Genomic DNA, 57,671 nt, shown 5'->3' with positions numbered 1-57,671 from the left:
ATACACCGCGAAGGTCAGCAGCGCAGCAGCATAGGAGTAACTCACGCGCGAGAACGTGGGAAACATGAAGAGGAAGGTCTCACCGAACCAATTGCTCACCAGAACGAAGGAGAACAGGGTGAGCAGATAGGGCATGAATCGGTTGTAACCAGGCCCGATCATGTCGCGGCCGATGCCTCGGACAAAATTGTAGATGTACTCGGCGAAGAACTGCCCACGCCCCGGAACGAGTTTCAGGTTCCGGGAGGCCAGCAGCCAGAAGACAAGCACACCACAGGCACCGAGCAGGGCCAAGAACATCGGCTTGTTGAACCAACTCGTACCGAACCAGCCGGGAAAAATGAAATCATTTGCGCTCGGCGAATCCCAATGCGTGGTGGTACCGCTCACGAGCACGGTGAGACGGGTGATGACAAACCATGCCACCAGCATCCCGAGGACGATGAGCACCGGGCTTGCCCTGCGCTTCGGCTTGACAGCTGACTCGTCGGCCTGCGTCACGACCTCGTGCGTGCCGCTCATGCTCCGCTCCCAAATCTCTTGATAACCAGATAGATGCCAGCTGCCATCCCAACGAGCAGCCCAGCCGGCAGCAGCCAGCCTATGTGCAGAAAACGATCGAGGAGCCAGCCGAGACCACCGTAGAGCACGATTCCGGAAAAAAGGTAGGAAAAACTCTGCATCCCCGCATCGCTGCTGGTCGTAGAGTCCCGTCCCTCATCGGTTTCACTCATTGAGCGGACTCCTTTTCAGCTGCCGGATCGTCGAAGACGAGGGTGCGCGCGCTGCGTGCGGCGAACACCACTCCGGCCGTCCAACCGATCACCAGACCGAGAGTAGTCCACCCGAACCACCGGGTACGAACCTCCCCGGCCAGAATCTGGTGCGTCACCAGCTGCCACAGCACCACGGCCACGAGACCGGCACGCAGGCAGAAACCGCTGAGGGCCACGACCATGCCGGTGCGGTCCATCCACTGGGTGGCCAGCACATCGCTCACCACAGCGCAGACGAAGTAGGCACAGACCACGAGCATCGCCAGCGCCCATCCAGCGAAGGCCTCGCGCCCAGCTGCCAGCGTGCCCCAGACCGCTACCGGCACGGAACAGATCAAGGCGCCGAACAGCCCACCGCGCACGACCAGCTCAGGCCAGGCCCGCGATGAAGTGACATACACGACAGGCCCCCCATCACGACGAACGCACCGGCAATCACTGCGAAACTATCACGCCCGCCACATGGATCACCTGACCTGAGTACCACCCGCCGGCTGGGCGCAGTTCTTGTCGCGGGCCCGCACGGGCAGTGCGGTGAGCATGATCGCCAAGGCCAGTGCGCCGACGACGACGAGCACGGTCAGGCCGCTCCACTCCAGGCCCAGCAGGATGACGCCGAAGGCGACCAGAGCGGTCCACATGTACAAGATGAGGACCGCCGTAACCGTCGAATAACCTCGGCGCAGCAGGCGGTGGTGCAGATGCTGCTTGTCGGCGACGAACCACCAGTTCCCGTTCCAGGTCCGGCGCACATAGGCCATCGTCATATCGACCAAGGGCAGGGCCATGATGGCGATGGGCAAGACGATGGGCAGCAAGGTTGGCAGGATGTCGCCGGCGCTGGGGCTCAGCGCCGAAGCGTCCACCTGGCCGGTGAGCGAGAGCGTGCTGCAGGCCAGCAGCAGGCCCAGCAGCATCGCCCCGGAATCGCCCATGAACATCTTGGCCGGGGAGAAGTTGTGCGGCAGGAAACCGGCGCAGACGCCGGCAATGCTGGCCGTGACGAGGCTCGCCGTGGTGGCCACCACGAACTGCTGCTGGTAGGCGAGCAGATAGGTGTACAAGAACATGGCGAGGGCGCCGATGCCCACCACCCCGGCCGCCAGCCCGTCGAGGCCGTCGATGAGGTTGATTGCGTTGACGCACACGAAGATGTACAGCACGGTGAGGAGCATCGAGCTGGGCACGTCGAGGGCGAAAATCTGATCGGGCAGGCTCACCCAGTACATCCGCACCCCATTGAGCACGGCCACCCCGGCTGCCAGCACCTGTCCCGCGATCTTGGCCAGCCATGGCAGGTCGATGATGTCGTCGACGATGCCGACGACGCAGATCACCGCCGCCGCAGCGAAGATGCCCAGGGCATCGTGGCGCACCGTCGCGTGACGGCCCAGGAAGGGCATGTGCACCGCCAGCACGAAGGCGAACAGGATACCCACCAGCATTGCTGCGCCCCCCAGATAGGGAATCGGCACGGTATGCACATCACGGGCGCGCACCGGTGCCAGGGCGCCGAAGCGGACCGCGAGGCGGCGTGCGAGACCTGAGAACAGATAGCTGCCGCTCGCGGCGACAAGCATCACCAGCAGATACTCGCGCATCGGCTATCTCAGATCGTGGGTGCGGCGTGGCCGCGATCAGGGGGAGGATCGCCGGCGCCTGGAGCTGAGCCGGCCGGCTCACTCTCGGCAGGCTTCGTGTCGTCCGGTGCTGCCTCGACAGGTTCGCCCTCGTCCGGCTGCGGGACATCCGGTCCACTCTCGTCGGAGTTCGGGCCATCCGGAACCCCCTCGGCAGGCCGCGGGCCATCCGGTTCGCTCCGGCCCACCGCCTGGGCGGGCGCTGCCGATTCGGGGACAGCTTCTTCCAGCCCGGCTGCCTGCCCAGCCGCTGGCTCCTGCGCATTGGCAGCCGGCTCGGGCAGGTTCTCAAGACCGGCCGAGAGCTCGCGAAGCGCCTCGAAGCTGACAACCCCCTGGCGCAGGATCTTGCCAGAGGGGTTCTGGGTGAAATCGACGATGGTCGACGCCACCGGACCGGGGGTGGGTCCGCCGTCGAGATAGACGTCGACGCTGTCGCCAAGCATCGCCTCGGCGTCCGCGACATTCGTGGCCGAGGGGCTGCCCGAGATGTTCGCGCTGGACACCGCCAGCGGGCCGGTGTGACGCAAGAGCGCACGGGCCGCGTCGTTGTCGGGCACACGCACGGCGATCGTGCCTCCGGTGTCACCCAGATCGAGTCGCAGGCTCGCCTGTGCCCGGAAGATGAGGGTCAATGCGCCTGGCCAGAACTTCTCGACCATGGCGCGGGCGCTGAGGGGCACATAGGCCACCAGAGCGGGCAGCATGGCCGGTTCGGCAATGAGCACGGGAGGGGGCATGTCCCGGCCACGGCGCTTGGCGTCGAGCAGGCGCTGCACCGCCGGAGCGCTGAACGCGTCGGCGCCGATGCCATAGACGGTGTCGGTCGGCAAGACGATGCACCGGCCGGCCCGTACGGCGCGTTGCGCCGCCTCGATCGCCTCCTCTCGCCGGTCGGCGAGCCGGAAGAGCTGGTGGGCCGGTCCGGCGACACGCTCGCCTTCCGCCGACCCCGGGGCCGGCTCGTCGGGTCGCTGCTGCGCCGGGCTGTCCGGTTCGGGGCCATCCAGCTGGTCGGGCACGGATTCGTTCGGCTCACTCACGTCGCTCATTCTCCCACTCCTGCCCGCCGGGTCGCCGACACGAACCGCGGCCGGCCCGACATATCGGGGTGGTCGTCCACGAGATCGAACAGCCCGCTGCCCCGCAGAAGCTGGACGATGAGCTCACCCTGGGAGTCGTCGTGTTCGACAACGAGCGCGCCTCCGGTCTTCAGCAGCCGCGCCGCGTTGGGAACCAGCTCGCGAATGGCGTCCATCCCATCCGCCCCCGAGAACAGCGCTTCCTCGGGATCGTGGCTCACCACGTCGTTCGGCAGATCCGGGGCCGAACCGCTGGGCAGATAGGGCGGGTTGGAGACGACGAGGTCGACCAGGCCGTCCAGCTCGGGCAGGGCCTGACCCATCCGCCCCTCCACTACCCGCACACCGGTTCCTGCGAGATTGCGGCGGGCCCACGAGAGAGCCTGCGCCGAGACATCGACGGCATGAACCACAGGTGTCCCGGGATACTCCGCGACGATACTGGCGGCAATCACGCCCGACCCGGTTCCCATGTCCACCACGACCGGGGATGGGCCGGTCTGGGCGCGCATCGTGATGAGCCGGTGGAGCGCGAACTGCACGACCAGCTCCGTCTCGGGGCGGGGAATGAACACGCCCGGGCCGACCTCAACGCTGATCTTGCGGAAGTAGGCCCGCCCGGTGAGGTACTGGACGGGCTCGCCGGCCACGCGGCGCACCAGCAGCTCGCGGTAGCGGTTCTCCACCTGCTCGTCGAGAACTGCCGTCGTGGCCAGCCCGGCCGGCTCCATTCCCGCAGCGTGGGCGAGCAGCAGCCGGGCATCCGCCCGGGGCGTCACGAGCCCTGCCTGGGCGAGCAGTGCGATGCCGCGCCGCAGCATGGCGGCTGGCCGTAGGCTCACGGTCTCACCGCCCCGCTTTCCCGGCCCTCCCGGCTCTCCGGCGCTCACGCGTGTGCTCCTGCCGCGAGCCGGCGTGCCAGGTCGTCGGCTCGCAAGGCAGCGATCAGCGGGCCCAGTTCGCCCCCGAGCACGGCGTCCAGGTTGTGTGCCTTGAATCCGATGCGGTGATCCGTGATGCGGTTCTCGGGGAAGTTGTAGGTGCGGATCCGCTCCGACCGGTCGACGGTCCGCACCTGGGAGCGTCGGGCCTGTTCGGCGGCCGTCTGGGCCTCCTGCTCGGCCGCCGCCACGAGCCGCGCCCGCAGAATGCGCATCGCCTGCTCCTTGTTCTGCAACTGGCTGCGTTGGTCCTGACAGGTCACGACGATCCCGCTGGGCAGATGAGTGATCCGCACCGCCGAATCCGTGGTGTTGACACCCTGGCCGCCCTTACCGGTGGACCGGTACACGTCGATCCGCAGATCGTCGGGGTCGATGCTCACCTCATCCTCCTCCACATCCGCCATGACGAGCACCCCCGCTGCCGAGGTATGGATGCGCCCCTGGGATTCGGTCACCGGGACGCGCTGAACCCGGTGCACGCCGCCCTCAAACTTCAGCATCCCGTACGGCTTCTCGTCGGCAGGGGTGCTCTGACGCGCCCGGAAGGCGACCGTGACGGACTTGTAGCCGCCCAGATCCGTTGGCTCGGATTCCAGGCTGTCCACCGACCAGCCCATGTGCTCGGCGAAACGGACGTACATCGCGAGCAGATCGGCGGCGAACAAGGCGGACTCCTCGCCGCCCTCACCCGATTTGATCTCCATGATCGCGTCGTTGAGATCGTTGGGGTCCCGGGGGGCGAGCAGCCCGGTCAGCCGCGTGGTCAGTTCGTCGAGGCGCGCGCCGATCGACTCCACCTCGGCAGCGAACGAAGGGTCCTCCTCGGCCAGCTCGCGCGCGGCCTCCAGATCGTCCGTGCGCCGGTCGTACTCGTCCAGCGCATGGACGATACCGGTCAGCTCCGAGTAGCGCCGCCCGATGCGCCGCGACCTCGAGGGGTCGCTGATCACCTGCGGATCGGCGAGCATGCCCTCCAGCTCGCTGAACTCAGCCCGCAGGCCCTTGGCGCTCTCGAACATTTTCCCGTCTCCCCTGTCACCGTGCTCGCTGCCGCAGAACATGACAGGGGCGCCGGATGTCGATGCATCCGGCGCCCCTGTGTGGAAGCTACTTGGCTTCGACCTTGCGCTTGCCGTAGCGGCGCTCGAAGCGGGCCACGCGACCACCGGTGTCCAAGATCTTCTGCTTTCCCGTGTAGAAGGGATGGCAGTTGCTGCACACGTCGGCGCTCATGACATCGCCCTCGAATGTGCTGCGGGTGACGAACTCGTTGCCGCAGGTGCACACGACCTTCACTTCGTGGTACGCGGGATGCGTGGACTTCTTCATCGTCGTTTCTCCTGGTGGTTGGTCCGGGTCGCCGAGCGGTGCCTGCACCGCGAGCCGCATTGGTACGGCAGGCGTGAACCGGATCGGCGGCCATCATAGCCCACTGGCACAAAGACCACCCCGCCCCAGCGGCCCACGCCAGACGAGAGCCCCGAAGGTCAGTCCGCGCCGGGCGTCGTCTTGGAGATGAGCACGAGGAACTCCGAGTTGTTGCGGGTCTTGCGCATCCGCGACAGGAGCGTCTCGAGGGACTGCTGACTCTCCAGGCCCGACAGTGCCCGCCGCAGCTTCCAGATGATGTCGAGTTCCTGACGGCCCATGATGAGTTCCTCGCGGCGAGTGCCGGACGCCTCCACATCGATGGCCGGGAAGATCCGCTTGTCCGCCAGCTGCCGCGACAGACGCAACTCCATATTGCCGGTGCCCTTGAACTCCTCGAAGATCACCTCGTCCATCTTCGAGCCGGTCTCCACGAGCGCGGTGGCGAGGATGGTGAGCGAACCGCCATTCTCGATATTGCGCGCAGCACCGAAGAACTTCTTCGGCGGGTACAGCGCCGCCGAGTCGACACCTCCGGACAGGATGCGCCCCGATGCCGGGGCCGCCAGGTTGTAGGCGCGGCCGAGGCGTGTGATCGAGTCGAGCAGGACGACCACATCGCGGCCCAGCTCGACGAGACGCTTGGCGCGCTCAATGGCCAGTTCGGCGATCGTCGTGTGATCCTCGGCCGGGCGATCGAAGGTGGAGGCAATGACCTCGGCGGTCGTGGCGCGCTGGAAATCTGTGACCTCCTCGGGACGCTCGTCCACCAGCACCACCATGAGGTGGACCTCGGGGTCGTTCGCGGTGATCGCATTGGCGATGGCCTGCAGCGCCATCGTCTTGCCGGCCTTCGGCGGGGAGACGATGAGGCCACGCTGGCCCTTGCCGATCGGCGACATGAGATCCATGATCCGGCCGATCATGTTCGTGGGCGTCGTCTCCATCCTCAGCCGCTCCTGAGGATACAGCGGCGTGAGCTTGCCGAAGCTCGGGCGATTGCGCATGACCTCCGGGTCGGCACCGTTGATGGTGTCCAGACGCACCAGGGGATTGTACTTTTCACGCCGATCGCCTTCGTGGCCCTGGCGAATGGCGCCGACCACGACATCGCCCTTGCGCAGGCCGTACTTGCGCACCATCGACAGCGAGACATAGGCGTCCTGGGGGCCCGGCAGGTATCCCGAGGTACGGACGAAGGCGTAGTTGTCGAGCACATCGAGGATGCCGCTGACATCGGTCAGCACATCGCCTTCGTGCACCACGGCATCGTCGATCTCGGTCACGGCGCCGCTGCGTCCGCGCCGATTCTGGCGATCACGCTGTCGGCGCCGCCGCGAACGCCGGCCCCCGTTCGCGTCCTCGTCGTCGTGCCGGGCGGCATCGGGACGTCTGCCGGCCTCATATCGGCCGCGCGAACGGCCGTGCTCCTCGCCGCTCTCCTCACTGCCGGGCGTCCGTTCGACGTGCTCGGTCCGGGCGCGCGGGCTGCCGAGTTGCTCGAGCCGGGCACCGACCTGATCGGTCGTGCTCTCGTTCTCGTGCACAGCGGCCTCGGCACCGGCAGCGGCGTCATCGGTGCGCTCGTGGGCAGCCCGCCCCGCCCTGTGCTCGGCACGCTGGGCCTTCGCGGCCGCCTCGAGACGGGCCGCGATGGGGTCAAGGCCGTCCTCGCGGACGCCGCCCTCGGGCTCGGTCGCGGGTTGTGGTGCCGCTGGCTGCGTGCCGCGGTGTGTCCGGGCGAGCACTGGCGGTTCGGCCTCCTGTGCCGCCTGCGGGGCGCCGGGCAGGGGGGCCTGCTGGTCCGTCGCAGCTGCCTGGTCGGCAAGTCGCGCGAGACGACCGACGGCCATCTCGGGCTGGGTGTCCCGATGTCGGGTCGTGCGTGCCCTGGTGGATGGCGGGGCCGGCGTATCGTCGGCTGCGGCTGGGCCGCTGCGGCGCTGGGAAATGGCGTTCACCAGATCCCCCTTGCGCATGCTGCCGGCGCCCTTGATCCCGAGTTCGGCGGCCACTCGCTTGAGTTCGGGCAGCCTGAGACTGCCCAGCGCGACGGAGGTGGAGTCAGGCGTCCCGGTCCGATCGGTTGTCCGGGGCGCCTCGGTGATTTCGGTCACTGATGTCCTTTCGGTACCGCAACCGGACGCCATGTCCGCTGCGGTTGCACATTCATCGGAATCCCGCTGCCGAAACGGTGCTGCGGGGCGGTGTCGGGGAGCGGTGGGAATTCGGTCTCCACTCCGTGCGAGGCATGTCAAGCTGGCGCTCGGCCGTGGCGATGCACGGAGTGGATGGAATTCCGGTCCGATCAGCCCGAGGCCCTGGACCCGAATGAAGGATGAATGCCCACCGGTTCTTCACCGGATGTGCGATACCCCAAGACTATCAGTCATCACGGTCCGGACAACTCGGTACCCGGGCAATGACGCCGATCGCGTGTCACGCCGGCGTGTCTGCCGATCCAGGACTCAGCGGGCAGCCTGCGCGTCCAGCCTCTCGGCTGCCTGCTCGAACAGCCCTCCCAGTGCCTGGTAGTCCCTCGTCACCGCGATCTCGGGGAACTCCTCGATGACCCGCTCCGGCGGGCAGAAGAAGGCCCCGAAGTCGGCGGCCCGGAGCATCGCGGTGTCGTTGTAGGAGTCGCCCGCGGCCAGAGTCGTGAAGTTCAGTCCCTTGAGGGCCTCGACGACAGCCTTCTTCGCATGGGGCTGGCGCAGTCGGTAGTCGACGACCATGTCGTCGCGCACCACCAGGTTGTGGCAAAAGATCGTGGGGCGCTCCAACTGGGCCATGAGAGGTTCGGCGAACTCGTAGAAGGTGTCGGACAAGATGACGACCTGCCAGCGCTCACGCAGCCAGTGCAGGAAGTCGGCCGCCCCGGGCAGTGGGTGCAACTGGGCGATCACTGAGGTGATCGTGCTCAGCGTCAGCCCGTTGTCGGCCATCACACCAAGACGATGCCTCATCAGCTGGTCGTAGTCCGAGATATCGCGGGTGGTGAGCCGCAACTCCTCGATACCGGTGCGTTCGGCGACGCTGATCCAGATCTCGGGAACCAGGACACCCTCGAGATCGAGGCAGACGACGTGCATTGCTTCTCCTAGACTCCTTCGGCACGGACGAGACGTACCGGGCCGATGACGAAACCTGAATTCTCCAGCTCGCCCAGGCATGCGGCCACATCGGACTCCCGGGCGATATGGGTCATCATCGACACCCGCGCGGTGGCCGGATCGTCGCCGTTCGCGGTGGGCGTCTGGCGTATCGAGTGCACCGACACCTCGTGGCGGGCAAGGATCCCTGCCACTGCGGCGAGCACACCGGGCTGGTCTGCCACCTTGAACCGCAGATAGTAGCGAGTCCGTGTCTGTCCCATCGGAGCCGTCGCCAAGGCCTGATACAGCGAGTGGGCCGGCCCAACCACTCCGCGCACCCTGTTGCGGGCCACCGTCACCAGGTCCCCCGTGACGGCGCTGGCGGTCGGTGAGCCGCCCGCGCCAGGACCGAGGAACATGAGCCGCCCGGCGTTGGCGGCTTCGACGACCAGCGCGTTGTTGGGACCGTGCACCATTGCCAGCGGGTGGGTCAGCGGCACCATGGCAGCATGCACCCGCACCTCGATCCGCCCCTGCTCGTCCACCCTCGCGATGGCGAGTGGCTTCACGACGCAGTCCATCGCCGCAGCCGCCTCGATGTCCTCGGGCGTGACGTCCGTGATGCCCTCGCGGTAGACAGCGGATCCCGGGACACTGGAGTGGAAGGCGAGGCTGGCCAGGATGGCCGCCTTGCTCGCCGCGTCGTATCCTTCGACGTCCGCCGTGGGATCGGCCTCGGCGAAGCCCAGATCCTGGGCGGCCGCGAGAGCCTGGTTGAAGTCCTGGTGTTCGGTGCTCATCTTGTCGAGGATGTAGTTCGTCGTGCCGTTCACCACACCCATGACGGCCCTGATCTCGTCGCCGACCAGCGATTCGCGCAAGGGCCGCACGATCGGGATGGCTCCGGCGACGGCAGCCTCGAAGTACACGTCGACACCATTGCGTTCGGCGATGGCGAAGATCTCGTCGCCGTGGCTGGCGAGCAGGGCCTTGTTCGCGGTGATCACCGAGGCGCCGTGCTCGATCGCCGAGACGATGAGCTCCTTGGCAGGGCTCAGCCCGCCGATCAGCTCGATGACGATGTCGGCGCCGCTGTTGGCCACCAGCCCGGCGGCGTCCTCGGTGAGCAGCGCCGGGTCGATGCCGGCACGTGGCTTCGTGGCATCGCGCACGGCGATGCCGCTGACCTCCAATCGGCAACCGGCCTTCGCCGCCAGGTCGTCGGCGTGCTCGAGGAGGATCGTGGCCACCTTGCGCCCGACCGTTCCGGCACCCAGCAATGCCACCCGCAAGACCTTGACCGGCACAGCGGGGCGAGTCACGCTCTGGTTCATCTGCACCCCCTCAGCGTCCCACGTCGAGACGGAGCAAGTCGTCCATGGTCTCACGGCGGATCATCGGACTGAGCTGCCCGTCGTGCACCCTCACCACCGGCGGGCGCAGCGCGTGATTGTAGTTGCTGGCCATCTCACGGCTGTAGGCACCCATCGTGGGGACCGCAATGAGATCGCCGGGGGCGATGTCTGCGGGCAGGAAGACATCGCGCACCAGGATGTCACCGCCTTCGCAGTGCTTGCCGACGACCCGGCACAGCACACCGGATTCCTGCGAAGTGCGGTCGGCGAGCACCGCCGAGTACTCGGCCGCGTAGAGAGCCGGACGGATGTTGTCGCTCATCCCGCCGTCGACGCTCACGTAGACCCGCTGTCCCCCACCGTCCAGGTCGACGGTCTTCACGGTGCCGACGGTGTACACCGCCATCGTCGTTGGACCAACGATGGCGCGTCCGGGCTCGATGGACAGGGCCGGCAGCGCCATGGAGTGAGCACGGGCCTCGTGCTCCACGATCTCGCGCAGCCCACTGGCCAGCTCGTCGGGGGTGGCCGGGGAGTCGGCGCTGGTGTAGGCGACACCGAATCCGCCGCCAAGATCGAGTTGAGGCAGGTGGACGCCGGTGGCGTCGGTGAACTGCGCCATGAGCTTCATCGTGCGCCGTGCCGCCACCTCGAAGCCCCCGGTGTCGAAGATCTGCGATCCGATGTGGGAGTGCACCCCCAGCAGTTCCATCGAGGGCGAGTAGTGGCAGCGCACCATGGCCACCATCGCCTGGCCGTTCGCGATGGAGAAGCCGAACTTCTGGTCCTCGTGGGCGGTCGCGATGTATTCGTGGGTGTGTGCCTCCACCCCCGGGGTCACCCGCACCATGACGCGAGCGTGGTAGCCGCCGGCCTCGCACAGCTGCTCGATGCGCGCGATCTCGTCGAGGGAATCCACGACGATGCATCCGACACCGCGCGAGAGGGCCAGTTCCAGTTCGTCGCTGGTCTTGTTGTTGCCGTGCATGCCTATCCGCGCGGCATCCATACCGCCCAGCAGGGCCACCTGCAGTTCGCTGCCCGAACACACGTCGAGGCTCAGTCCCTCCTCCATCACGAGTCGGGCAATCGTGCGGGTGAGCATCGCCTTTCCGGCATAGAACACCTGCCAGCCCTCGAAGGCGTGCCGGAAGGCGCGCGCCCGATGTCGGAAGTCGTCCTCGTCGAACAGGTATACCGGCGAGCCCTCCTGGCGCACCGCGCTCACCACGTCGACGCCCGCCACGCTGAGCCGCCCGGCGGGATCGCGAGTGACATTGCGGCTCCACAGTGCGCGATCCAAGGCATTGAGGTCCGCCGGCTCGGTGAGCCATTGGGGCCCCGGCGCGGAGACATCGGCGTGGATCGAGCCGGCGACATGCATGTGGGTCACATCTCCCCATCTTTCCAGATCCCCGCGCCGGGCTGTGCGCTCGCCACTCCCCGAGCCCTGTCGAGCCGTGCGCTCGCCATCCCCCGAGCCCTGTCGAGTGGCAGCGATGGCGCCCCGGGGACTAAGCTCGTCAATGGTCCGCCGCGTGGCGGCAGGCCATGCTCCCGTAGCTCAGGGGATAGAGCACCGCCCTCCGGAGGCGGGTGCGAGGGTTCGAATCCCTCCGGGAGCGCTTGGCCGGGTCGCTTTCTCCGCTCGCTGCCAGGTCATCTTGGTACGCTGCACCGGCGCAGAAAGGCTGTGTGGGGCGAAACCAGGAGGAACATGGCAGACCGCAGCATGGTGTGTCATGGCGAGATGGTGTGTCATGGCGAGATGGTGTGTCATGGCGGGGCGTCCCAGGCAGTGGCGTGTCATGGGGCCAGCGCCGCCACACCGACACGCATCACCACGAGGGTCTCGCGTCAGCTCACCTTGGCTTTCACGCGTGAGCGCCTGCAGTCGGGCCGGTTCCTGCTGTTCTTCTGGTTCGGCTGCCGCCTGCTCGTCTTCGTCATCTGGGCATTCGTCGCCCCGGGCACCCAGGGCGACGTGGTCTACTACTACGAGCGCATCCAGGTGCTGTTCAGCCATGGTCCCGCAGACACGCTCAAGGAGTACCCGACGCCGGTCATCTGGATCCTGGCGCTGCCCTATCTGCTGTCCTTCGGGCACCAGACCGGATATGTGACCGTCTTCGTCTTGTCCATGCTCGCACTCGACGCGCTGTTCACCTGGACGCTGTGGCGCACCGGCAAGGCGATGAGAGGGCAGTCCGTCGTCTTCTGGACACTGTTCCTGGCGCTCATCGGTCCCACCGCCTATTTGCGGTTCGATCTCATCACATCGGTGCTGGCAGGCTGGTCCCTCATTCTCCTGCTGCGCCGCCACAGCGCCACCGCAGGTTTCCTCACCGCAGTCGGGGCATCAGTCAAGCTGTGGCCCGCCCTGCTGTGGCCGGCGCTCATGCCCGGGCGAGGGCGTCAGAAACTGCGTGCCACGCTCGGCTTCGCCGCCGGAGGCGTCATTCTCGTCGTCATCTCGCTGGTGTACGCGGGCTGGAGCCGGTTGATGTCACCTCTGAACTGGCAGAAGGGCCGCGGTCTGCAGATCGAGTCGGTGTGGGCCACGGTACCGATGCTCGCCCGGGCGCTCCATGCCGGTGACTATGTGGTCACCCAGTCGCCCTATCAGGCCTTCGAGATCTGGGGCCCCGGAGTTTCCGAGCTCATCACGGCGAGCGACATCGCCTTCGCCTTCGGGCTCGGCACGGCCCTGGTCTGCTATGTCGTGTGGCTCATGCGCGGCCACGGTCGGGTCCTTGAGGCGGTGGCGCTGGTCGTGCTCGTCATCCTCATCATGATCGTCACGAACAAGACCTTCAGCCCCCAGTACTTCATCTGGCCGGGCGGTCCCCTGGCGGCCGGATACGCCGTGCTGGGCGCTCGCACCCAGCACTCCCAGGACTTCTATCTGAACCGCAGGCATGTGAACAGCCTCTCGGCGTGGGTCCTCATCACCGCGGGCCTGACCACGCTCATCTATCCCCTCAGCTACAGCCTGCTGATCCGCGACTGGAGCGTCGGTGACTCGCTGCTGCGACTGCCGGCCACCGCGCTGCTCGCGGCGCGCAATGTCGCCGTGCTCGTGGTGGTGGCCCGGGTGGTGAGCTGGGTCTGGAGTTTCCTTGGCCCCAAGGCGCTTCGGGCGGCGCGGCACGGCCATCGCGAACTGCCGGAAACGGGCCTGGCCGATGCCCTGCCCGGTGATGGGGGTCCGCAGCGCAACGAGCAGGCCGGTCCATGAGCAGCCTGCGCTGGCCCTCGCTTCGGCTGCGTCCCCGCACCGATCCCCTGCAGGACTGGGTCGGGGTGGTCTGCTGGCTGCTGTCGCGCTCGGTGATGACCTATGTCTTCGTCGTGCAGACCAGTTTCGTCCGTGCCGACGTGCTCTATTACTTCACCTCGATCGACCACACGTCGATGACCAGCCCCGATGACCTGGCGCACGCACTCGTCGAGTACCCGGTACCCGTGGTGTGGATCATGCAGATGCTGCGCGCAGTGAGCGGACCCTCGAAGGACGTCTACGTCTTCCTGTTCGCGCTGTGCCTGGCGGTGCTGGATGCCCTGTGCAGCTGGATGCTGTGGACGCGGGTCTCCCGGCTCTCGTCGCTGCTGTGGATGGCTTTCATCTTCCTCATCGGCCCGCTGGCCTGGTTCCGCATCGATCTGATCCCGGCGGTGTGCGTGCTCATCGCCCTGCGGGAGCTCGAACGCCGCCCCCGGATCGCCGGTGCCGCGATAGCCCTGGGTGCCGCCACAAAGCTGTGGCCCGCGCTCCTCATCGTGCCGATGCTGGGACTGCCGATCCTGTGCAGCCGGCAGGGCGAGGGCCCCGGACTGCCCGGGAACCGGGCAGGGCTCCCCGGACTGCCCGGGAACCGGGCAGGGCTCCCCGGACTGCCCGGGAACCGGGCAGGGCTCCCCGGACTGCCCGGGAACCGGGCAGGGCTGCGCCGCGGCGCAGGGTTTCTCGCGTTCGGGCTGGCGGCCGGCCTGTCCTCGCTGGTCACCGAGGGCCTCACCCGCTCGGCCTCGCCGCTGACCTGGCAGTCCGGGCGCGGGCTCCAGGTGGAGTCGATCTGGGCGACTCCGGTGATGCTCGCGCGGCTGGGCCAGTCCGGCGACCAATGGGAGGTCCGGCTCAGCCGCTACAACGCCTATGAGATCTTCGGTCCCCACGTCGAGGCCCTCACCGGGCTGGCCAGCGCGGCCATGGTGGCGCTCATTGCCCTCGTGGCGGTGCTGGGCTGGCTCATCGTGCTGGGTGGCGTGGGCCTGCCGCGCCACAGCCTGCGGATGGCGGGCGCCGAGCGTCGGCGCCGCGACCGGACACTGGCGATCACCTTGTCCACCCTGGCGATCGTGGCCGGTGTCATCGTGGCGAACAAGACCTTCAGCCCCCAATACATGATCTGGCTCGCCGGGCCCTTCGCCGTACTCATCGCCACGCAGCTGCGCAGCAAGGACCGACATCATGCCGCCGTTATGCTGGTCCTGGGGCTCGTCGCGGCGGCTCTCACCCAGCTCGAGTTCCCGCTCAACTACGCGGCACTGGTGCGCCCGCACGACCCGGGAATAGGAGTGACGCTCATCCTGGCGATTCGCAATGGGCTCATGGTGGTGCTGGCGGTCTATTCCTCAGTGCTCGCCGTGCGCGCCGCATGGCGGGTGGGACGCCAGCCTGCCCCGATGGCTGCCGAGCCGCTCGTGCCCGCTCTCGTTGCCGAAGCTCAGAGCGGCGCGCTGTCCCCTGCCGAGACGGTGAGGGCATGAGCCCAGACGGGATGCTCGGGTGTGCCGCCAGGAGGCCACGCAGACCGGGATGGCTCATCGGCTGCTGGCTGCTCACCCGGGCAACCATGCTCTGCCTCTTCCTGGCGCTGGCCACCTTCATCCGCAATGACGTCGTCTACTACGCCGACTCCGTGCTCACCAGGCCCTGGCCGATACTGGACGACATCCGGGGGGTGCTCACCGAGTATCCCACCGGGTCGGTGTGGTTCCTGCAGCTCGTTTCCTGGTCCTCGGCACGGGACACCGACGCCTATGTGCTCGTCTTCGCCCTGCTCCTGGCGGCCCTGGACGCGCTGGCCGCCGCGGCGTTGTATCTCTTCGAGTCGCGGACCGCAGCCTGGCTGTGGGCGGGTGCCGGGGCGTTGCTCGGCCCCTTGCTGTGGTTCCGCTTCGACCTGGTGCCGGCGCTGTGTGTCCTGGCAGCGCTGTACTGGCTTCGCCGCCGTCCGGCGCTCGCCGGCGCGCTGCTGGCGGTGGGCGCCGGGCTGAAGCTGTGGCCCGCGCTCCTCCTGGTGCCGATGGTGGGTGTGTCCGCGCCCGCCAGGCGCCGCATGCTGGGCTTCGGAATCACCGGGCTCGTCCTCACGACGATCTCGGTGGCAAGCCAGGGACTGGCGCGCACGCTCTCCCCGCTGGGCTATCAGTCGCAGCGGGGTCTGCAAATCGAATCGGTCTGGGCCACCCCTCTCATGGTGAGCCGGCTGTGGAGCGGTTCGGGAGGTCCCCATGTCGAGTACAGCCAGTTCCAGGCCTACGAGATCTTCGGCTCCTCGGTGGGCGCCTGGGAAAGGGGAGCCTCGGTGAGCACGGTGCTGGTCGTGCTGCTCGCCGCGATCTTCGTCTGGCTCATCGGCCTCGGTGGCGTTGGCCTGCCCGGGCACCGGCTGCCGCTCGTCGAGGACGACCGTCACGAGCATGCCATTCTGCTGGCCGGTCTCGCCCTGGTGTGCGCCTTCCTGGTGGCGGACAAGACGCTGAGCCCCCAGTACCTCACGTGGATCTTCGGGCCGCTTGTCCTCGCCATCGCACGCCTCGCCCACAGCAGGCAGCGCGCTCCGGTGCCCTGGCTCGCGGTCCTGGGGGCGGCGACGATCGGGCTCACCCAGCTCATCTACCCCCTCAGCTACGGTGGCCTGGTGTCAAGCGTCGACCCCAATGCCGGTTCGACCCTGCTGCTTGCGCTGCGCAATGGCGCCCTCATTGCGCTCACAGCGTATTCGCTGGCCCAGGCCCTCAGGCTGTCGATGCGCGTTGGCGTGGGTACCGCGCCCCAGTAGAGTTCGACAAGGCACCCCCGGACGATCACAGGGAAGTGAGGGACGTGGCTCAGCCACGGACAACATGTCTACAACCGACGATTTCGGCGCGAACGACTGGCTCATCGAGGACATGCGGGAGCGCTACGCCGCCGATCCGCACTCGGTTCCCGCACAGTGGGCAAACTTCTTCCGAACCAGGACCGCCCCACCATCCGACCCCGTGCACACCGCCACACTGCACGACCCCGTGCACACCGCCACACCGCACGAGTCCGTGGGCACCGCCACACCACGCGGCTCCGTGAAGGCGGCCTCAGCCGGTCATGCTCCTGCCCCGGCTCCCGGTGCCCCGGCCGCGACGGCTGGCCGGCCCGCTACGCCGACTGGCCCCACCACACCGGATCGTTCTGGCGCACTGGAGCGCGGGAGGGTTGCGCCCAGCCCCGATGCGGCCGCGGCAGGGGCACCGCCCTCGAGCCGGGTTCAGGCGCCCGTCCCTCCCGTCGAGTCCCGCGAGACGCGCAGGAACGCCCCTGAGCAGCCCGGGATGGGCGGCGGGCTGTCGGCCGACGTGCCCAATCCCGCGATGCGCCCCGAATCGGTCCGCGCTGCGCCGCTGCGCACTGTCCTCAAGGGTGCACCGCGCAGCACTGCTGTCAACATGAATGCCTCGCTGTCGGTGCCGACTGCCACCTCGGTGCGCGAGGTGCCGATGAAGCTGGTCATCGACAATCGCGCCATCATCAACTCCTTCCTGCGCCGCAGCCGCGGCGGCAAGGTGAGCTTCACCCATGTCCTGGCCTACGCGATGGTGCGCGCCCTGCGCGATGTGCCCGCCATGAACAACTCCTACGAGGACGCCGACGGCAAACCCACCCTGGTGGAGCACCGCGGCGTGAACCTCGGAATTGCCGTCGACGTGACGATGCGCGATGGCAGCCGTCGCCTCCTGGTGCCCAACATCAAGGATGCCGACGCCCTGAACTTCGCGCAGCTGTGGGCGGCCTACGAGAACCTCATCGCCAGGGCACGTGAGAACAAGCTGGCCGTCGCCGACTTCGAGGCCACCACCGTGTCCATCACCAATCCCGGTGGTATCGGCACGAGGCTCTCGGTGCCACGGCTGATGGCCGGTCAGGCGATGATCCTCGGCATCGGGTCCATCGACTACCCGGCTGCCTTCGAGGGCACGAGCGCTGCACGGCTCAACGAGAGCGCCATATCGAAGGTGTGCACGCTCACCTCAACCTACGATCACCGCGTCATCCAGGGGGCGGTCTCCGGAGAGTTCCTGCGCCGGATACACCAGCTCGTGCTCGGCGAGGACGGCTTCTACCAGGACATCTTCGAATCGCTGCGCATCCCCTACCCGCCGCTCAGCTGGTCGAAGGACTACGCCCCCGACGCCGTCTCGGGGGTGAACAAGCAGGCGCGGGTGCTCGAGCTGATCAACTCCTTCCGCTGCGAGGGTCATTTGCTCGCCGATCTCGATCCCATCGAGTACCGGATGCGCAGTCATCCCGATCTCGAGCTGGGCACCCATGGGCTGTCCATCTGGGATCTCGACCGCTCGTTCGCGGTGGGCCGGTTCGGCGGCGCCGACAACCAGCACCTGCCGCTGCGCCAGATCCTCGGCCAGCTGCGCGAGAGCTACTGCCACACCCTGGCCCTGGAATACATGCACATCGACGATCCGGAGCAGCGCAGCTGGATCCGCGAGCGCATCGAGCGTCCGCACACCTCCCGGCCACGCGAGGAGCATCTGCTCATCCTCGATCGTCTGAGCGAAGCGGAGGTGCTCGAGACCTTCCTGCAAACCAAGTTCGTGGGCCAGACCCGGTTCAGCCTGGAGGGCGCCGAATCGGCCATCGTCATCCTCACTGAGCTGTGCGCCCGCGCCGCCGACCGGAAAATGACCGAGGTGACGATCGGGATGCCGCACCGCGGCCGGCTCAATGTGCTCACCAATGTCGCCGGAAAGCTCTACAGCCAGATCTTCCGCGAGTTCGACGAGGCCGCCCTCGACGAGGAGGTCATCAGCGGCGACGTGAAGTACCACCTCGGCGCCGAGGGCGAGTTCACCTCCATGGCGGGCAATCACGTGAGGGTCTCGGTGGCGGCCAATCCGAGCCATCTGGAGGCGGTCGATCCCGTTCTGGAGGGCATCGCCCGAGCCAAGCGCGACCGCGAACCCCATCCGGCCGACTATCCGGTGCTCCCCGTGCTCATGCACGGCGATGCGTCCTTCGCCGCCCAGGGGGTGGTCTACGAGGTGCTCCAGATGAGCCAACTGCGTCCCTATCGAGTTGGCGGGACGATCCATCTGGTGGTCAACAACCAACTCGGCTTCACCACCGCGCCGAGCGACGGGCGCTCGTCCAAGTACTGCACCGATGTGGCCAAGGCGCTGGGCTCACCGGTGATCCACGTGAACGGTGACGACCCCGACGCATGCAGCCGCGCCGCCGCGCTCGCCTACGACTTTCGTGAGCGCTTCCACAAGGATGTCGTGATCGACATGGTCTGCTACCGGCTGCGCGGCCACAATGAGGGCGATGACCCGAGCTTCACCCAGCCACAGATGTACCGCCTCGTGGGCCGCAAACGCTCGGTGCGCAAGCTGTACACCGACGCGCTCATCGGGCGCGGTGACATCTCGCTGGAAGACGCCGAGAAGGCCGTCAACCGCTTCCGCGGACGGCTGGAGGAGGTCTTCTCCATGGTCCGCGACCCGAAGGTGCCCAGCGAAGAGGTGGACCACGAGGTGCAGTACCGGCTCTCGCCGCTGTACCCCCTCAAGCCGGGTCATCTCACCGCGCCCCCGAGGGTGAGCCCGCAGGAGCTGCAGCGCGTGGCCCAGGTGCACGAGGAGCTGCCCGAGAACTTCACCGCTCACCCGAAGGTGCTGCGTCAGCTGCAGCGCCGCGCCGAGCAGATCCAGCAGGGACCGATCGACTGGGCCACTGCCGAGCTGCTGGCCTTCGGTACTCTCCTGCAGGAGCGCCGCCACGTGCGACTGGTCGGTCAGGACACCCGGCGCGGCACCTTCAGCCAGCGTTTTGGGGCCGTGGTGGATCGCGTGACGAACGAGGCGTGGGTGCCCCTGAAGCACCTCTCGCAGACCCAGGCCCCCTTCGATATCTATGACTCGAACCTCAGCGAGTACGCGGCGATGGGTTTCGAGTACGGCTATTCCGCCGCGGCACCGGATGCCCTCGTGCTGTGGGAGGCCCAGTACGGCGATTTCGCCAATGGCGCCCAGACGATCGCCGACGAGTTCATCACCTCCGGATTCGCCAAGTGGTACCAGCGTTCGGGTGTCGTGCTCCTGCTGCCGCATGGCTATGAGGGCGCCGGCCCCGACCATTCGTCGTGCCGCATCGAACGCTGGCTGCAGTCGTGCGAGGGCGGGAACATCGCGGTGACAATGCCGAGCACCCCGGCGTCCTATTTCCACCTGCTGCGCCAGCACGCCTATGTGAACTGGCACCGCCCCCTCGTGGTGGCCACCCCGAAGTCGATGTTGCGCAATCCCGCGGCGGTCAGCGCCCCCGAGGAGTTCCTCGACGCGTCGTGGCGTCCGGTCCTGCCCGACCCCACGATCACCGATCCTGGTGGCGTCCGTCGCGTGCTGCTGTGCAGCGGAAAGGTGCGTTGGGATCTGGTGGCCAAGCGCCAGGAACTGGGACTGGGCCAGCAGGTGGCGATCATCGCGCTCGAACGTCTCTATCCGCTGGCCAGCGACGCCCTCGTTGAGCTGCTGCGCGAGTTCCCCCGCGACGTCGATGTGCGCTTCGTGCAGGAGGAACCGCAGAACCAGGGATCCTGGTATTTCCTCGCGCAGCATCTCGTCCCGGAGCTGTCCAGGGGCCTGGGACGCCCGTTACACATCCGTCCCTTCACGCGCCCGGCGGCGCCGGCTCCCTCGGTCGGCTCGCGCGATGTCCACATTGAGCAACAACAGGAGCTGATCACTGCCGCACTGAGCCAACAGTGACGTATTCTTGGGCACTGCCCTGTCGGTGACGATGCCTGGCCTGCACATGTGAGCGGGTCATTGCGGCATTGCCCCAGATGGACTGCTGAGCTGTTCAGTACCCGGGTTGCGGCCCGCGCAGCGAGCCGCGCCGAAGCACACGACGTTTCCGGTGCCTGTGGTGTTTCCACGTGCCCCGACGCAGAAGGAGTCACATCCAGATGGACTGGCGCCACAAGGCGGCCTGCCTCAACGAGGACCCTGAGCTGTTCTTCCCGATCGGCAACACAGGCCCGGCACTGGCGCAGATCGAAGAGGCCAAGCGGGTCTGCGAACGCTGCGAGGTCCGTGAGGAATGCCTGGCGTGGGCCCTCGAGGCCGGCCAGGACCACGGCGTATGGGGCGGTATGTCGGAGGACGAGCGCCGTGCCCTGCGCCGTCGTGCCGCGCGTAATCGCCGTACCGCCTGAGCCCCACACCGGGGCCTGGCCGCTGCGGTTGCCGGTGCCTGCGTCACTGCGGGCACCGACAGCCCCCCTTCGGCTAGACCCCCAATGTCCTAGACCCTCAATGTCTCCGCGGGAACGATCACGCGCGATGTGGCACCGGGAGCGCCGGGATTGTTGAACAAGGTGAACTCGCCACCCAGATCGGCCACCAGCGTCGTGACGATCGAGGTGCCCAGGCTGTCGGATGCTCCCATGACGAATCCCTCGGGCAGACCGGCACCCTGATCGACGACGTCGAGCACGAGGGCGCCGTGAGCGTCGCGCCTGGGTCGCACGAAAACCTCCCCAGCCCGATCGCCCAGCCCGTGTTCCAGTGCGTTCTGGCACAGCTCGGTCATGATGAGGCTCAGCGAGGTGGCCACCTTCGCGGGCACCAGCCCGAAACTTCCCTGACGCTTGGCCCGCAACCCGCCTCGCGTGGAGGCCACATCTCCCACAGTCTGCAGGATCTTGTCCGCCACCTCGTCGAACTGGGCGGCCTCGTCGAAACTCTGGGAGAGGATTTCGTGCACCACGGCAATCGACTGCACCCGGCTCATGGCGTCGTACAGCGCGCTCTCGGCCTCCGCAGAATGGCACCGGCGTGCCTGCAGACGCAGCAGCGCCGCAACGGTCTGGAGGTTGTTCTTCACCCGGTGGTGGATCTCGCGGATCGTGGCGTCCTTGGTGACGAGCTCACGTTCGCGGTCGCGAAGCTCGGTGATATCACGGCAGGTGACAAGCACGCCGGCCCGGTGCCCGGCCTGGGACAGCGGCATCACCCGAAGTCGCACGCACCCATGCTCGTTCTGCGTGTCGAACTCCCCCACGCTGCCCAGATCGAAGTCGTGGCCCGTGGTGGGCGCAACGGGCGAGATCGCCGCCCCTACGGCGGTGGTACTCAGCTCGCGGATCCCTTCGCCCAGCATGTCGCCCACCAGCCCCAGCCGCCGGTAGGCCGAGACCGCGTTCGGGCTGGCGTAACTGATCACCCCCGAATCCGTGGCATAGACCAGCCCGTCGCCCACCCTGGGGCTGGTGGTGGGGTCGCTGGGCGGATGGATCGGATAGATGCCGTGGCGGACCATGTCCGCGAGGATCTCGGCAACCTCCAGATAGCAGTCCTCCATGGCGCCCGGCGCCCGCACGCCCATCTGATTCGTGTGCCGCTCCACGATGCCGATGACCTCACCGTGGCGGATGATGGGGATCGCCCAGACATCTACCGGGATACCTGCCTGCAGCTTGTTGTTGCTCGTCTCGCTGATCTCGCGGGACAGATATGCCTCGACGACCAAGGAATCCGGTTCATAGCTGATGTCGTCGCCCACCACATCGTCCTCGAGGGCGGTGGGGCCCGTGACCGGGCGGCGTTGGGCAGCGGCCCAGAAGACGTTCTCATCGGCATCGGGCACCCACAGCACCAGATCGGAGAAGCTGGTGTCGGACAGCAGATGCCATTCGCGGACGAATGCCGTGAGCCAAATCCGGTCGTCCTCACCGAGAACGGTGTGTTCGGCCAGAACTTCGCTCATCGACAGCATGGTCCAACTCTAGGAGAACGCCGCAAGCACTCCAGAACGGTCGACGGGCAAGGCGGTGACAGGAATGTGTTGGACGCGAGCTGGCAGGGGTGGCACAATGTCAGTTCGTGCCCGCGGCGGACGACTCGCGGGAATCAATTCAGCGCGCCGGGTCCATCGACCGGCGACGATCGGGAGGTCGACATGGGCAAGACTGGTCGCAAGCGCCGCGCCCGGCGCAAGCATGCAGCGAACCACGGCAAGCGACCCAATGCGTGACGCAGCCGTGAATGGTGGGGCCCCCGGACCGCAAGGTCCGGGGGCCCCACCATTTCTGCAATGACGAGCGGGCCAGCGGAAAGCGAGCTGTGTGACATTCCGAGACCGGACTGTCGCGGCATCAGCCCGCAGCACTGGCCCAGCACCGGCGGACGGGCTCACTACCGAACCCAGCGCGACACCAGCTGCGACGACCGGAAACCGGTCGACCCGACGGCATCGCTCACAAGTCGACCCGACGGCGGGGCAGGATTGCCGGAAAGCGGCGGCGCCGAGGAGGCACTATCTCCCCTGGTCGACGGTCTCGCAGCTAGATCGTGTCGCCGAGGTGGGCGACGGCCGCGATCCGCAGCCTGAGAGCGTCCGAGGCCGCCGGGGTGCACCAGCACCGCTTGACCATCGCCGAGATCATCTGCTCAACGTCGAAGTTGTCCATGCACTTCTCGCACATGAGCAGATGGGCCCGGATCTCGTCGGCAGTTGCCTCCGGCAACTCACCGTGCAAGAACGCCTGGACGCTGCTCAGCGCGAACTCGCAGCTGTCCTCGCGGACCTCCGCCGGCTCCTGGCCGTCTCGTAACTCAGTCATTGTGAGACCGTCTCCCGATACCATGCTCGCTGGCGAAATCTGCCAGCGACTTGCGCAGTTGAGCCCGACCACGATTGAGCCGCGACATCACGGTGCCGATGGGCGTCCCCATGATCTGCGCAATCTCCTTGTAGGAGAAGCCCTCGACATCAGCCAGCAGTACAGCCTCGCGGAACTCACTCGACAGCTGTTCCAGGGCCTCGGTGACGGCCGCGTCCGGGATGCCCTTCAGCGCCTCCATCTCGGCGGAGGGATTGCCGGTCGCGTCGTGCGAGGCAGCCTTGGCCAGCTGCCAGTCCTCGACGTCGTCACCCGAGCCGGTCTGCGGCTGGCGCTGCGCCTTGCGATAGCTGTTGATGTAGGTGTTCGTGAGGATCCGGTACAACCAGGCCTTCAGATTGGTGCCGGGACGGAACTGCTTGAACGAACTGAACGCCTTCGCATAGGTCTCCTGGACCACATCCTCGGCGTCAGCGGGGTTGCGCGTCATGCGCAACGCGGCGCCGTAGAGCTGGTCCAGATAGACCATAGCTTCGCGCTCGAAACGCTCGGCACGCTCATCGGCGGTCTCTGTCTCGCGCACGTCGACGGCCCGGTCGGTCTGATCCTCACCGGCCGGCTCACTCTTGGCAGAAGCGGCAATCATCATCAGATATGACATTACCGGACTGTCGGTCGTTGTCTTCGTGGGCACGCAGGCACAACACTGCGGTGAGTGGCCTTATTCCGTCGGCGCATTCGGCTCGCCTCGGGGCGGAGCACCCGCCGGCGGGGTGCCGACCGGCTCGTCAGAGGGCTGCCCAGCCGGATCATCGACAGCCGTGATGAGCCCCGGGTAGTCGTGTGCCACCTTGTTGACCTCCGCACCCACCCGGTAGGCGCTCATCTCGCCGGCATCCGGCACATGGGCCAGCTGCAGCGCGGCGCGGGAATCGGTGAGTTCGCGGTCGAGCCAGGCCGGCCAGTTGCATGGGGCCACCTGAACCGGCATCCGGTCGTGGAGGTGGCCCAGCTCGTCGATGGCCGAGCAGGTGAGGATCGTGCAGCTGACCAGCCATTCCCCTCCCGGGGCCCGCCAGAACTCGAAAAGACCGGCCATTGCCATGACGCTGGAATCTGTCGGGTGAATGAAGTAGGGCTGCTTGATCGCCTTGACCGCCCGCCCCCCGGATGGCGCGCCAGGCTCGGGTTGATACCACTCGTAGTAGCCGTCCGCCGGCAGCAGGCACCGGCGTTTCGCCGCGGCTGCGCGGAAGGAGGGCTTCTCGGTGGCGGTCTCCAGGCGGGCATTGATCAACGCAGGTCCAGCGCCGGGACCCTTCGACCAGCTCGGCACCAGCCCCCAGCGCATGCCCACCAGGCTGCGCGGCCGTCCGGGCGACGAGGCCTGCACAATACCCGGGACGGTCTGGGTGGGAGCGATGTTGTAGTGCGGCGCCAACCAGCCGGGAGCCGGCGCCACCGCCCCTGCCGGGCGGGACTGACCGTCGTCGTCATGCAACTGCTCGACCTCGAAGATCTCGATGAGCTCGTCGGGATCGGCACTCAAGGCGTATCTGCCGCACATGATTCAACGGTAATCGTTGCGCCGGGCCTGCCGTGCCCGACCGGAAGACGCTCGCCTGCCTGGGTTTCACAACAATGCAAGCGGGGGTACTAATGGACCATGTCACTGCTGCGATTCACCTCCCGAGCCATGTTCTCCTCGTGGTTCGCGGTCCAGGGCGCCCGCAATGTGGTCAATCCGGGTCCCGCCGCCGAGAAGCTCGCCCCCACCATCAGCCAGCTCGTGGGCATCGCCAAGGCCGCCTTGCCCGGGGAGGCAGCCGCCCGGCTACCAGAGACGGCACCTGCCTGGGTGCGAATCAGCGGCGCTGCCCAGCTGGTGGCCGCACTGGGCTACGCAGTGGGGTTGGGCAGACGCCCCAGCGCTGCGGTGCTTGCCATCACTACCGCCTTCACCTTGCCTTCCGTCGTCAAGGGGGCGCGCGCCAGGGACGGTTCGGGAAGTCTCAACGAGCTCATCACGACTGGTGCCCTGTTGGGTGCGGCAGTGCTCGCGGCCCAGGACACCGAGGGCAAGCCAAGTCTGGTCTGGCGCGCCCGCAGCGGCGCCCACCACGCCGTCGAGAACGTGCAGGACCTCACCGAGCAGGCTGTCGGCAAGGTCCAGACGATCGCGAGCTGAGCGTGCCGGAAAGGCTGGGCAGGCCCGGCATGGCGGGCACATTCGACAGCTCGCACAGCGCCTGCCGAGAGCAGTCACGGGCGGGCGGCTAGCCTGATGGCCATGAGCATGCCCTCCGACGCGATCACCAGACCCGCCGAGCCCTGGCCCGCGCCGAGCCCCGGCCATCCCCTGCGCACCAGCGTTGTCGTGCCGGGGTCGAAGTCCGAGAGCAACAGGGCGCTCGTCCTCGCTGCGCTCTCACAGGACGTGAGCAGTATCCGCGGGATCCTCCACGCCCGCGACACCGAGCTCATGATGGCCGCCCTGACGGCGCTGGGAACGCGTTTCGAGGCGGCCGACGACGACATCGTCATTGTGCATCCCGGGCCCCTGCACGCAGCCGGTCAGCCCATCGACTGCGGGCTGGCGGGAACCGTCATGCGCTTCATCCCTCCGGTGGCAGCCCTGGCTGGTGGCCGGACGAGTTTCGTCGGCGACCCCAGGGCCAGTGAGCGACCGCTGGGCCCGCTGCTCGACGGACTGCATCAGCTGGGTGTCACGAGCTCCGCCGAGGCCATCCCCTTCGTCCTGGAGGCGCCGGCCCAGCTGGGCGGACGCAAGGTCACCATCGATTCGAGTGCCTCGAGCCAGTTCGTCTCCGGGCTGCTGCTCGCAGCCCCGCTGTTCCCCCAGGGGCTGGATCTGCGCCACGAGGGCGAGCTCATCCCCTCCTCGCCCCATATCGCGATGACGGTCTCGATGCTCGAACGCCATGGGGTGCAGATCAGGGCGGATCGCCTCGGACGTCACTGGATTGTCGAACCCGGCCCGATCGCAGCCGTCGACGAGCAGATCGAGCCCGACCTCACCAATGGTGCAGCCTTCCTCGTCGCGGGCCTGCTCACCGGAGGAGCCGTGCGCATTGCCGGCTGGCCGAGACGCACCGAGCAGCCCGGGCGTCTCATCGGGTCGATGGCTGCCCTCATGGGCGCCACCCTGACCGATACCCCCCAGGGATTCACGATGACCGGCACGCGTCTGCTGGGCGCCACCCTCGACCTGCACGATGCCAGTGAGCTGACCCCGGTCGCGGCGGCGATGGCAGTCGCAGCACGTGGCACGACCGCCATCGGCGGTGTCGCGCACATCCGTGGTCACGAAACCGACCGGATCCGCGCCATCGCCACCGAGCTCTCGCGCATCGGGGTGCCCGTGCGCGAGAACCCCGATGGCCTGGTGATCCGGGGCATGGCCGATCATCTCGGCGATTTGCACCCCAGTGAGGGCAATGGAGTCTTCGCCTGCTACGGCGACCACAGGATGGTGCATCTCGGCGCGCTGCTCGGCCTGCTCGTTCCTGGCATGAAACTCGACGACGTGGCGTGCGCAGCGAAGACGATGCCCGATTTCGCGCAGCGGTGGACAGCCATGATGCAGGGCCGATGAAAGACCGCGCCCATGAAAGACCGCGCCGATGACACAGCAATGCCCATGACAAGGCAGGGCCGATGACAAAGCAGTGCCGATGAACGCACGCCCGACCCGAGGTGCCATCGGTCGCGGAACCGACTTCGATCTCCATGATTTCGGCCGGCCCGCGCGCCGTACACGCCCACGGACCAAGCAGCGGCCCGACTACTCCGAGGCTGCGCTGGCCCGGGTCATCTCGGTGGACCGCGGGCGTTACCGCTGCCTCCTCGAGAACTCCGAGTCTCGTCCGCTGCTTGCCACGAAAGCCCGCCGGATCGGCCGCAGGGGCGTCATCGTGGGAGACCGCGTGCGTGTCGTCGGAGACACCAGCGGCCGCGACGGCACCTTGGCCCGCATCGTCGAGGTGATGGCACGCCGGACCGTGCTCAATCGCACGGCCGACGACACCGACCCCACTGAGCGGCCCATCGTGGCCAACGCGGACCAGCTCGTCGTGGTGGCCTCGCTCATCGATCCGCCGGCCCGGCCCGGCATGATCGACCGGGTGCTGGTGGCTGGTTACGCGGCCGGGGTGGCGCCCATCATCTGCCTCACCAAATCCGATCTCGCCGACCCCGCACCCATAACCCGCCTCTACGAGCCCCTCGGTCTCCCGATCGTCGTGAGCTCCCCCACGTGCGAGCTATCGGGACTACGTGATCTGCTGGCGAGCAAGGTGACGGTGCTGGTGGGTCATTCGGGGGTCGGCAAGTCGACACTCATCAACCGGCTGGTGCCCGACGCCGACCGGCGCACCGGGGAGGTCAACGACGTCACCGGCAAGGGACGCCAGACCTCCACCTCCGCGGTCGCCCTCGAACTGCCGCAGCTGCCCGGTCACAAGGATGACCCCGGCTGGGTGATCGACACGCCAGGAGTTCGCAGCTTCGGGCTGAGCCACGTGGATCCGGCGGCCATCCTCGACGCCTTTCATGATCTGGCGCAGTATGTCGCGGACTGCCCGCGCGGCTGCAGCCATCATGCCGATGCGCCCGAGTGCGGCCTGGATGCCGCCCTGGGGCGCGGCGAGCTGTCCGCAGCGCGGCTGGCCAGCTTCCGGCGGATACTCGACGCCGTCGACCATCCCGCGCATGAGAACGGCTGATGTGCCCACCGGGGCGTGACCTGGCACTCGCGGGTCTGCGGCACCGCTAGAGTCATGGCCATGGCTGATGCGCCCGACTTCACCGATGACCTGCGTCTGGCCCACCTCATGGCGGACAACGCCGATTCCCTGACAATGAGCCGCTTCAAGGCGCGCGATCTCGTGGTCCGCAGCAAGGCCGATCACACGCCCGTCTCCGAGGCGGACCAGGCAGTGGAGGCGGCGGTGCGCCGTACGCTCGCCACGGCGCGACCGCGCGACGCCGTGCACGGCGAGGAGATGGAGGACACCGGTCGGGGTCCTCGCACCTGGATTGTCGACCCCATCGACGGCACGGCCAACTATGTGCGGGGGGTGCCCATCTGGGCGACACTCATTGCGCTGCGTGTGAACGGCGAGATCTGCGTAGGTGTGGTCAGTGCCCCGGCGATCGGACGCCGCTGGTGGGCTGCCAAGGGAGCCGGCGCCTATACCGGCAAGACTCTGCTCTCCCCCGCCCGCATCCAGGTGTCGAAGGTCGACTCGGTCGGCGACGCCTTCTTGTCCTACTCGTCGATCAACGGCTGGATCAAGGACGGGCGTGGCCAAGGATTCGTCGACCTCATCCGCGATTGCGGCCGCACCAGAGCCTTCGGGGACTTCTTCAGCTACATGCTGGTGGCGGAGGGGTGCGTGGATCTGGCCGCTGAACCCGATCTCGAACTGCACGACATGGCGGCGCTCGACATCATCGTGCGCGAAGCGGGCGGACGCTTCACCAATCTCGACGGCGAGCCCGGTCCCGTGGGCCGCGGTGCCCTGGCCACCAATGGCCGACTCCACGATGCCGTGCTCGCCCGGCTGGCTCGCGACGACACCTCCGGCTGAGGCGCCAGCCGTTCGAGGGTGTGCAGGCGAGATGCCCTTGTGCTCACCGCTCCTGCCCACGCCCCCTCACGGCCGATCTGCCCCGCGGCAGGCTCCGCCACGCCGAGAACGCCAGTTCTCCGGCAGGCATCGGCACTCAGCTCGCGCGGATCACCCGGCAGGCGATGGTATTGGGAATATGCGCCAGATCGTCGACCCAACCATTGGAGGCGGCCGTCACATCGGTGACGGCATATCCCGTGCTCCCCTTCGTGCTGAGCGCCTGGAAGGCGATGTTCGCGTCGTGGCTGGACAGCACCGAATTGAGCTGGGCCATCACTCCTGGCACATTGCGATGGATATGGGTGACCCGCACTCCGGTGGCCGGAGGCGTGCTCACCTCGGGAAGGTTGACGCTCATCGAGGTGCCGCCGGTCTGGATGTAGTCGTGCAGCTTGTTTGCCACATACCGTCCGATGTCGTACTGAGCCTCCTGGGTGGAGCCACCCACATGGGGAGTCAGGATGACGTTCGGCAGGCCCTGCAGGGGCGAGACGAAGGGTTCACCCGAGGACCTGGGCTCCTTGGGATACACGTCGACGGCGGCACCGGCCAGGTGACCCGAGCGCAGCGCGTCCGCCAGCGCCTGGTCGTCATAGACGAAGCCGCGCGACAGGTTGAGGAACAGCGAACGGGCTCGCATCGCCGCGAACTGGTCGGCACCGAAGAAGCCGGTGTTCGACTCGCGCCCGTCAATGTGCAGTGTCACCGTCTCGGCCACCGCAAGGAGCTCCTCCAGGGATTCGCAGCGCTTCGCATTGCCCATGGCGAGCCGGTCCGAGATGTCGTAGAAGTACACCTGCATGCCGAAGGCCTCGGCGAGCACGGACAGCTGCGAACCGATGTTGCCGTAGCCGACAATCCCCAGGGTGCGGCCCCGTACCTCGTGGCTGCCGGTGGCCGACTTGCTCCACACACCCGCATGCATCTGCGCGGTGCGGTCGGTGAGATGCCGGGCCATCGCCACGATCTCGGCCATCGCGAGCTCGACGACGCTGCGGGTATTGGAGTAGGGCGCGTTGAAGGTGGCGATGCCATGCTCGGAGCAAGCGTCCAGATCGATCTGGTTCGTACCGATGCAGAAGGCCCCGATCGCCTTGAGTCCACCGGAAATGCGGCGCAGGACGGTGTCGGTGACATTGGTCCGCGATCGGATGCCCAGCAGGTCGACGCCGTTGAGTGCGGCAATGAGTTCGTCCTCGCCCAGAGCACCCGAGCGGGTCTCCACGTCGTAGCCCGCAGCGGTGAGAATACGGGTGGCCTCGGGATGGATGTTTTCGAGCAGCAGAGCCTTCACACCCAGATTCTATGGTCCGGCAGGTGCTGGCCCGCCACGATCTCAACCGCGATGCGCTCGGATGCTCGGCACGCTGGCGAGCAGGGTCTTGGTGTAGTCGTGCCTCGGGTTGCGATAGACCTGCTCGACAGGGCCCGATTCCACCACCCGGCCCGCCTGCATGACGGCCACCGAATCGCAGACATGGCGTACCACCGCCAAGTCGTGGCCCACCAGGACGAACGTCAACCCCCGTGCCCGGACGAGGTCGACGAACAAGTTGAGCACGTGAGCGCGGACCGAGACGTCGAGGGCGGAGACCGGCTCGTCGGCCAGCAGGACATCGGGTTCGGGTGCCAGGGCGCGGGCTATTGCGACTCGCTGGCGTTGGCCTCCGCTCAGCTCGTGGGGATAGCGCCGGGCGATGTCGGGTTCGAGCTCGGCCTCGGCAAGCACCTCGACGAGCCGAGCCCGCCGGTCCGCCGGCGCGTCGCCCCGGCCCCTCACAAGCGGCGAGCGCAGCGGCTCAGTGACGATGTCGGCCACCTTCATGCGCGGATCCAGTGAGCTGTTGGGGTCCTGGAAGACCATCTGGACGCTGGAGCGCAGCGCCCCCAGATCGCGGGGGCGCGCGCTGTCGATCCGGTGACCGCGGAAGCTGATCCGGCCGGATGTGGGGGCGACGATGGCGGCCATCATGCGCAGCAAGGTGGACTTTCCCGAGCCGGACTCCCCGACAATCCCCAATCGCTGACCGGCCATGACATCGAGGTCGACACCATCGACGGCTGCCACTGTGCCGGCGCCACGACCGCGTCGCCGGTGGAAGGTGCGCCGTACCTCACGCAGAGCAAACTCCGGGGTCGACTCGCTCATCGCCGCTCCTGTGACGCGTCCCAAAAGTCCTCGATCACCCGAAGCCGAGCTCCGGGGGCCACCTCGTCGAGTCGCGCGGTGGCCACGAGTCCGCGGGTGTAGGGATGGCGTGCGTGATCCAGCAGCACCGCCACCGGGCCGGCCTCCACGATCTGGCCGCGATACATCACGATCACGTCGTCACAGATCTGCGAGACCACCGCCAAGTCGTGGCTGATGAACAGGCATGCGGCGCCCACCTCGCGCAGCCCTCGATCGAGCACATCGAGCACCCTGGCCTGCACCGTGACGTCGAGGGCAGTGGTCGGCTCGTCGCAGATGATGAGCTCAGGCCGGTTGATGAGCGCCATCGCCACCATCACCCGTTGGCGTTGCCCGCCCGACAGCTGGAAGGGATAACTGTCGGCGATCCGCTCCGCGTCGGGCAGACCCACCTCCTCCAGCATCCGGCAGACCCGCTCGCGAGTGTGCCCGCTCCCGGTGCGAGCGCAGTGCAGGCGCACCACCTCGGCCACCTGGCGGCCAACCCGCATTGTCGGATCCAGGGCGGTCATCGGTTCCTGGAACACCATCGACATCTCGCGGCCCCGGATGCGCGCCATCTTCGCGTCGCCGAGCCCGACGAGCTCGCGACCTGCCAGGCGTACCGAACCAGACAGATGGGCAGTGTCGGGAAGCAGTCCCATGAGCGCCAGTGCGGTGACCGACTTGCCCGAACCGGACTCGCCGATCAGACCCAGGCGCTGGCCGGCGCGCAGCGTGAAGCTGATGCCGCCGATGGTGGGCCGGGACGCGCCCTCGAAACCGACGACCATGTTCTCCACGCTCAGCAGCTCAGTCATCGTGCCTCCCGGTCCTGAGCCGGGGATCCAGCGCATCGCGCAGGCCATCGCCCAGCAGGTTGAATCCGAGCACTGCCACAGCGATGAACATGCCGGGCCACAGCAGCTGCAGCGGTGCCTGGTACAGGTATTTCTGGGCGTCGTAGAGCATGCGTCCCCAGCTCGGCGTGGTTGGCGCAGTGCCGATCCCCAGATAGCTCAGACCCGCCTCGGCGAGGATCGCCAGGCCGAAACTCGTCGAGGTCTGCACGAGAACGACAGGCGCGATGTTCACCAGCACATGAGTTCGCGCGATCCCACCCCAGCCGATTCCGCTGGCCCGTGCCGCCGCCACATAGTCGCGTGCCATCACGGAGCGGGTGGCACCGTGGGCCACCCGCGCGAAGGCGGGCACCGTGCTCACCCCGATCGCCACCATCGCGGTGCCGGTGGACGCGCTGCCCCGCGCGGCCGCCAGCAGGATGGCGAGCAGCAGAGCCGGGAAGGCGTAGAGCACATCGCTGACCCGCATGATGGCCCTGCCGATCCGTCCTGGGGCCATTCCCGCCCAGATGCCCAGCGGCACCCCGACCAGTGCGCCGATGGCGACGGACACGATGCCGACCTGCAGGCAGATCCTTGCACCGACGAGGAGCTGGGAGAAGATGTCGCGCCCGAAGCCGTCAGTGCCGAACAGGTGCGCCGCGCTCGGCTGGGCAAGGGCCTGAGAGGCCTCCACCTGGCCAGGATCATAGGGCGTCCAAAACAGTGCGACAAGGGCCATGACGACGACAACCCCGACGCAGGCCGTCCCGGCGATGAGCCCGGCGCGCCTCATGCCCCGGCCTCCGTGGCCTCGGCGCGCAGGCGCGGGTCCGCCAGCCGGGCGACGAGATCGACCACGCCGTTGATGACGAGCACGAGTGCCACTTGAATCATGACGATGGTCTGCACAACAGGCAGATCGCGCTGATTCACGCTGGACAGCAGCAGCGAGCCGAGGCCCGGCAGCACGAAGACGTTCTCGATGACGATGGCCCCGACGAACAAGGTGGCGAGCTGCAGCCCGAGCACGGTGAGCACCTGGAGACTGGCATTGCGCAGACCGTGGCGCAGCACTGCCGAGCCGAAACGCCAGCCCACGGCCCGGGCGGTGCGAAAGTAGTCCTCGCCGAGAACGTCGATGAACGCCGATCGGACATAGCGCACGAGGACCGCCGATTGGACGATGGCCAGGGAGACCACCGGGAGGACGAGGTGTCGCGCCCACCCTCCGGGGTCCTCGGCGAGCCGGACATAGCCATTGGCCGGCAGCCAGCTCAGCTGGACGGCGAAGACCACGACGAGCAGCATGCCGGCGAGGAAGGCGGGCACGGCCATGCCGAGCTGGGACAGACCCGCCCAGATGAGGCCGTCGAGATGCTTGCGCCGCAGTGCAGCAGCGATGCCCACCGGCACCGCGATGACGATGGCCAGGGCCATGCCCAGCGTCACGAGCCAGCCCGTGACAGCCAGCTTGGGGCCAATGAGCGCCAACACCGGCTGGCCGCTCAGCGCGGATCTCCCGGCGTCGCCGGTGAGCAGACCGCCGATCCACTCCAGATAGCGCAGCGGCCACGGCCGGTCGAGGCCCATCGTAGTGCGCAGCGCGGCGATCGAGGAGGCGTCGGCGTTGGGGCCGAGAATGGTTCCCGCCACGTCTCCGGGCAGCAGATTGACCACCATGAAGATGATGAGCGAGGTGACCAGGAGGGTGGCCGCGAAGATCAGCAGCTCACGGGCGATCGTCGAGGCGACGCGCACGAAGGGCCTCAGAAGTCCTTGGACGAGATCGTCGTCAGGTCGAAGCTGTCGGAGGTGAGGTTCTCGGCGACCCCGGACAGGTCCGCGCGGATGACGACGAGATTGGCGAGCAGATAGAGGAAATCGGCCGCCGCATCGGTGGCCAGCATTTCCGCCGCCTTCTTCATGATTCCGTTCACCTCATCGGCCGGCCCGGTCTGCGCCTGCTGGATGAGCTTCTGGAAGGCCGGATTGTCGTAGTGCCAGTAGTACTGGGGATCGGCCCACTTGACGATGTCACGACCCTCGGCGTGGCCGATGATCGTCATATCGTAGTTGCCCTTCGTCATCACCTCGTCGATCCAGCGGGCCGGGAAGTCCAGCTGGTCGACGGTGACCGTGATGCCGACGTCCTTGAGAGCGCTCGTGACGAAGGTCGCCGCTGCGGTGGCGTAGGGCAATGTCGGCACTCGCAGGGCGAGCGTGAGACCCGATGAGTGACCAGCCTCGGCCAGCAGGCTGCGTGCCTTGTCGGGATCGAAGCTATAGGTGTTCGAGAGATCCTCGTACCATGGATCGGTGGGCGGGACCATGGATCCGATGAGGCGCCCGTGCCCGTCGGCGACGGTCTGCAGCAGCTCGGGGCGGTTGATCGCGTAGTTGATGGCCCGGCGTACCCGGATGTCGCCGAAGACCGGGCGGGAGTGATTGAACCCCATGACCACCTCGGACATCGTCGTCCCGTCGAGGATCGTGAACCGGCTGGTGTCCTTGAACTGCCCGAGCGCCTGGGGAGCCTGGACGTTCGAGATGATGTCGAGATCGCCGCTGCTCAGCGCCGCATTCTCGGCATTGGGATCGGCGTAGTACTTGAAGGTGGCCTTGTCGAACTTGGTCGGTGTGCCCCAGTAGCTCGCGTTGCGTACCAGTGAGAGCGACTCACCCTGGCTCCAGGCGCTGAAGACGAAGGGGCCCGAACCAGCCGGCTTCTGGTTGAGCGTCGACAAGGCCGAGGGTTCGTAGACGATGCCGGCGGTCTGCGCCAGGAAGTACAGCAGGAAGTTGTCGGGGTGCTTGAGCCTGAGGACGAGGGTGCCTGGATCGGGGGTCTCGACCCGGTCGATGGCTGCCAGCTGCGACTTCAGCGTCGCCAGCGTCGTGGGATCCTGGCCGATGCGGTCGAGGGAGGTCTTGACGGCGGAGGCGTCCAGCGCCGCACCGCTGGCGAATCTCGCGTTCGGCTCGAGGGTGAAGGTGTAGGACAGCCCGTCGGGGCTCTCGGTCCAGCTCTTGGCGAGCAGCGGCTGGTAGGCGCCCTTGCCGTCCACCTTGAGCAGGGTCTCGTAGACGTTGTAGAGCAGGGCCTGGGAGATCGCCGCAGCAGTGTTCGTGGAAGGGTCGAGCGCGTCGGGCGCTGCCGTGGCGCCGACGACCAAGTCGTGCACCTGGGCCTGGCTGCCACTGCCGCCGTCCTTGGAGGAGCACCCCACCAGGGACGCCAACGATCCGGCGAGCGCGGCGCCGATGAGCGGCCGACGGCCAATCCTGAAGTCCATGGTGCTTCTCCTCATGAGGTTCGGGCAGATCCGCCCGCAGCAGAGCATGGACATTGTACAAGCGGGCCTCCCACGGGCTGGCACCAGCAGTGCGGTTACGCCGTGCAGAGCCTCGGATTTGGCACCAGCCGCTCTCGCGAGTAGAGTTGTCCGGGCGACGCGGGGTGGAGCAGCTCGGTAGCTCGCTGGGCTCATAACCCAGAGGTCACAGGTTCAAATCCTGTCCCCGCTACCAATGGTGGCCCCTGACCAGGTCTTTTGATCCGGTCAGGGGCTTTCTTCACGTCCTGCTGTTGTTTGGATCCTGTCGCCTCTCGTGCCCGCCCTGCGTGCACGTCCTCCTCACGGCTGCACGGGTCGTCGGTTGGAGCGGGTCACTGCCCCGAAACGCAGAACTCCAAGCCCTCGGGGTCGCGCATGACGGTCCACGTGAAGCCACTACCGCCGGGCATCTGGTGCTCGGCGACAACCGCCGCCCCGAGTGCGATGAGCCGATCCACCTCGGCCAGCCGGTCAGCGCTGTGGAGGTCCAGGTGCATCCGGTTCTTGCCCGGCGTGGGATCGTCCACTTTCTGGAAACCGAGCACCGGTGTGGAGCCGATCATGACGAATTCCTCGTAATTCTCCACAATGTTCACGCCGAGCGCCTTGGTCCAGAAAGCGGCCTCGGCACCCGGATCCGTACAGTCGGCGGTGACCATTCCTATGTTCATGGCCCCACGCTACCGGCACTGTCGGCGGATGACCACCGGCAGTGCGTTCACACATTCGGCAGGCTGGAGGTACCGATACCCCGTGTCCTGATGGCAACCCCGGCGGCGTCGACGAGCACCGGCCCGGTCGTGTCCTCCCCCAGTGCGCTGGCCACCGCGACAACGCTTCGGGCATCGGGCTCGGGGCCGAAGCAGATCTGGCCGGACGTGCTCGGTTCGGGCGCCTCGACGTGGAAACCCATGTCGGCGATCATTTCCCGGTCATCACGGCCGGACTGTCCCTCACTCGTGAGGTAGTCGCCCAGGAAGATCGAATTGCACACCTCCAGAACCAACGGCTGCAGAGTGCGAATGTGGTATTCGCGGCCTGCTGCCGAACGCACCTCCCGGTCGGGATGGATCATGCGCACCATCGACAGGATCCGCAGGCAGCGCTGAGGGGTCAGTTCGCGGTGGTCAGCCAAACGGGTGCCCTCGAAGGGCAGCAGGAGATTCACCGGCACGGACTCCGCATCGAGTTCGCGCAGAGCCAGCGCCACCTCGACGAGTTGCTCGTCGGTCTCCCCCATCCCCGCGATGAGCCCGGTGCACGGGCTGATCCCGGCGCGCCGGGCGGCCTGCATCGTGGCCACCCGGTCGGCATAGCTGTGTGTTGAGCAGATCTCGCAATAGTGCGACTCGGCCGTGTTCAGATTGTGGTTGTAACGGTCCGAGCCGGCCTCGTACAAGGTCTTCGCCTTCTCGTCGTCGAGGAAACCGAGACAGGTGCAGATGTGCAGACTCGGGTGCTCACGGTGAATCCTTGCGACGATGCCAGCCACCTTGTCCACCTCGCGGCGCGAGGGTCCTCGCCCGGACGCGACGAGGCAGACGGTGCTGGCGCCCCGGGCGACCCCGGCCTCCACGGCACGGCGGACCTCGCCATCCTCGACCCAGCTGTAGCGCGGGATCTGTGCCGTGGACGCCAGCGACTGGGAGCAGTAGGCGCAGTCCTCCGAGCACAGACCGGACTTCAGATTGACCAGATAGTTCAATCGCACACCGGTACCGAAGAAATGGCGCCGCACCCGGCCGGCCGCCGCGACCACGCTCATCGTCTCGTCATCGCCGGCCTTGAGGATGTCCAGCGCCTGCTCGGTCGTGGCCGGTTCGCCACGCAATGCCCGCGCCGTGATCTCGTCGAGTTCTCCGACCTGCATGACCCCGCCCCCCGTGGGCCCCGATGCCGACGCTGTGTCGACGATGGTCTGCCCACCTCGGGGCCACAGCCTAGGGCACCCTCCTGAACGGTGTTCAGGAGGGTGCCCTCAGCGGGCGATGTCGTCGGCGGCCAGGGCGATCAGCCGTCCGAGCACTGCCCCGCCCGAGGCGATTGACCCGTCGTGCTCGTACTCGCTTGTCACCCAGGTGCGCATCCGCGGGATGAGCGCCGCGGTCTGCAGCGAGTACTCCATGGGCACATAGGCGTCATTGGCATAGATCGCCGCAGCGCAGGGCACCTGGGTCTGCGCCAGCGCATCGGGATCGTAGAGCTTGGGCCAGTTCTGCTCGGCGATGGCGTACGCGCAGGCCTTCCAGGGGCGCAGCGAGGAATCCTCGTCGAACCACTCGGGGAAGACATGCTCGCCGGTCAACAAGGTCGGATCCGTCCGGAACTCATCGGGCAAAGTGCGTGCCGCGGCCCAGCGAGTGGCGACCCCGTCGGCGTAGGAGGACTCGTGGATGACCGTGTAGAGCGGATTGCGCCCGCCGAATGGCAGGGCGTCGGCGAGGTCGTACCGGAAGCCGCGCGAGCCCGGGTCGCGCTCGAGCAGATAGTGCAGCCGGGCCGCACCGGCCGATCCGCCCAGACCGTGGCCGAGCGAACGCAACCGCGAGGGCGAGACGACGTCGCCATTGGGTGTGCGGATGGCCTCCTCGTCGGCGAGCGTCAGCAGCCGGCGCATCCTCTCCCGATCCTGCGGAAACCGCCGGTAGAACTGCTCCGACTTCACGGCGAGTGCGCGGTAGCAAGCCTCGTAGATGTCCTCGCAGCCTCGCCCCACCGCGGGCAGGCCGCCCGTGAAGTAGCTCGCCAACAGCGATTCGGGATGCATCGACAGATAGTGCAGCAGTGTGAAGCCGCCGAACGACTGTCCGAGCACGGCCCACTGGTCAATGCCCAGGTGCACACGCAGATCCTCGCAGTCGGCAACGATCTCGTCGGCCCTCATATGGGACAGGTACTCCGCCTGGTCCTCGGCAGCGCCGATGGGCTCGCTCACCGGGCTGGACAGCCCGGTGCCGCGCTGATCGAGCAGCACGAGACGGAAGTCCTGCAGCGCCCGGGCCAGCCAGCCGGGCACCTGCGGCGCAAGGCTCGGACGCGGCGACTCGCAGCCGGGGCCACCCTGCAGGAAGAGCAGATAGGGCCGGTCCTGCCCGTCGGGTGCGCTCACCAACCGGGCGAAGACCTCGAGGCGACGCTCGTCGTCGGGGTTTCGGTGATCGAGGGGAACGTTGATCCGCACCTGCCGGGTGATGAGACCGGGCAGACGGCGTTGCCAATTCGCAGGTGCCGGATCGAAGGGGGTCGAGGTCATGGACCAAGGCTAGGACGAGCGGCCCCCGGATGGTTACCGCAGGAACCTCGCAGCCCGTCGCTAAGCTGGCGCGGTGCCCCACTTCGACCTCGACTACCAGCTCACCGAAGCCGTACTGGACAATGGCCTGCGCGTCATCGTCAACCGCGATCCGATGGCCCCGGCGCAGGCAGTGAACATCTGGTACCAGGTCGGCTCGGCCGACGAGCGAGCCGGCGCCACCGGCTTCGCCCACCTGTTCGAGCACCTCATGTTCTCTGGCTCACGGCAGGTGGCGTCCAGCGAACACCTGTCGAGCATCGAGTCGATCGGCGGAAGCGCCAATGCCACGACCTCCTTCGATCGCACGAACTTCTTCGAAACGGTGCCGCCGGGGGCCCTCGAGTTGGCGCTGTGGCTTGAAGCCGAACGGATGGAGAGCCTGGCTGTCACCGAGGAGAACTTCGCCACCCAACGCGAGGTGGTGAAGGAGGAGAAGCGACAGCGCTACGACAACGTCCCCTATGGCGACCAGATCGAACTGCTGCTCGGCCTGAACTTCCCGACGGGCCACCCCTACGATCATCCGCCGATCGGCTCGATGGCCGACCTCGACGCGGCCAGCCTCGACGATGCCCAGGACTTCTACCGCCGCTGGTACCGACCCGACAATGCCGTGCTCAGTGTGTGCGGGCCGTTGCCCCCCAAGGACGTGATCGAGCTTGCCAGACGACAGCTTGGCGCCATCGAGCCGAAAGCGCCCGACCAGCCCCGCCAGGCGATACCTGCCCGCCCCCACAGCGGCGAACCCTTCAGCCTCGTGGAGCGCGCGGTGCCGAGCACCCTGCTGCACCTGTGCTGGCGCACGCCTCCCTTCGCCGATCCCGCCCATCTGGCGGTGGAGCAGGCCCTGGCGATCCTGGCGAGCGGCCAGGCCAGCCGGCTCCCCGAGCTGCTCGAACGGCGGATCGGTTCTGCCGAGTCGGTGGGCTCGGGTGACTTCGGGCTGTCCCGGGAGGTCTCGCTGGCTACCATCACTGCCAGGGTGCGTCGCGGGCACCGTGCCGAGGAGATCATCGACGCCACGCTGACCGAGCTGGACCGGCTCGCCTGCGCGGGCCCCACCGCCCAGGAGCTGGCACGCGCAAACGCCACCTTCGATCGCGAATGGCTCGGCCGGCTCGCCAGTGTCGAGGCCAGGGCCGACGAGATCAGCTCGTTCGCCACACTGACCGGCGACCCGCGCGAGATCAACTCACTGCTCTCGCGAGTGCACGCCATCACCGCAGACGAGATCGCCCAGGCCACCCGCGACTGGCTCGCCCCGGCAGCGCGCGCGACACTCGTCTACCAAGCCCAGGAGAACCGATGACGATGCCCACAGTCGGCCCCCGTCCGCAGGTACATGAGGCTCGCCCCTGGCACTTTCCGCGCCCGCAGGTACAGCCGCTGGCCAACGGCATGCAGGTATGGGCCTTCCAGCTGCCCGGTCAGCACGTGCTGAGCGTGCAGCTGGTCATGGACATCGCCTTGGCCGATGAGCCTCCCGGTCTCGACGGGGTGGCCACCTTGGCGCTGCGCGGCAGCGACGAGGGCAGCCGCACCCATCCCGGGTTCGAGCTCGCTCGGCGCATCGAGGACATCGGTGCCGCCTATGACGGCAATGCCGGATGGTGGGGCACGGCGGCTGGGATCAGCGTCGCCGCGCCGCAGGCCCGAGATGGCCTCCAGCTCCTGCACGAGATCGTCCGCGAGCCGCTCTATGCACCCGACGACATCGAGCGGCATCGTGCCATCCGGCTCGCCGAGATCGAGCGCTCAAGGCTCAATTCCGCCGTCCTGGCTGGCGCCGCTGTTCGCGAGGCAATGTGGCCGACCGCCAGCCGGCAGGCGTTGGCGGCTGGCGGGAGCGCATCGGGCATCGAGGCGTCCGACGAGCACGCGATCCACGAGTTCCACGACCGCTGGTGGCGTCCCGAGGGGGCGACACTCGTGCTGGCCGGCGATCTTCCCGAGGGGTTGACGCAGGCTGCCTGTGAACTCTTCGGCGCCTGGCCGGCCACCGGCCTCAGGCCGGACCGCACGGCACCGGAGGGACATGGAGGGAGCCCAACGATCCGGGTTGTCGACCGGCCCGGCGCAGTGGCCGCCGACCTGCAGATCGGGTTGATCACTCCCGGCCGCCAACACCCGGACTGGGCACGCATGCAGGTGGCCACGATGTGCCTGGGAGGTCTGTTCGGGAGCCGCCTCAATCTCGTCCTGCGCGAGCAGCGCGGATACACCTACGGGGTACAGGCCGGGCTTCACGCCGGACGGTTCAACGGCACCTTCTCGGTGCGCTCGAGTTTCCGCACCGAGGTGGCAGCCAGGGCCTGCCGAGAGGTGGTCAACCTGCTCGACGTGGCCGCCCAACCGCTCGACGAGCACGAGACCGGCGACGCGGTGCGCTATCTTTCGGGGATCGCGCCGCTGCGCTACGACACCGCCGAGGCCATCGCCGAGCAGGCCAGTGTCCTGGCCGCACACCAGGTGTCACCCGGGTGGATCGACGAGTTGCACGCCCGTATCGCGTCCACCTCCGCCGAGCAGGCGAGCGCCGCCTTCGCCCGCCACATCGGCACGGCCGTGGCCCGGGGTGGGGCGCACATCGCGCTGTGCGGCGACGCCGCGACGCTTGCTCCCCAGTTGGAATCGCAGGGTTTCGGGGTCGAGCTCGTCACACCGACCCTCTGAACCTGCCGATTCTGAGGCCCCGCCGCCGTGCGGGCAGGGTCCCCGCGAGCCGACGTTCTTCCCTGCGAACAGGCAGCCCCTGCATCCCGTCAGGCTCCCACTCAGCCACCGAGCGCCTTGGTGGCCTCGTTCACCTTGGACTGGGCGATGGCCAGCTGGGACTGGTAGCCGGCCAGATCCCCCTTCTTCAGCGCCTCGTCCGCGGCGGCGAAGGCCGCGTTCGCGTCGGAAAGCGCCTGCCGGGCCACCGGGTCACCGGAATTGCCGCCGGATCCGCCGCCCGGAGCCGCCTGGGCCGGGGGCTGGGTGCCGGTGTCCGCGCCCGAGTCGCCCCCGAAGACCGAGTCGAGCGCGTCCTGCAGCGTCGTGCCGATGCCAATGTGGGTTCCGTAGCGCACGACGACGAAGCGCAGCACAGGGTAGCTGCCCGCCGCCGATCCACCACTGGAGGAGTCCTTGCGCTGGGTGTAGATCGGCTCCACATAGATGAGCCCATCGCCCATCGGCAAGGTGAGCAGGTTCCCGTACAGGGCATCGGCAGTGGCATTGCCGCTCTGGCCGACGAAGGCCAGCAGCTTATTGGCCACCTGCTGGTCGGAGACGATGGCGTTGTAGGTCTGGTTGGGCCCGGGCACCTGCTCCGAGCCCGACAGGCGCAGGACGCGCAGCGTGCCGTAGTCCTTGCTGGAGGCATCGGCGACCACCGACATATAGGCGCCCATGTTCTCCCGGTTGTTCGGCACATAGACGGCCGTCTGGCTGAACACCGCCGACGAGTCCCCGGGCCACTTGATCGACAGATAGTACGGCGGCTCGGACTTCCCGCTCTTGTCGCGCGGGTCGGCAGGCACCACCCACAGATCGGACTGGTTATACCAGCTGCCTGGATCGGTCATGTGATAGCGCCCGAGAATCTGGCGCTGCACCTTGAAGATGTCCTGCGGATAGCGCAGGTGATCCAGGAGATCGGCGGAGATCTCGCTCTTGGGCAGCAACAGCCCGGGGTAGGCCTTCGACCAGGTCTGGACGATCGGATCGCTGGGATCCCAGTCGTAGAGCTTGACCGTTCCGTCGTAGGCGTCCACGACCCCCTTGACGGAATTGCGAATGTAGTTGACCTGGCGGGTGTCGCCGGAGGTGCGCCAGTCGCTGGCCGAGTCGGAGATGGTGTCCTGGTAGTTCACGTGCTGGGAGTCCGGATAGTCCGCTGTGGTCGTGTAGCCGTCCACGATCCATACGACGCGTCCATCGACCACCGCCGGGTAGGGGTCCTGGTCGACCGTCAGCCAGGGCGCGATCTGCTTGACTCGCTGCTGCGGAGTGCGGTCGTAGAGGATCCGCGAGGCCTTGTTCACCCGCCCCGACAGCAGCAGGTTGAGATCGGCGAACTTCGTGGAGTACATCGCCCGCACGATGGGGTTACCGATGGCCACGCCACCCTTGCCCGCGTAGGTGGTGTGCTGTTCGCCTCCCGTGTCGCTGCCACCGGGGGTGTCCAGCTCGACCGGGGTGGCACCCTCGACATTTCCGGCGATGACGTACTGCGACTCCTGCTCCCCGAAGTACAGCCGGGGCTCCTTCTCGTCCAGCAGCCCGGTGGGAGGAATGTCACCCTCGATCCATTCCGGCTCACCGCTGTCCTGCAGACGATTGCCATAGGCCGCCACGAGACCGAAACCGTGGGTATAGACGGTGTGGATGTTGTTCCAGCTCTGGTCGGGCAGCCCGGAAATGTCGATCTCGCGGGCGGCGACGATCGTGTCGGTGGTCTGCCCGTTGAGGGTGTAGCGGTCCACGTCGAGGACCGGGGGGAAGGAGTAGTAGCCGCGCACCTGCTGCAGCTGCTCGAAGGTGGGCGCCACGATCGCCGGGTCGACGAGCCTGATACCGGGCAAGGCCTCGGCGTCGGACTTGAGCTGGCCCGCGCTCACCGTGGTCTTCGCCGAATAGTCGCTCACCTGGACGTCGTCTATGTCATAGGCCTTGCGGGTGGCGGCGATCTGGTCGGCGATATAGGGACGCTCACGGTCCGGCTCGTTCGGTTTCACGCCGAATTGCTGCACGAAGCTGGGGTACAGCCCCTGAATGAGCAGGCTCGAGACGATCATGAGGATGATCGCAGTGCCCGGCAGGCGCCACATCTTCAACTTGGCATTGGCGAAGAACATCGCGGCGCAGATGAATGAGATGATCGCCACGATGAGTCGCGCGGTGATCCGCGAGTGGGCATCGGTGTACCCGATTCCGGTGAACAGCGAGTCATTGTCGCTCACCGCGAACTCATAGCGCGACAACAGGCGCTGCAGGCCGTAGACGACGAAGACCAGGCCCAGCATCACCGAGAGATGAACCTGCGCGGCACCGTTGAAGGGACTGCTCAACGGCTGGCGGCCCGGCCGAGAGATGCGAGGCTCGAACAGCTCGTCGCGCAGCCTCATGGTCGGGGCATGAACCGAGCCCGTGACGAAGTGCACGAGTCCGGCCAGCACGGTTCCCAGGACGAGGGCACCCATGAGCGCGGCCAGCACGAACTGGAGGAAGGGCATGGTGAACACGAAGAAGGAGACGTCCATGCCGAAATGGGCGTCCTTGGTCCCGAATGACGTGCGATGCAGAAAGGCCAGCGTCGTGTCGATGTTTCCCGTGGCCACGGCGCCTGCGATGACACCGAGAAGAACCGAGGGAACCGCGATGAAGGTCTTCGTACGCCGGCTCATCGCCCCCCGATAGTGATCGAGGAGGTCGGATTCCAGCGAGGCGGCATTGACCGGGCGATTGCGCCAGGCGATGACCATGTTCACGGCGCTCGTTGCGCCGGTCAGCAGCGCACCGCAGGCGAACAGGACGACACCGGTCACCCAACGAGTCGTGAAGACCTGCCCGAAATCGAGGTTTTTGAACCACAGCCAGTCGGTGAACAATTCACTGACGAGCCACCACACCAGCACAACGGCGACGAGAACGATGAGCGTCGGCCCGAGGGCACCGCGCCGGCGACGGGTCCCTGTCCGCGATGGCCGTCCGGAGTGTGCGGCACTGCCTGTCTGACTCACGATTGCCCTTCCCCTGCGGTGAATGTGCGGGCCAGCGCCCGGCGCAGGGCCGGGACGAGATCATTGCCTGCCAGAAGCTCCTGCGGTGAGCTGGCCAGACGTGCCACACCGTACCCGCTGCCGTCGCGCAAGACGCCGACCACGACACGGATGTCCTCGCGTTGCGGATGCCGGGCCACGTACTCGGCCGCCAGCTCGGGGTCCTCGGGCAACTCGGGTTCAGCCGAGGCAGGCAGGAAGCTCCGCTCGGTGCACAGGGCAACGCCGTGCACTCCAGCACCCCAGCCGATTCCCGCCAGGGCCGTGAGCAGATCGGCGCCCGGATGGAAGTCCTCCTGCTCCACGCTGGACAGCTCATCCGGTGAGCTTTCGCGCAGCTGCCCGGCCAGCGATGGTTCAGCGGCCAACAGTTCGGCGGTCGGAACGAGGGCGAACAGGCGAGCCGGCTGGTCCCAGCCTCCGTGTGCCACGTGGTGCTCGATCTCGACGAGCGCGGCGGTCAGTGGTTCGAGGTGTTCGGGCACCGGCTGGTGCGGAGCAGAACTCATGGCATTCCTCACTCACCGGCTCAGCAGGTGGGCACGACGGCGTTGGGGATGGTGTTCAGCGCGTGGAGACTGTTCACGGCGTCGTCGAGCTTGTTCACCTTGACCAGTGTCATCCGGGTGGACAGCCGATGGGCCTCGGAGCAATTCGATGCGGGTACCAAGAAGACGCTGGCGCCCAGCCGCTCGGCGGCGTAGACCTTTTCGTCGATGCCCCGCGTGACCCCGACGGCGCCGGTCGGCTCGATCGTTCCGGTGCCGGCGATGATCCTGCCGCCGGTGATGTCCTGGTTCGAGACTCTCTCATACAGCGCCAGGGCGAGCATGAGGCCGGAACTGGAGTTCTGGTTCCGCTCGTCCATGGCGAACTCGGGGTGGGGCGCGTAGCGATAGCCCTCGTCCATGGTGATGCCGATCCTCGGCACGTCGCGGCTGGATGCGCTGGCCTGAGTGGTCACCGTGACGTCCATGCTCGCCCCCTGCCGTACGATGCCGAATTTCACCGGATCCCCGACCGTCAGGCCCGAGACGATCTCGGAGACCTCGGCCGAGGTCTGCACACTCGTGCCGTTGACCGTCTCGACGATATCGCCCACCGTGAGGAGCCGGTAGGACGGTCCTCCCGTCGACACCGAGCTCACTACGGGGTTCTGACGCACCTCCACCCCTGCCACTCGTAGTGCCGCGACGGTGGCGCTCTGCTGAGCCGTCTTGATGCCGGCGATGCGTGCGGCGTCCAGTTCGGCGGCGGACTGACCGACCGGGTAGACCCAGTCGCGGGGCTGGACGTCGCGGTGAGCTGCCAGATAGTCGCCGAGCGCCTCGGGGAAGGTGAGTTGGGATCCTGGCCGGGTGATTGCGGTGGGGATCATGAGGAGCTGGCCGCTGGTCGGCGGACCAGCTTTTCCGTCGACCTCGACGACGGGTCTGTTGTCAAAGCTGCCCAGCGCATTCTGCGCGACGCCGGGACTCCAGCTCACGAAGGGAACCGGAACCACGAACATGATCCCCAGCAGGATCACGAAGCAGATTCCCGAGGCCAGCACCGTGGCCGCACGCCGAGTCATCGGCACAGCCCCAAGGGGCATGCGGACCGCGCAGTCTCGAGCACCCCGAACATGCCCGGAAGTTTACCCGAGCATCGCCGCGACGCCGGCGTGGCGGGGAAGCGCACTGTGGCGCCACGCCATTCGGTGCGGGCAGCGCCATTGTCCTGGTGCGCTTGAATGGAGGGCACAGTTGTGTGTGTGACAGTGCCGCACGCGCAGGAGCGAGGAGCCAGCGATGAGTGACGAGAAGATGGGGCCTCCCGGGGAGCCGGAGCGCGATCCCCTCAGCGAATTGCTTCGCCAGCTCGGGTTCACGGTTCCGCCACAGGGCCTGGATCTGTCCACCTTGATGAGCCAGTTCCAGCAGGCCATGCAGCGCGCCGGCGCGAATGCCGATGCGGAGAGCGGGATCGACTGGGCGGCCACCCGCCAGGCCGCTCGCCGGGTTGTCGCAGCCCTTGGGCCCGACCCCACTCCCGGACAGACCCAGCGCCGGGAGCTGGCCGATGCCGACCGACTGGCGGAGTCCTGGCTCGATCCGACGACCAGTTTTCCTGCCCTCTCCAGGCCTGCACAAGCCTGGAGCCGTGCGGAATGGGTCGAGGACACGATGGATTCCTGGCGCACCATCGTCGATCCGATCGTCCGGTCGATCGCCGATGCAATGGCCGCCTCCTTCGGCGGTGAGGCCGCCAGCGAGGTGCCCGAACTGGGCCAGTTGAGCGGCCTGTTCGGTCCGCTGCTGCGCTCGGCCGCGGGGCAGATGTACGCGGTCCAGCTGGCCCAGGCCATCGGCCAGATCGCCGCTGAGGTGGTCAGCGGGGCCGAGCTGGGCCTCCAGCTGCTCAGCGCACCCCGCGTGGTGCTGCTGCCGACCAACGCGGACGCATTCGTCAAAGGCCTTGGCCTTGCCGACGAGGATGCCCTCATGTACCTGACGGTGCGCGAGGCCGCGCGCCAGCGTCTGTTCGCCTCGGTGAGTTGGCTCGGTCCCCAACTGCTCGCCCTCATCGAGCACTACGCGCGCGAGATCACCATCGACAGCTCGGCGCTCACCGATGCAGTGGACATGGACTCACTGGGCGAGCTCACTCCCGAGAAACTGCAGGAGGTCTCCCGCCAGCTTCAGGGGCGGCTCTTCAAGCCCACCCGCACGCCTGAGCAGGAGGACGTCCTCGTGCGTCTCGAGACGCTCATGGCGCTCATCGAGGGATGGGTCGATGCGGTCACCCACGATGCCGCGAGCCCCTGGCTCAGCCAAGAGCCGGCCCTCATGGAGGCGATCCGGCGGCGCCGGGCAACTGGAGGTCCGGCCGAGAAGGTGACGAGCGCGCTCGTCGGGCTGGAACTCCATCCGCGTCGCGTGCGGGAGGCGCAGCGGCTGTGGCAGGCGGTGGAGGCCGACCGCGGTATCGAGGGGCGTGACGCGGTGTGGTCGCATCCCGATCTCATCCCGACCGCCAGCGATCTCGACGACCCGATCGGTTTCGTCCAGGGCGATCGCGATGAGCACGAGGGCGAGGACTGGGACGCAGGCCTGGCCGAGCTCTTGCAGGAACATGACGACAACCAGGGCCCCGGCGAGGGGCCGTCCACGGGGAGTGAGGGTCAGGATCCGGGCAGCAAGTCCTGACCCCCGTCCGGGGGCGTGCTGGTGGCCATCGCCCAGCCCTCCAGGAAGCCCCGGGCACGCTCGGTGAACGGGCAAGCAGCCAACAGCTCGTGAAAGCCTGTTCCATGGTCGGCATGGACGAGGTGCACCATCTCGTGCATGAGCACATGGTCGATCACCCACTGCGGCATTGCGCACAGCTGCGTGGAGATCCGGATCGAGGCATCGGCGCTGGTGCACGATCCCCATCGGGTGATCTGATCGCCCGACCAACGCACCTGGGCCGGAACAGGCACCTGCGGCAGATAGCTGTCGCGCAGCTGCAGTGCCCGCGCCATGAGCGCCTCGTCGCTGCGGGTCTGCACCTGTTTGGCCCGACGGCGGGCCAGCCGCTCCAGCAGGATTCGTGCCAGCTCCGTCTCGCGGGCGAGGTTCAGCCCAGCAGGCACGAGCATCACCAGCCGGCCGTCCTGTACCGTGAGCGAGGCAGTACGCCGGCGTCGCGCACTCGGGCGCGCCACGAGCTCGTCGACTCCCGGCGGCAGTGTCACCCCGGGCGGTAGTTCGAGGACATGCTCGACCGGTTGCCCGTCGCGGGGCCTCGGGGACGTTGTGACCGCCACCGTGTCAGGCTAGCGCGCCGCCGAATGCCCGGTTCTGCTTGACTGACGTCGATTGCACTGGCAGTCTTCACTTCGGAGCCCTCGGTTCGGGTCCGTCTGCAGGGGAAGGCAGATGGACATCGTCCCGGGGGCTCCTCCCTCGTCCACCGGGCCGCCGAGAGGCACAGGGATCCGGGCGAACCGCCCTCGGGTGCGAATTGCAGGCACGCCGTTCGCATCTGGGCCCGATTGGGCGGACTCGGTGGCTAGAGTATGGGCGGCGGTCGTCTCCGGTGTTCCGCCTGGACGATGACTCATCTCGCATGACGGATCAATGAGGAGGACTAATGGCAGACACGAAGTACGAGGGTGAGTACTACTGCGTCAAGTGCAAGGAAAAGCGCCATGCGGTCGGCACGGTCGTGGTGAATGCCAAGGGCACCAGGATGGCCAAGGCCGTATGCCCGGAGTGCGGCACCAATCTGAACCGGATCCTCGGCAAGGCCTGAGCAGCGATAGTTCCATCGACACCCGGATCGGCTTCGCGCTGACCCGGGTGTTGTCCTGTGGGGGGCCGGTGTTGGCCGTCTGGGGCGCCATGTTGGCAGGCATCGCCATTCCATGGTCTGGCAGCTGCCGGCCGAGCAGACTGAGGCCATGACCATCGCCCCCGCCGAGTTCTCGAACGGCCATCCCAACCATCCCCATCCAGCGCCGCGCGGCCCACACGGCCCCGTCGACCGCTCAACCAGTTGTCCCCGAGGCCCGGCCGCCGAATCGGGTCCCCCGCAGCAGTGCGGGCCCGCTTTGCCGCCGGTGCTCCGGGTGAATGCAGATATCGTCGCCATCGGACCACATCGCCTGTGGTTGAAGGCGCGGCACGCGCAGCCGGTGGAGCTGAGCGGTGCCGGAGTCCCCCGGCTGCGCCGATTGCTGCTCCTCATGGACGGCCGTCACGGCACCGAGTGGCTGCTCGCGGGCCTGACCAGGCAGGATCGCGCGGCGATGGCCGAGCTCCTCAACCACCTGCTCACCGCCGGTGTGCTGTGCACCGGCTCCAAGATGGTGCGCCCGCGGCGCACCGTGAGCGTCATCGGCAGTGGCGAGCTGGCCCGGCTGCTCGGCCTGCGGCTGGCCCAGATCGCCCACGTCGCCTGCTACGATGATGCGACGCCTGGCGGGCACATCGAGTTCCACCCGCCCGGCTGGCGCTTCGGTCACTGGACGCAGGCCATCGACCGACCCGGAGATCTCATCGTCTGGGCCCCTGGCGGCCAGGCCCCCGACCCTGCAGTGGGATTCGCGCTCGTCGGGGCGGCCCTGCCCCATCTGGTCGTCACTGCCCACCGGCTGCGAGCCCAGGTGAGCCCACTTGTCGTGCCAGGAATCACCGCTTGCGTGGAATGCCAGCGCAGCCACGACCAGTGGCCTCGCGAGGTCGCCGAACGCTGCGCGCTGATCCTTCGGCCTGCCAGACCGGCGCGGGAGACTGCCGGCTGGGCTGTCGAGATGGCCCAGGCCATGGTCCTCTCGCACCTGCGCTCGGGGCGGGCCACCAGGGGTGCCGACACGACGGGCGCCGTGCTTCGACCGACCCCGCCGGACCGCCGATGCGGCGCCTGCTCGCGACTGCTGGCTCGCCGCCAGCCCGAGCTGGCCGCCTGAACTGCCCTCGCCGCGACAGCCCCCCGGTCACTGCTGGCGGGTTCACTCCGCGGACCACGGGCCCCGCCTCTTGGGGTCAGGGTCCACAATGACTGTGGCGGGCACGCCTGCCGGATCTCATGACAACCCATGAATTGCATACCTCGAGCGGTGCCACACCGCAGAGGAGAATGAGCGGTGTCACACCGCGGAAGAGGAAGCCCATGTGCCGTCTTCTCGGCCTCATGTCCGTTCGGCCAGCCCGTCTCAGCGGCGTCCTGCCGATCGGCGTCAAGGACCTGAAGACGCTCTCGCACGAGCACAAGGATGGCTGGGGCACGGCATGGCGCGACGCCGAGGGTGAGGTGCACCGCTATCGTTGCCCCGACCCGGCCTGGACAGATCCTGAGTTCGCCCGGGCCCTGACCCGGCGCTCGGCGCGTCAGGTGCTGGTGCACCTGCGCAAGGCCTCGGAGGGGCTGGCTGTCGTGGAGTCCAACTGCCACCCCTTCGTTGCCGGTGACGTCGCCTTCTGCCACAACGGTGCCTTCCCGGTGAGTGAGCGGCTGCGGGACTGGGCCGAGGCCCACGGCGCCCGGCCCTGCGAGGGCACCACCGACTCCGAGTTGTACTTCGCGATTCTGCTGGTCTTCGCCCAGACCATGGACTGGCCTCGTGCGATCGAGGCAGCGGTCAGGTTGATCAGCGCCGACGTCGCCGTCGACGATCCAGCTGCCCGTCCCCATGCCCTCAACTGCCTGGTCTCGACGCCCCATGCGCTCTACGCGTACTCGCAGAGCGAGCCGGCGACCTTCAAGCCGGAGTCGCCGGTGGATCTTTACGATCTCCAGCTGTCGGCCAATGCCGAGCGGGTGGTGGTCTGCTCCACGAAGATCGCCGTGCCCGGCGCCCGGCGCGTTGAGCAATTCCGCGTGATCACCGTGCGCGACGACCTCCACGTCGAGATCGGCGACCGGCTCGACATCTTCGGTTCCGAGCCCGCTGTCGAGCGCTCTGTCGCCTGATCGGCCGCACCTGGGGCACTGCTGCCTGGCCGGTCCGCCAGGCATTCATGCCTCGGTGAGCGCCTGCTGCGCCGAGGCACCCTTGATCAGCGCGATCACCTGGTCGCCGAAACGCTCCGCCTTGCGCAGCCCGACACCGCGGATCTTCAGCAGACTCTCCCGGTCACCGGGCAAGGCCTCTGCGAAGGCGCGCAGGGTGACATCGGTGAACACCATGTAGGCCGGGATCGACTCCTTGGCCGCGACCGCCGCCCGCCAGGTGCGCAGCCGCTCGAACAGCTCTTCGTCGTAGGGCACCTCGCAGCCGTCGTGATGGCCCAGCTTGATCTCTCCGGGTGTGGTGAGAGGACGCCCGCACATCGAGCACTGCTCCGCCCGGCGTCTTCGCGCCGAGCGTCGGGGCCCCGGTGCGTCGCCCGAGTCCGGCGCAGCCGCACTGTCGCTCACCAGCCCGCTGAGGAAACGCGATGGGGAGCGCCTGGCATGATTGCCCGAGCCCTTCGTGGCCCAGCTGATCCGCAGCTGGTCACGGGCGCGAGTGATTCCCACGTAGAGGAGACGGCGCTCCTCGGCGATCTGGAAGCGCTCGGTGGCCATCGAGATCGGCATGAGCCCTTCCACGACTCCATACAGTGCGACGACGCGCCATTCCAGGCCCTTGGAGGCGTGGAATGTGGTGAGGGTGACGCCATCGGCGACCGGCACCTGCTCATTGCGGGCACGCTGCTCGATGAGCGTGACGACATCGGAAAAGCCCGGCGTCCCCGCATCGTGGAGGTCGGTCGCCAGATCGTGCAGGGCGCTCCAGGTCTCCCAGCGCGTGCGCACAGCGCCCTGGCCCTGCGGTGCCTGCGGTGTCCAGCCGAGCGAACCCAGGCTCGTTGCCACTGCCTGCGAGGCCGGTGCATCGGGTGCGCGGTCGGCGTCGCGGCGAAGCCGGGCCAGCGCTGCGCGCGTCTCCGCGCGAGCGTAGAAGCGCTCGGTGCCGCGCACGACATAGGGAACGTGCGCCTCGCCGAGCGCCGCCTCGAGCGCGAGCGCCTGCGAGTTCACCCGGAACAGCACCGCCATCTGCGACCACTCGATGCCGTCGCGGTGCTGGCCGGCGAGCCATTGCGCCAGCGACTGCGCCTCGGCGGGCTCGTCGCCCGCTGCCTCGGTGATCACCGGTACACCTGCGGGCCGGGTGGGACGAAGCACCACTCCCGAACCCACCGCGCGCCGTCCCGGCGGATGGAGCAGGTCATTGGCCACCTGCAGCACCTCGGGCGTGGAGCGATAGTTGCGCTCCAGGCGAAGGGTGCGCGCCTGGGAGAACTCGCGCGAGAAGCGCATGAGGAAGCGCGCGTCGGCTCCGGCGAAGGAATGGATCACCTGGTCGGGGTCACCGACCACGCACAGATCACGACGCTCCCCCAGCCACAGCCGCAGCAGGCTGTGCTGCAGAGGACTGACGTCCTGGTACTCGTCCACGACGAAATGGCGGTACCCTGCCCGGAATTCCTGCGCCACCTCGGGATGCTCATGCATGAGCGCCACCGCGCACAGCAGGATGTCGTCGTAGTCCATCACCGCGTGGCCGCGTTTGACGCGCTCGTACTCGGCGGCGACCCGGGCAACCGTCTGGGGATCAGCCCCGGCAACCGAGCGGGAGGCATGCTCTGCGGCCGCCGGATAGTCCGCCGGGGTGACATTCGTGGACTTGGCCCACGACAGCTCGGTGACCAGGTCGCGCAGCAATGCGGTGTCGGTGCGCACTTTCAGCCGCGAAGCCGCCTCCGCCACGAGCGCATAGGTGGATCCGGTCACCTGGGGAAGCTCGTGACCCATCACTCGCGGCCAGAAATAGCGCAACTGGCGCAGGGCCGCCGCATGGAAGGTGCTTGCTCTGACCCGCGGCACCCCGAGCCCGGCCAGCCGGGCCCGCATCTCGCCGGCCGCCCGCGTGGTGAAGGTGACGGCCAGGATCGCAGAGGCCTGCTGCTGGCCACTGAGCACGCCATGGGCAATCCGGTGCGTGATGGCACGGGTCTTGCCGGTGCCCGCGCCCGCTACCACGACGAGCGGCCCGCCGATCTCCATGGCCACCTCGCGCTGCTGGTCGTCGAGCCCGGACAGTACCTCCTCGTCGGCTTCCCGGGCAGACGCGGACCTCGTCAGACGGGAATCGGTGGACATGGCGGCAACGATAGACGCCGCGTCCGAGCGCCGCGGGACCATGCCCGGGCGGGGCTGTGGACAATCCGGTACTGTCGGGGGCCAGTTCTACAGTGAAGCTCATGGTCATCTCGGTCCAGCCCGGGCAGTCATCGGGGATCCACGTCCATGAGTGCCCCGACTGGCCCAGTCTGTGCACCCAGGTGAGCGCGCATCTCGCTGCCGCAACGCACGATCCTTTCGACCAGCCGCTGCTCGTCGTGCCGCGTGCCGCCCAGCGCAGGCTCTTGCGCCAGTGGATCGCGGCCGATCAGGGGGTCTGTGCCGGGATCGAGATGATCGGCATCTCAGGGCTGCGCGCCAGGCTCGAGACCACGGTGCTCGGCCTGGACCGCAGGGCTGACCCGTGGTCGGGCCAGGGGCTGACCGCCCATCTGGCCGCCGTTATGGGCGAGGCGCGCGGCGAGGACTGGTTCGCACTTGTGCAACGGCACCTTGACGAGCCACTGCCCCGTCCGGGGCGGCTGGTGGGCACCGCACGGCGTGTGGCCGCACTGTTCGGCGACTATTCCCACCACCTGCCCCAGATGATGCTGAGCTGGGAGCGCGGAGATTTCGTGGACGCCACGGGTCGTCCGCTGGAACCCCAGGATCGCTGGCAGCCCGAACTCTTCGGGATGCTCGTGGCACGCCTGGGACAATGGCCCCACCCGGCGCGCCGCCTCGAGTTGCTCACCACACGGATCCACGCGGGCACGGTGGACGATGCCCTTCCGAACAGTCTCGGCGTGCTCGGTGATCGCGGCTTTGCGCACGATGAGATCGATCTCTTGCGCGCAGTTTCCACGCGGCTGCCCGTCCCGGTGTGGCAGCTGGGCCGACCACCGAGTGCCACCCGACGCTGCGCGCTGGCCAGCCGCTATGGGCGGCTGCGCGACGATGCCTGGGCGCAGTGGGCCGGCTGCGGTGCGCTCACCGATGTCAGCCCGCCCTCCCAGGCCGAATCGAGCACCCTTCTCGGGCAATTGCAGCGCGATGTCAGCGACGACCTTCCCCCGGCCTTCGGCCGCATCCCCGACGACTCGATCCAGTTCCACCTCAGTCACGGACCCGACCGGCAGGTCGAGGTGCTGCGCGAGCTGCTGTGCGGACTGTTCGACGCCGACCCCACATTGCAGCCCCGCGATGTCGTGGTGGCCTGCGCTGATCTCCAGCGCTATGCCCCCCTGCTTGAGGCACATCTCGGCGGCGATACCAATGCGGGTCTGCACCCCGGCCACGTGCTGCGGGTCCGGTTGACCATAGGCCACGACGAGTCGAATCCGGCGCGCGATCTGCTCCTTGGCCTGCTCACGGCGCCCGATCGCCGCGCCAGCGCGGCCGACCTCGTCGCGATCGCCGCGATCCCATTGGTGGCCCGCCGCTTCGGCCTCGACGAGAACGACCTTGCCAGGGTGCCGGCGCTCCTGGCGCGCGCCGAGGTGCGCTGGGGCATTGACGCCGCCCAGCGCGCCCGTGCCGGGCTGCCCACTGTGCGCCAGGGCACCTGGGTCACCGGACTGGACCGGCTGCTCGCCGGGCTCGTGTTGGCCGACTCCCCGCTGGCCCGGCTCGACACTGTCGTGCCGGTCGAGCATGTCGATGCCTCCGACGCCCCGATCATCGGGGCGCTCGCCGAACTCGTCTCGCGCATCCGGATGCACCTGCTGCGCTGCGCCACCCCGGCGAATGTGACGCAGTGGCGCCTTCGACTTGACGAGGCGATGGCCGACCTCACCGAGCCCACCGCCGCCCAGCAATGGCAGGTGAACCAGGTGAGCACCAGACTGGCCGAGTTGGCGCAGGCCTGTCCCCAGAACACCCCGCTGCTCGACCGGATCGAGTTCGCCGAGCTGCTGGCCGGCCCATTGCCCGAAAGGCACCGTCCTGCGGTCTTCGGTAGTGGCGATCTCGTCGTCTGCGAGATGCGCGAACTGGGCCAGCTCTCCCACCGCGTGGTATGCCTGCTGGGTGTCGGAGATGACCCCGCCGCGGCATACTCGACCGTCGCCGGCGACGACCTGCTGGCCCGTCCCGGCGTCACCAGTTCACGCCCGCAACGCTCGGCCGCCGCCCGGCAGGACCTGCTGGACGCCATCCTCGGGGCACGCGAGCGCGTCCTCGTCGTCGGAGCCGGCGGCGATCCCTTCACCGGGCAGACCCTGCCCCAGCCGGTGGTCGTCTCCGACCTGCTCGACGCCACCGGTGTCCTCCGAGCCGCCCGGCGATGGGTTGACCCGCTCGCTGCGGGCCAACCGCGGCACGACGAGGTGCTGGAGCCCACCGCCGGGCTTCTGCACTGGCACCCCCTGCAACCGCACTCTCCCTACAACTTCACCGCGAGGAAAGCTGAGCTGCCATTCAGCTTCGACAACCAGGCACTCGCCGGAGCGCAGGCACTGACCCGTCCCCGCACCACGACGCCGAGCGACCCGGTGTGGCTGGTGCGTGCCGCCGGCGTCCCCGGATCCGAGGAGCCGGTCGATGTGGACGACCTGGCTCGCTTCTATCAGGACCCCGCCTCCGCCTGGTTTCGCAATACCTTCGGCTATCTGCCCGCACAGCCCGATGAGCCCTTGGCGGTAGACCTGCCGATCACTGCCAGCGCCCTGGACCGCTATACGCTCGGCACCCGGATGCTGGAGTCCCTGCTTGCCGGAGAACAGCTGGAGGCGGTGACCGCCGCGACGCTGCTCAGCGGATCCGCTCCGCCCGGGCCGCTCGGCCAGCAGCTGGTGGGGTCACTGTTGTCGGACGTGCAGTCGATGGCCGGTGTCATCGCTGACCTGCAGATCGACCGCGCCGAGATCGATCTGGCGATCTCGGTGTCGTCCGGCCGGGTGAGGGGCCAGCTCGCCAGGTTCGGCGATGCCCTGGTGACCCATCGCTATGGCCAGATCCGCGCGAAGCACCTTGTGGACGCCTGGGTGCATCTGGTCTGCGCGAGCGCCCAGTCCCCTGCGGTCCACCGGGCCGTTGTCGTCGGCCGCGACGCGATCCACACCCTGCGGGCTCCCGGCCGCCAAGAAGCCCTCGAGCTCCTCGATGAGCTTCTCCTCGTGCGACGAGCCGGCCTGGGGAGTCTGCTTCCGCTGCCTCCCCAGGCGGCATTCCGCCAGGCACGCTGCCTGCCAGATGGCGATGTGCGGGATTGGGAGGTGGCCCGCGAGTTCACCCAGGAGACGAAGTTCTCGGTGCTGTGGACCGAGTTCCTGCCGCTCGGCTGGGAGCAGCTCTCGGCACTGCCACCACACCAGGGCGATCCCCTCGACGCCGCTGCCTCTCGATTCGCCAATCTGGCGTGTTGGCTGTACCTGCCACTTGTGCAGCACTGGCAGTCCGCTCCCCTGACAGCAGGTCCCCGATGACCAGCGCCGTGACCCGCGCACCCGGCTGCTTCGATCCCTGCGCCCCCCTGCCAGACGGAACGACCGTGCTGGAGGCCAGCGCAGGCACCGGCAAGACCTTCGCCATCGCAGCCCTCGCCACGGGGGCACTTGCCGAGGGGCTCACCACGATCGACCGTCTCATGCTCGTCACCTTCGCGCGTTCGGCCACTCTCGAATTGAGGACACGCGTCCACGAACGGCTCCGGGCCAGCTTGGAGGCGCTGCGCCATGCGTTGGCAGGCTCGGGTGACAGCGAGCCGAGTGATGACATGCTGGCTACCCTGTGTGCCGGCGACCCACCGGTCCTCCGTGCGCGCATCGGCCGGCTCGAACAGGCACTCGGCGACTTCGGTCGGGCCACCATCGCCACGACGCACGAGTTCTGCGGCCGGCTGCTCGACGAACTGGGGATGCTCGTCGACCACGACACCGGCCGTGGCTCCGAGCAGCAACTGGCCGTGCTCCGCCACCAGGTGATCGACGACGTGCGGTTGGCCACCAGCATGCAGGGCACGGCCCAGCTTGCGCCCGATGTCGCACGAATCGTCGGCGATGCGGTGCTCGGTCATCGCGGACTTCGCCTGCTCGAACCGCCCCCCGACGATCCTCTTGCACGGGCGCGCTTCGAGTTCGCCGGGGCGATACGGCGCCAGTTCGAGGACCGGGCCCGTCGTCTTCGGCTGCACGGCTTCGACGACATGGTGCAGCGAGTCGTCGATGCCCTGAACGACCGTGTCACGGGCGAGCGCGCAGCAAGCACCCTTGCGGAGCGTTTCGATCTCGTGATGGTCGATGAGTTCCAGGACACTGACCCTGCTCAGTGGACGATCCTGCGCAGAGCATTCCACCACCGGACGAGGCTGGTCATCGTCGGTGACCCCAAGCAGTCGATCTACGGCTTCCGGGGGGCCGATGTGCAGGCCTATCTCGACGCCACCGGCCAGGCTGACCAACGGTTCACGCTCGACTGCAACTACCGCTGCGACCCGGGGGTGACCGAAGGCCTGGCAGAGCTGTTCGGCGCCGCAGGGCTCGGTAGCGCAGGCCAGGACATCCGTCTCACACCCGTGAGCACCCAGCAGAGCTTCCCGAGGCTGCGGATCGGGTCCCAGCGCGGCCAGCCACCGGCCGTCCAGCTACGAGCCATCAGCCCCCAGCGCCTGCTGCGTGCTCAGCCGGCGCGTGACGCCATCAGCGCGGACCTGGTGCATACCTTCGATCAGCTGCTGGCCCGCGCCGAGCTGTTCGCGCAGGGCCGCTGGCGGGCCCTGCGCCCCAGCGATATGGCGGTACTGGTCCGCAGGCGGCACACCGGCGAGCAAATCGGCTCTTCACAGATGAGGGTGTAGGTGGGGTCTGAAGCCGCCGGTCTCGAGCAGGCTGCGGGCGATGTAGTTGGTGAGGTTGCGGAAGCCGAGG

General features: G+C 67.8%; 48 protein-coding genes and 2 tRNA genes (1 of these 50 running past the window's edge). 20 read left to right on the top strand and 30 right to left on the bottom strand.

The window, feature by feature from the left end; genetic code table 11:
- The 12 genes from atpB to lysA form a co-directional block, all read right to left on the bottom strand.
- Positions 1–390 carry the 5' portion of a F0F1 ATP synthase subunit A gene (gene atpB, locus BMX93_RS03775; protein ID WP_425438750.1) on the bottom strand. Its footprint begins 378 nt before the window's first position, so 390 of the gene's 768 nt are visible here — the first part of the coding sequence; its start codon is at positions 388–390; its stop codon lies off the left edge, out of view.
- A 128-nt stretch (positions 391–518) separates the two neighbouring features.
- Complete coding sequence (locus BMX93_RS03770) at positions 519–734, bottom strand: AtpZ/AtpI family protein (RefSeq protein WP_245725718.1); 216 nt, start codon at positions 732–734, stop codon at positions 519–521.
- The gene (locus BMX93_RS03765; RefSeq protein ID WP_091968196.1) at positions 731–1,177 is read right to left on the bottom strand and encodes a hypothetical protein; all 447 of its coding nucleotides are present in this window, start codon (positions 1,175–1,177) and stop codon (positions 731–733) included. The genes BMX93_RS03770 and BMX93_RS03765 overlap by 4 nt, the downstream gene beginning before the upstream one ends.
- Positions 1,178–1,243: 66 nt before the next feature.
- A complete protein-coding gene (locus tag BMX93_RS03760) occupies positions 1,244–2,377 on the bottom strand; it encodes an MraY family glycosyltransferase (RefSeq protein WP_091968192.1) in 1,134 nt (377 codons plus the stop codon).
- An 8-nt stretch (positions 2,378–2,385) separates the two neighbouring features.
- Entirely contained in the window at positions 2,386–3,468 is a 1,083-nt protein-coding gene (locus BMX93_RS03755) for an L-threonylcarbamoyladenylate synthase (RefSeq protein WP_091968190.1), read from the bottom strand.
- Positions 3,465–4,388 carry a peptide chain release factor N(5)-glutamine methyltransferase gene (prmC, locus tag BMX93_RS03750; protein ID WP_245725717.1) on the bottom strand — a complete coding sequence of 308 codons (924 nt, stop codon included), beginning with the start codon at positions 4,386–4,388 and terminating at the stop codon, positions 3,465–3,467. The genes BMX93_RS03755 and prmC overlap by 4 nt, the downstream gene beginning before the upstream one ends.
- Positions 4,385–5,461, bottom strand: a complete 1,077-nt coding sequence (gene prfA / locus BMX93_RS03745; RefSeq protein ID WP_091968184.1) for a peptide chain release factor 1 — start codon at positions 5,459–5,461, stop codon at positions 4,385–4,387. Before prfA ends, prmC begins: the two co-directional genes overlap by 4 nt.
- Positions 5,462–5,549: 88 nt before the next feature.
- Positions 5,550–5,771, bottom strand: a complete 222-nt coding sequence (gene rpmE, locus BMX93_RS03740; RefSeq protein WP_091968181.1) for a 50S ribosomal protein L31 — start codon at positions 5,769–5,771, stop codon at positions 5,550–5,552.
- A 158-nt stretch (positions 5,772–5,929) separates the two neighbouring features.
- Complete coding sequence (rho, locus tag BMX93_RS03735) at positions 5,930–7,927, bottom strand: transcription termination factor Rho (RefSeq protein WP_425438748.1); 1,998 nt, start codon at positions 7,925–7,927, stop codon at positions 5,930–5,932.
- Between the two features lie 351 nt (positions 7,928–8,278).
- Positions 8,279–8,902 carry a bifunctional phosphoserine phosphatase/homoserine phosphotransferase ThrH gene (gene thrH, locus BMX93_RS03730; protein ID WP_091968175.1) on the bottom strand — a complete coding sequence of 208 codons (624 nt, stop codon included), beginning with the start codon at positions 8,900–8,902 and terminating at the stop codon, positions 8,279–8,281.
- Positions 8,903–8,910: 8 nt separating this feature from the next.
- Positions 8,911–10,239, bottom strand: coding sequence for a homoserine dehydrogenase (locus BMX93_RS03725; protein WP_091968330.1), 1,329 nt, complete (start codon positions 10,237–10,239; stop codon positions 8,911–8,913).
- Between the two features lie 10 nt (positions 10,240–10,249).
- Positions 10,250–11,653 (bottom strand): diaminopimelate decarboxylase, encoded by a 1,404-nt coding sequence (gene lysA / locus BMX93_RS03720; RefSeq protein ID WP_091968172.1) that lies wholly within the window; start codon positions 11,651–11,653, stop codon positions 10,250–10,252.
- 160 nt (positions 11,654–11,813) lie between these two features.
- On the opposite strand from lysA, the gene BMX93_RS03715 reads away from it, so the two are divergent.
- The 6 genes from BMX93_RS03715 to BMX93_RS03690 all read left to right on the top strand — a co-directional run bounded on the left by BMX93_RS03715 (position 11,814) and on the right by BMX93_RS03690 (position 20,756).
- A tRNA-Arg gene (locus BMX93_RS03715) sits at positions 11,814–11,885 on the top strand.
- A 92-nt stretch (positions 11,886–11,977) separates the two neighbouring features.
- The gene (locus tag BMX93_RS03710; protein WP_245725716.1) at positions 11,978–13,498 is read left to right on the top strand and encodes a glycosyltransferase family 87 protein; all 1,521 of its coding nucleotides are present in this window, start codon (positions 11,978–11,980) and stop codon (positions 13,496–13,498) included.
- A complete protein-coding gene (locus tag BMX93_RS03705; protein ID WP_091968169.1) occupies positions 13,495–15,030 on the top strand; it encodes a glycosyltransferase 87 family protein in 1,536 nt (511 codons plus the stop codon). The genes BMX93_RS03710 and BMX93_RS03705 overlap by 4 nt, the downstream gene beginning before the upstream one ends.
- A complete protein-coding gene (locus BMX93_RS03700; RefSeq protein WP_177170053.1) occupies positions 15,027–16,328 on the top strand; it encodes a DUF2029 domain-containing protein in 1,302 nt (433 codons plus the stop codon). The genes BMX93_RS03705 and BMX93_RS03700 overlap by 4 nt, the downstream gene beginning before the upstream one ends.
- Positions 16,329–16,392: 64 nt before the next feature.
- A complete protein-coding gene (locus BMX93_RS03695; RefSeq protein ID WP_091968163.1) occupies positions 16,393–20,307 on the top strand; it encodes a multifunctional oxoglutarate decarboxylase/oxoglutarate dehydrogenase thiamine pyrophosphate-binding subunit/dihydrolipoyllysine-residue succinyltransferase subunit in 3,915 nt (1,304 codons plus the stop codon).
- A gap of 200 nt (positions 20,308–20,507) precedes the next feature.
- A complete protein-coding gene (locus tag BMX93_RS03690; RefSeq protein ID WP_091968160.1) occupies positions 20,508–20,756 on the top strand; it encodes a WhiB family transcriptional regulator in 249 nt (82 codons plus the stop codon).
- Between the two features lie 89 nt (positions 20,757–20,845).
- Here BMX93_RS03690 and BMX93_RS03685 read toward each other — a convergent pair whose 3' ends face one another.
- Positions 20,846–22,318 (bottom strand): sensor histidine kinase, encoded by a 1,473-nt coding sequence (locus BMX93_RS03685; protein WP_091968157.1) that lies wholly within the window; start codon positions 22,316–22,318, stop codon positions 20,846–20,848.
- A 183-nt stretch (positions 22,319–22,501) separates the two neighbouring features.
- Here BMX93_RS03685 and BMX93_RS13510 point away from each other — a divergent pair, with 183 nt between their 5' ends.
- Positions 22,502–22,576, top strand: coding sequence for a 50S ribosomal protein bL37 (locus BMX93_RS13510; protein WP_425438749.1), 75 nt, complete (start codon positions 22,502–22,504; stop codon positions 22,574–22,576).
- 310 nt (positions 22,577–22,886) lie between these two features.
- On the opposite strand, the gene BMX93_RS03675 is transcribed toward BMX93_RS13510, so the two are convergent.
- From BMX93_RS03675 to BMX93_RS03665, 3 genes are all read right to left on the bottom strand, one after another.
- Positions 22,887–23,165, bottom strand: coding sequence for a zf-HC2 domain-containing protein (locus tag BMX93_RS03675; protein WP_091968152.1), 279 nt, complete (start codon positions 23,163–23,165; stop codon positions 22,887–22,889).
- Positions 23,158–23,811 carry a sigma-70 family RNA polymerase sigma factor gene (locus BMX93_RS03670; RefSeq protein WP_091968326.1) on the bottom strand — a complete coding sequence of 218 codons (654 nt, stop codon included), beginning with the start codon at positions 23,809–23,811 and terminating at the stop codon, positions 23,158–23,160. Before BMX93_RS03670 ends, BMX93_RS03675 begins: the two co-directional genes overlap by 8 nt.
- Positions 23,812–23,886: 75 nt before the next feature.
- Complete coding sequence (locus BMX93_RS03665; RefSeq protein ID WP_091968130.1) at positions 23,887–24,732, bottom strand: SOS response-associated peptidase; 846 nt, start codon at positions 24,730–24,732, stop codon at positions 23,887–23,889.
- A 99-nt stretch (positions 24,733–24,831) separates the two neighbouring features.
- Between BMX93_RS03665 and BMX93_RS03660 the strand changes: the two genes are divergently transcribed.
- The 4 genes from BMX93_RS03660 (at position 24,832) to BMX93_RS03645 (ending at position 28,777) form a co-directional block, all read left to right on the top strand.
- Positions 24,832–25,353, top strand: coding sequence for a DoxX family membrane protein (locus BMX93_RS03660; protein ID WP_091968128.1), 522 nt, complete (start codon positions 24,832–24,834; stop codon positions 25,351–25,353).
- Positions 25,354–25,455: 102 nt separating this feature from the next.
- Positions 25,456–26,781 carry a 3-phosphoshikimate 1-carboxyvinyltransferase gene (gene aroA / locus BMX93_RS03655; RefSeq protein WP_425438747.1) on the top strand — a complete coding sequence of 442 codons (1,326 nt, stop codon included), beginning with the start codon at positions 25,456–25,458 and terminating at the stop codon, positions 26,779–26,781.
- A gap of 79 nt (positions 26,782–26,860) precedes the next feature.
- On the top strand, positions 26,861–27,910 hold the full coding sequence (rsgA, locus tag BMX93_RS03650) for a ribosome small subunit-dependent GTPase A (protein WP_091968122.1): 1,050 nt from the start codon (positions 26,861–26,863) through the stop codon (positions 27,908–27,910).
- A 60-nt stretch (positions 27,911–27,970) separates the two neighbouring features.
- Positions 27,971–28,777 carry an inositol monophosphatase family protein gene (locus BMX93_RS03645; protein ID WP_091968324.1) on the top strand — a complete coding sequence of 269 codons (807 nt, stop codon included), beginning with the start codon at positions 27,971–27,973 and terminating at the stop codon, positions 28,775–28,777.
- Between the two features lie 136 nt (positions 28,778–28,913).
- Here BMX93_RS03645 and serA read toward each other — a convergent pair whose 3' ends face one another.
- The 6 genes from serA to BMX93_RS03615 are packed head-to-tail and all read right to left on the bottom strand — an operon-like array spanning position 28,914 to position 35,127.
- Positions 28,914–30,113 (bottom strand): phosphoglycerate dehydrogenase, encoded by a 1,200-nt coding sequence (gene serA / locus BMX93_RS03640; RefSeq protein WP_091968120.1) that lies wholly within the window; start codon positions 30,111–30,113, stop codon positions 28,914–28,916.
- Between the two features lie 42 nt (positions 30,114–30,155).
- Positions 30,156–30,968 (bottom strand): ABC transporter ATP-binding protein, encoded by an 813-nt coding sequence (locus tag BMX93_RS03635; protein ID WP_091968117.1) that lies wholly within the window; start codon positions 30,966–30,968, stop codon positions 30,156–30,158.
- A complete protein-coding gene (locus BMX93_RS03630; protein ID WP_425438746.1) occupies positions 30,965–31,810 on the bottom strand; it encodes an ABC transporter ATP-binding protein in 846 nt (281 codons plus the stop codon). The genes BMX93_RS03635 and BMX93_RS03630 overlap by 4 nt, the downstream gene beginning before the upstream one ends.
- The gene (locus tag BMX93_RS03625) at positions 31,803–32,627 is read right to left on the bottom strand and encodes an ABC transporter permease (protein ID WP_091968114.1); all 825 of its coding nucleotides are present in this window, start codon (positions 32,625–32,627) and stop codon (positions 31,803–31,805) included. Before BMX93_RS03625 ends, BMX93_RS03630 begins: the two co-directional genes overlap by 8 nt.
- Positions 32,624–33,592: an ABC transporter permease gene (locus tag BMX93_RS03620; protein ID WP_245725715.1), complete on the bottom strand. Its 969-nt coding sequence runs from the start codon at positions 33,590–33,592 to the stop codon at positions 32,624–32,626. Before BMX93_RS03620 ends, BMX93_RS03625 begins: the two co-directional genes overlap by 4 nt.
- Positions 33,593–33,600: 8 nt before the next feature.
- Positions 33,601–35,127: an ABC transporter substrate-binding protein gene (locus BMX93_RS03615; protein WP_091968111.1), complete on the bottom strand. Its 1,527-nt coding sequence runs from the start codon at positions 35,125–35,127 to the stop codon at positions 33,601–33,603.
- Between the two features lie 158 nt (positions 35,128–35,285).
- Here BMX93_RS03615 and BMX93_RS03610 point away from each other — a divergent pair.
- Positions 35,286–35,362: transfer RNA gene (locus BMX93_RS03610), tRNA-Met, on the top strand.
- 139 nt (positions 35,363–35,501) lie between these two features.
- Here BMX93_RS03610 and BMX93_RS03605 read toward each other — a convergent pair.
- From BMX93_RS03605 to BMX93_RS03595, 3 genes are all read right to left on the bottom strand, one after another.
- Positions 35,502–35,840 (bottom strand): VOC family protein, encoded by a 339-nt coding sequence (locus BMX93_RS03605; RefSeq protein WP_091968108.1) that lies wholly within the window; start codon positions 35,838–35,840, stop codon positions 35,502–35,504.
- Positions 35,841–35,887: 47 nt separating this feature from the next.
- The gene (bioB, locus tag BMX93_RS03600) at positions 35,888–37,039 is read right to left on the bottom strand and encodes a biotin synthase BioB (protein ID WP_091968105.1); all 1,152 of its coding nucleotides are present in this window, start codon (positions 37,037–37,039) and stop codon (positions 35,888–35,890) included.
- A 108-nt stretch (positions 37,040–37,147) separates the two neighbouring features.
- A complete protein-coding gene (locus BMX93_RS03595) occupies positions 37,148–38,422 on the bottom strand; it encodes an alpha/beta fold hydrolase (RefSeq protein WP_091968102.1) in 1,275 nt (424 codons plus the stop codon).
- A 73-nt stretch (positions 38,423–38,495) separates the two neighbouring features.
- Here BMX93_RS03595 and BMX93_RS03590 point away from each other — a divergent pair, with 73 nt between their 5' ends.
- Positions 38,496–39,773, top strand: a complete 1,278-nt coding sequence (locus BMX93_RS03590) for a M16 family metallopeptidase (protein WP_281245636.1) — start codon at positions 38,496–38,498, stop codon at positions 39,771–39,773.
- On the top strand, positions 39,770–41,137 hold the full coding sequence (locus BMX93_RS03585) for a M16 family metallopeptidase (RefSeq protein WP_091968099.1): 1,368 nt from the start codon (positions 39,770–39,772) through the stop codon (positions 41,135–41,137). Before BMX93_RS03590 ends, BMX93_RS03585 begins: the two co-directional genes overlap by 4 nt.
- A 101-nt stretch (positions 41,138–41,238) precedes the next feature.
- Here the strand turns inward: BMX93_RS03585 and BMX93_RS03580 are convergent, their stop codons facing one another.
- The 3 genes from BMX93_RS03580 to BMX93_RS03570 are packed head-to-tail and all read right to left on the bottom strand — an operon-like array spanning position 41,239 to position 45,802.
- Positions 41,239–44,190 carry a UPF0182 family membrane protein gene (locus BMX93_RS03580; protein ID WP_177170052.1) on the bottom strand — a complete coding sequence of 984 codons (2,952 nt, stop codon included), beginning with the start codon at positions 44,188–44,190 and terminating at the stop codon, positions 41,239–41,241.
- Positions 44,187–44,738 (bottom strand): PPA1309 family protein, encoded by a 552-nt coding sequence (locus tag BMX93_RS03575; protein WP_091968093.1) that lies wholly within the window; start codon positions 44,736–44,738, stop codon positions 44,187–44,189. The genes BMX93_RS03580 and BMX93_RS03575 overlap by 4 nt, the downstream gene beginning before the upstream one ends.
- Before the next feature lie 20 nt (positions 44,739–44,758).
- Positions 44,759–45,802 carry a YlbL family protein gene (locus tag BMX93_RS03570; RefSeq protein WP_177170051.1) on the bottom strand — a complete coding sequence of 348 codons (1,044 nt, stop codon included), beginning with the start codon at positions 45,800–45,802 and terminating at the stop codon, positions 44,759–44,761.
- A gap of 217 nt (positions 45,803–46,019) precedes the next feature.
- On the opposite strand from BMX93_RS03570, the gene BMX93_RS03565 reads away from it, so the two are divergent.
- Positions 46,020–47,417 carry a zinc-dependent metalloprotease gene (locus tag BMX93_RS03565; protein ID WP_091968085.1) on the top strand — a complete coding sequence of 466 codons (1,398 nt, stop codon included), beginning with the start codon at positions 46,020–46,022 and terminating at the stop codon, positions 47,415–47,417.
- Here the strand turns inward: BMX93_RS03565 and BMX93_RS03560 are convergent.
- Positions 47,393–48,019 carry a M48 family metallopeptidase gene (locus BMX93_RS03560; protein WP_245725714.1) on the bottom strand — a complete coding sequence of 209 codons (627 nt, stop codon included), beginning with the start codon at positions 48,017–48,019 and terminating at the stop codon, positions 47,393–47,395. The two genes, BMX93_RS03565 and BMX93_RS03560, sit on opposite strands and share 25 nt — an antisense overlap.
- A gap of 326 nt (positions 48,020–48,345) precedes the next feature.
- Between BMX93_RS03560 and BMX93_RS03555 the strand changes: the two genes are divergently transcribed.
- The 3 genes from BMX93_RS03555 (at position 48,346) to BMX93_RS03545 (ending at position 50,667) form a co-directional block, all read left to right on the top strand.
- Positions 48,346–48,507, top strand: a complete 162-nt coding sequence (locus tag BMX93_RS03555) for a DUF5679 domain-containing protein (RefSeq protein ID WP_091968083.1) — start codon at positions 48,346–48,348, stop codon at positions 48,505–48,507.
- 148 nt (positions 48,508–48,655) lie between these two features.
- Positions 48,656–49,663 (top strand): hypothetical protein, encoded by a 1,008-nt coding sequence (locus BMX93_RS03550; protein WP_143052801.1) that lies wholly within the window; start codon positions 48,656–48,658, stop codon positions 49,661–49,663.
- A gap of 119 nt (positions 49,664–49,782) precedes the next feature.
- Entirely contained in the window at positions 49,783–50,667 is an 885-nt protein-coding gene (locus BMX93_RS03545; RefSeq protein ID WP_091968077.1) for a class II glutamine amidotransferase, read from the top strand.
- 45 nt (positions 50,668–50,712) lie between these two features.
- Here the strand turns inward: BMX93_RS03545 and BMX93_RS03540 are convergent, their stop codons facing one another.
- A complete protein-coding gene (locus tag BMX93_RS03540) occupies positions 50,713–52,845 on the bottom strand; it encodes an ATP-dependent DNA helicase UvrD2 (protein WP_091968315.1) in 2,133 nt (710 codons plus the stop codon).
- Positions 52,846–52,946: 101 nt separating this feature from the next.
- Here BMX93_RS03540 and BMX93_RS03535 point away from each other — a divergent pair, with 101 nt between their 5' ends.
- Both BMX93_RS03535 and BMX93_RS03530 read left to right on the top strand, forming a co-directional pair.
- Entirely contained in the window at positions 52,947–56,231 is a 3,285-nt protein-coding gene (locus BMX93_RS03535; protein ID WP_143052800.1) for an exodeoxyribonuclease V subunit gamma, read from the top strand.
- Complete coding sequence (locus tag BMX93_RS03530) at positions 56,228–57,601, top strand: UvrD-helicase domain-containing protein (protein WP_091968071.1); 1,374 nt, start codon at positions 56,228–56,230, stop codon at positions 57,599–57,601. The genes BMX93_RS03535 and BMX93_RS03530 overlap by 4 nt, the downstream gene beginning before the upstream one ends.
- The last annotated feature ends 70 nt before the right edge of the window (positions 57,602–57,671 follow it).

It is taken from the genome of Propionibacterium cyclohexanicum, from assembly GCF_900111365.1.
GTDB lineage: Bacteria > Actinomycetota > Actinomycetes > Propionibacteriales > Propionibacteriaceae > Propionibacterium > Propionibacterium cyclohexanicum.
Note: the sequence above shows the minus strand (reverse complement) of the source record. Positions and strands in the feature narration are given on the sequence as shown.

Coding starts and splice junctions, on each gene's coding strand:
- BMX93_RS03690 (WP_091968160.1), top strand. CDS start 20,508: ATGGACTGGCGCCACAAGGCGGCCTGCCTCAACGAGGACCCTGAGCTG.
- BMX93_RS03585 (WP_091968099.1), top strand. CDS start 39,770: ATGACGATGCCCACAGTCGGCCCCCGTCCGCAGGTACATGAGGCTCGC.
- BMX93_RS03670 (WP_091968326.1), bottom strand. CDS start 23,811: ATGATTGCCGCTTCTGCCAAGAGTGAGCCGGCCGGTGAGGATCAGACC.
- BMX93_RS03530 (WP_091968071.1), top strand. CDS start 56,228: ATGACCAGCGCCGTGACCCGCGCACCCGGCTGCTTCGATCCCTGCGCC.
- BMX93_RS03675 (WP_091968152.1), bottom strand. CDS start 23,165: ATGACTGAGTTACGAGACGGCCAGGAGCCGGCGGAGGTCCGCGAGGAC.
- BMX93_RS03595 (WP_091968102.1), bottom strand. CDS start 38,422: ATGACCTCGACCCCCTTCGATCCGGCACCTGCGAATTGGCAACGCCGT.
- BMX93_RS03685 (WP_091968157.1), bottom strand. CDS start 22,318: ATGCTGTCGATGAGCGAAGTTCTGGCCGAACACACCGTTCTCGGTGAG.
- BMX93_RS03570 (WP_177170051.1), bottom strand. CDS start 45,802: ATGACTCGGCGTGCGGCCACGGTGCTGGCCTCGGGAATCTGCTTCGTG.
- BMX93_RS03755 (WP_091968190.1), bottom strand. CDS start 3,468: ATGAGCGACGTGAGTGAGCCGAACGAATCCGTGCCCGACCAGCTGGAT.
- BMX93_RS03705 (WP_091968169.1), top strand. CDS start 13,495: ATGAGCAGCCTGCGCTGGCCCTCGCTTCGGCTGCGTCCCCGCACCGAT.
- aroA (WP_425438747.1), top strand. CDS start 25,456: ATGAGCATGCCCTCCGACGCGATCACCAGACCCGCCGAGCCCTGGCCC.
- BMX93_RS03605 (WP_091968108.1), bottom strand. CDS start 35,840: ATGAACATAGGAATGGTCACCGCCGACTGTACGGATCCGGGTGCCGAG.
- BMX93_RS03660 (WP_091968128.1), top strand. CDS start 24,832: ATGTCACTGCTGCGATTCACCTCCCGAGCCATGTTCTCCTCGTGGTTC.
- bioB (WP_091968105.1), bottom strand. CDS start 37,039: ATGCAGGTCGGAGAACTCGACGAGATCACGGCGCGGGCATTGCGTGGC.
- BMX93_RS03635 (WP_091968117.1), bottom strand. CDS start 30,968: ATGAGCGAGTCGACCCCGGAGTTTGCTCTGCGTGAGGTACGGCGCACC.
- BMX93_RS03625 (WP_091968114.1), bottom strand. CDS start 32,627: ATGAGGCGCGCCGGGCTCATCGCCGGGACGGCCTGCGTCGGGGTTGTC.
- BMX93_RS03545 (WP_091968077.1), top strand. CDS start 49,783: ATGACAACCCATGAATTGCATACCTCGAGCGGTGCCACACCGCAGAGG.
- BMX93_RS03695 (WP_091968163.1), top strand. CDS start 16,393: ATGTCTACAACCGACGATTTCGGCGCGAACGACTGGCTCATCGAGGAC.
- BMX93_RS03615 (WP_091968111.1), bottom strand. CDS start 35,127: ATGGACTTCAGGATTGGCCGTCGGCCGCTCATCGGCGCCGCGCTCGCC.
- BMX93_RS03645 (WP_091968324.1), top strand. CDS start 27,971: ATGGCTGATGCGCCCGACTTCACCGATGACCTGCGTCTGGCCCACCTC.
- rpmE (WP_091968181.1), bottom strand. CDS start 5,771: ATGAAGAAGTCCACGCATCCCGCGTACCACGAAGTGAAGGTCGTGTGC.
- BMX93_RS03630 (WP_425438746.1), bottom strand. CDS start 31,810: ATGACTGAGCTGCTGAGCGTGGAGAACATGGTCGTCGGTTTCGAGGGC.
- BMX93_RS03555 (WP_091968083.1), top strand. CDS start 48,346: ATGGCAGACACGAAGTACGAGGGTGAGTACTACTGCGTCAAGTGCAAG.
- BMX93_RS03700 (WP_177170053.1), top strand. CDS start 15,027: ATGAGCCCAGACGGGATGCTCGGGTGTGCCGCCAGGAGGCCACGCAGA.
- BMX93_RS03760 (WP_091968192.1), bottom strand. CDS start 2,377: ATGCGCGAGTATCTGCTGGTGATGCTTGTCGCCGCGAGCGGCAGCTAT.
- BMX93_RS03665 (WP_091968130.1), bottom strand. CDS start 24,732: ATGTGCGGCAGATACGCCTTGAGTGCCGATCCCGACGAGCTCATCGAG.
- prfA (WP_091968184.1), bottom strand. CDS start 5,461: ATGTTCGAGAGCGCCAAGGGCCTGCGGGCTGAGTTCAGCGAGCTGGAG.
- rsgA (WP_091968122.1), top strand. CDS start 26,861: ATGAACGCACGCCCGACCCGAGGTGCCATCGGTCGCGGAACCGACTTC.
- thrH (WP_091968175.1), bottom strand. CDS start 8,902: ATGCACGTCGTCTGCCTCGATCTCGAGGGTGTCCTGGTTCCCGAGATC.
- BMX93_RS03575 (WP_091968093.1), bottom strand. CDS start 44,738: ATGAGTTCTGCTCCGCACCAGCCGGTGCCCGAACACCTCGAACCACTG.
- BMX93_RS03535 (WP_143052800.1), top strand. CDS start 52,947: ATGGTCATCTCGGTCCAGCCCGGGCAGTCATCGGGGATCCACGTCCAT.
- BMX93_RS03565 (WP_091968085.1), top strand. CDS start 46,020: ATGAGTGACGAGAAGATGGGGCCTCCCGGGGAGCCGGAGCGCGATCCC.
- BMX93_RS03710 (WP_245725716.1), top strand. CDS start 11,978: ATGGCAGACCGCAGCATGGTGTGTCATGGCGAGATGGTGTGTCATGGC.
- BMX93_RS03540 (WP_091968315.1), bottom strand. CDS start 52,845: ATGTCCACCGATTCCCGTCTGACGAGGTCCGCGTCTGCCCGGGAAGCC.
- BMX93_RS03550 (WP_143052801.1), top strand. CDS start 48,656: ATGACCATCGCCCCCGCCGAGTTCTCGAACGGCCATCCCAACCATCCC.
- BMX93_RS03770 (WP_245725718.1), bottom strand. CDS start 734: ATGAGTGAAACCGATGAGGGACGGGACTCTACGACCAGCAGCGATGCG.
- BMX93_RS03725 (WP_091968330.1), bottom strand. CDS start 10,239: ATGAACCAGAGCGTGACTCGCCCCGCTGTGCCGGTCAAGGTCTTGCGG.